Source organism: Pediococcus pentosaceus, from assembly GCF_001437285.1.
GTDB lineage: Bacteria > Bacillota > Bacilli > Lactobacillales > Lactobacillaceae > Pediococcus > Pediococcus pentosaceus.
Genome location: NZ_JQBF01000007.1, coordinates 1 through 57,189 on the forward strand (window position 1 = coordinate 1; position 57,189 = coordinate 57,189).

The window sequence follows — 57,189 nt, forward strand, 5'->3', positions numbered from 1 at the left end:
CTAAAAAGTCTAACTTTTTGGGGTCACTACATATCGACTGAAATCTCTTTTAAAATATACTAATTAATTTAGATATAATTGATAAGCAAAACGGGTTGTATCAACTTCATTTTCGTCATTGAAGTCGATAATGCCACGATATTCGAAACCATTATTAGCAATAACTTTTTGCATACCTTTATTTTTGGGGTGGGTATCAATACGGAGTTCATTGTAGCCTAGTTCGGAACTAATTGTGAAAAGTCCGGACATCATTTTTTCAGAGAGTCGTTGACCGCGGAATTTAGAAGACATCGCAATTCGATGAATAGACATGTAAGTATCTTCCGGATTACCTCTCCAACTTCCTTCCAACATGTCATCGTAATTTACGTCTCGATCAGGCCATAAAGCAGCAGTGGCCGCAATTTCACCGTCGACCATTAAAACATAGCTAATTTTTTGTTCAATATCTTTTTCAATATCTTGGTTAGTAGGGTAGCCAGCTTGCCACTGATTAATTCCTTGTTCCTTAAGGTAAGCTTTGGCTGCATCAATTATTTCTAAAATGGCTGGCAAGTCAGCCTTAGTTGCTTTGCGCAAGTAAGATGTTGTCATAATTATTCTCCATTTATTTTTTTATCAGAAATGCTATTTTAACGTAAATGAAAAGAGTTGTCATTACTTTTTATAGATGAAAACGTATTCGTTATTTCTCAAAAGATTTTTGGAATTAACCTATGATTAATTTTTAATTAAAAATATGATAGTATAGTGAATAGCATAAATTTTAGGGGTGTGAATATGAAAAAAGTTCGGAATTGGAGATTGACGCTGGGGTGGCAAATCCTGATAGGATTGATCCTAGGAGTGGTTTTAGGTGCCGTTTTCTACCATAACCAAGTTGCCATTACGGCGATGCAAAATATTGGAACCATGTTTATCCACTTGATTCAAATGATTGTTCTTCCAATCGTTATATCCTGCTTAACCGTAGGGATTGCGGGAATGGGTGACATTGGAGAATTGGGTCGTGTTGGATTGAAAACTTTGATTTATTTTGAAATTCTAACCACCATTGCTTTAGTAGTCGGAATGATTTTTGCTAACGTTTTTCATCCAGGAACTTATATTGATATCCATAGTTTGCAAAGTACGGATATTAGTTCATACGTGGAAACTGCAAAACACGCTAAAGAAAGCAGTGGCCTATGGTCAACGATTATGAACATTATTCCAACTAATATCTTTAGTTCGTTATCTGAAGGAAACATGATGCCCATCATTCTATTTTCAGTTCTTTTTGGATTAGGAATTACGGCAATTGGTAAACAAGGACAAATCTTGATTGATGGCCTTACTGCTATCCAAGAAGTAATGTTTAAGATTACTAACTGGATTATGCACCTTTCTCCTATTGGGGTTTGCGCTCTAATTGGGGTAACAATCGCTCAAATGGGGATTGACGCTTTAAAACCATTAGGATTGTTCATCTTGATTGCCTACGTGGCGATGGCATTCTTTGTAATTGTGGTACTAGGAATTGTGGCTAAGATTCACCACGTGAAATTCTTCCAGTTGCTAAAGGTAATCAAAAATGAATTGATTTTAGCATTTTCAACAGCCAGTTCAGAGGCTGCACTTCCTAAAATTATTGATAAAATGCAAAAATATGGTGTTAGCCAAGGAATCGTATCCTTCGTTATTCCAACTGGATACACGTTCAACCTGGACGGATCAGCTATCTATCAAGCAGTTGGGGCACTCTTCTTAGCCCAGGCTTATCATATTAATTTAAGTATTGGACAACAAATTACACTGCTAGTAGTATTGATGATTACTTCTAAAGGGATGGCTGGTGTTCCTGGTGCTTCATTTGTGGTTCTCTTAGCTACTGTTTCTACCATTGGTGTTCCGATGGCTGGTTTAACGTTTATTGCTGGTGTTGACCGCATTATTGATATGGGTCGAACTGCGGTTAACGTGGTGGGTAACTCACTAGCTGCAATTATCATGGGCAAGTCGGAAGGCGAGTTCGATGAAGCGAAGCATGCAGAGTATGTAAAAAATATTTAGAGTATGAAATAAAATACAGCGAAAAAAGGCGACCATGACATTAATGTCATGGTCNGAATATTTTAACTGCCAAGTTCATAAGTAAAGTTGATTAATCGACTGCCATAACTTGGATGGTGGTTAAGTTGTTTAACCGTTTTTTGTAGAAGTTCAAGTTTATCGGTGATAATGCCATCGACTCCCATAAAGTTCAATCTGGCCATTGCATCGTCACTATTGACGGTCCAAGCATAAACTTTTCGACCAGTTAGTTCGGCAGTTAGTAAAAATGAGTTATTTAAAGTTGAATATTCCATCGTGTAAAAATCGGCGCTAGACTGTGGAACTCCAATAAAATTGAAAGGCAGAATATAGCCCACGGTTAATTTTGGATTAAGTTCTTTAAGTTTTTCAACGGCATCATAATCTAGGCTATGGACTTGATCATGATTTTTTAGAATTCTTTGTCCGTATTTAGCATTGAAACGCTCAACCACTTTTGGATCATCGTATTTAGTAGTTTTAAATTCAATTAGTAGGGGTTGTTTAAGCTTTTCAGCAGCGTCCATGTAATCATCTAAGCTAGCTATCTTAGCTGAACTTCCATTTTCATGCGCAGTTAATTTGGTGAGTTGCTTTAAAGTCAGTTGATGCGGTGCTTTATCAACCCCGGTTAAATTTTTAAGATTTTCATCATGCATTAATACAAATTGATGGTCCTTAGTTTCATGGATATCGATTTCGATGAAATCAGGATGTAATCGACTAGTATTCTTAAGGGACTCAATGGTATTTTGCACCCCATTTTTAGCGTTAACCCCGCGATGAGAAATGGTAATGGGAGTGTCACTAAAAAATCCAGTTAGATACAACGAATTAAATCCAATGCCCCCGATAACAAGTAAACCAGCAATAATTCGAATCCAACGTTGGTTCCCGACGTTGTAGCTAAGTTCTTGAAGCTGGTCGCTTAATCGATGAGTATGGGCAGTAAAGCGCTGATCTCCAGCCAGGTATTCAGTCATGATCATCAAAGAACCAGCACCCGCGGCAATGCTCGAAAGAAACATAAAAAATTCAATCAAAATTAAGTTTACGGAAGCGGCGAGAAAGGCCACTCCGGTTGGTGTCATACGGTCGAAAAGGGTTTGTTCCCCTAGTACTAAAAGTTGCCCAGCAATTATTACAACAATGGTGGTAGCAAAGAGTAATACAAGTCGTAAAACAATTGGCTTAAAGTTAATCTTAGTTATTTGCCAACTCTGTTTTACCGCAGTATGGGCGTTCCGTTTACCCAAAATAATTAATGGTAGAACTAGGAATAAGCGAATTCCGAGGTAAAAAGTAACCACGTATAGCAAAATCATCACTAACAAAAGTGGACGATTTTCAGTTAAAAAATAATCAACTAGGAAACTAGGAATCCTAATTTTATTTAATAAAGGTGTCGAAAAACCTAATCCACCAAAAGGTAAGATTAAAATGCAGTAGATTAGTAAGAACCAAACGGAACGAAAAAAGGTCTTACGGACACGTTGAACGGAAAGCCGTAAGAGTGAATCAATCGTTAACTTCTTTCCATAATTAATTTGCATGGTTCCTAAAAATAGAAATGTGACTTGCCAATAGATGGCCACAATTACTGCTAGAATTAAAAGAATTAAACCTAAATCTAAAACAGGATGCTGGCTAATAATTTCAATTAAATTGGTATTAGAGATGTAACGAACTCTTGCCAAACGTAGCATTATGCTTCCAATTAGTGTAAAAATTGGGATTAAAATTCCGTATACAGCAACTGTAGAAGCAATAAAAAGCCAAATATAGCTAAAAATGTGTTTAAAAATATAACGATAAGTTTTCAGAGTGCTCGACATGATTCTCCCCTAAGTAATTTTTTGTGTGAATTTGTCCAAAATAAAAGGAGCTACAACAAAGTCTAATCTAAATCGGATCAAGGTTAAAACTTAGATTAAACGTCTTTGTCGCAACTCCTAACAGTTATTTTTCAGTTGTGGTAAAAGCTTTAGTCTCAGTATTGTAAACATGAACATAGATATGATCACCATATTCTTCAAAGAAGGTGTTTTCGTCGTTGGCACTGGGATAAAAGAAACTTTCATTACCATTAATATCAACTTTAATTCCGGGCATTGGTGCTTCCACAGTCTCTAAACGGGTTGTTGTGGTTGATAGGTAGGCTGCGATATATTTCTTGATTAATTGAAGTTCCATAGTTCCTCCTGATTATAGTACGTTTTTAGTTTGTTCGGTATGAATAATGTAGTTATTGATCAGTTCTGATGAAACAGCGGGAGTTTTCGACAAAATGGTCTGAGCTACTACTGATTGGGAGAGCTGCTCTTGATAAAAATCATTGGGAATAAATTGGCTGATGCTGAGAATGACAAAGGAAATTCCATAAGTAATTACTAAACCAACCACCGCACCAGCTAGGCTATTTACTTGATGGATAACTGGTAGCCAAGTAACCATTTGCGATAAACGCCCTACTAAACGAATAATGATCCAGCCGATGGACATTAGTAGAATAAAGGCGACGGAATGCATGACTGTTAAATTAGTAACTTGGTTACTAGTCCAGCCTCCGAAAGTAGTAGTTAGGAAAGCAGCAAAGTCATTGGTAAAAACTTTAGCAAAAATAAAAACAACGATATAACCCAGTGAATACAATAATTCCAGGATGAGCCCTCGGCGCCAGCCGCGAGCAATCGCCATAATTAAAATTAAAATTATTATTAAAGATAGTAGCATTAAGAGCTCCTTTACTTAATTAGTAGTTGAGTCTGTGAACAGATTCTCCCGTATATCAATGGACGAGAGAATCCTAAGTATCTAAACACTATAGATGAAAAATCACTTGTTTTCAAGATTGTTGTACTTCATTTAACTTCAATTTAACCTAAATATAGCCAGTTTAAACGGGATTTATAAAAGATTTAAAAGAACTTTACAATTCCGGATGAAAAGAAGTAGAATTAGTTGTCAGTTTAAAATGATTCTAAATTAGAACAAGGGGATAGTAAGATGGATAAGAAACAAAAAGCTGGAACACTCGCACAAAAAATCAATATCATCCGAGCTAGCGTAATGGGCGCAAATGACGGTATTTTATCTGTTGCAGGAATTGTTTTAGGTGTAGCAGGAGCCACCACTAATAGTTTTGCCATATTTATATCTGGAATTTCGGGGATGTTAGCTGGAACGGTTTCGATGGCCATGGGCGAATATGTATCGGTTAACTCCCAAAAAGATTCCCAAGAAAATGCGGTCAATGTTCAGCGTCAAGCTTTAAAAGATGACTATCAAAAAGAATTGGATTTTGTTGCTGAAAAATATGCGAATGACGGGATTCCAACAGACCTAGCCCAGAAGGCTGCGTCCGAAATGATGGAAAAGGATGCTCTTTTGACTACGGTCCGTGAGCGATATGGTTTTGATATGAATAACTTTACCAGTCCTTATATGGCGGCCATTTCCTCCATGATTTCATTTTCATTGGGATCCTTGTTGCCCTTGTTCACCATCACTTTCGCTAAACATAGTATTCGTGTGCCTTTAACCGTTGTTTCGGTTGCGATTGCCTTGGCAGTTACTGGTTATGCAGCGGCAGTCATTGGTAAAGCGGTTCGTAGACGAGCGGTTTTACGAAACGTCTTGGCAGGTTTAATTACAATGGCGATGACATACTTAATCGGTTCGCTATTTGCTAGATAAGGGGGAAAATAAGCATGAAGAAGAAAAAAGAAATCAGTTTAGACAATAAATTAAACATGCTACGGGCCGGAGTGCTAGGTGCTAATGATGGAATTCTAACGGTGGTCGGTGTTCTTTTTAGTGTAATTGCAGCAACGACTAATCCATTTATTATTTTCATTGCTGGATTATCGGATCTTTTGTCCTGTGCTTTTTCCATGTCAGCCGGCGAATATGCTTCAGTTAGTTCACAACGTGATACTGAAAAAGCGGTAGTGGGTGAAGAAAAATTACGTTTGCAAACTGATCCCCAAGCTGAACAAGAATTAATCGCACGTTTTTATGTCGATAAGGGTGTTAGTGAACAAACAGCTCATGAAATTTCACAAGCTTTGATGCAAGAAAAACCACTAAAAACCGCGGTTAGTGTACGCTACGATATGGATATTGAAGATTACTTGAATCCTTGGAGTGCAGCTGTTTCATCATTGATTTCAGCAGCTTTAGGGGGCTTCTTCCCGTTAGTAGCGATGTCGATGGCACCAACTTCTTTTAAAATGCAAGCGACGATTATAGCGACCGTCTTTTCCGTAGCGCTAACTGGTTTTTTGAGCGCCAAATTGGGAAATGGGATGGCAAAAAAAGCTATTATTCGAAACGTGATTGTGGGAATTATCACAATGTTTATCCATTACTACATTGGAAAATTATTTTAAAATTTTTAAGAAATCGTTTTCGAGCTTCATCTATCAAGCTTTTCTTAATCATTGAAGCCACAAATGCCTGTCTAACGGCAACAAAAAGAGTTTGCGCATCGTGAACAATATGTTACGATAGCCGTGGTTCAAGATTGAGGAAAGGAATGATTTTGATGAGTAATGAGATCAAGAACCCAAAGAAACGTCGCAAATTAGTGGAATACGCTAATGGACGATCATTGGAAGAAATAAATGGGACAGTTAAGGTGCCTAAGAATATTGGTTTTTGGAAGGCACTGTTTATGTATTCGGGTCCGGGAGCATTAGTTGCTGTTGGTTATATGGACCCTGGTAATTGGTCAACATCAATCACTGGGGGTCAAAACTTCCAGTACATGCTAATGTCGATTATCTTGATTTCGAGTTTAATCGCGATGTTGTTACAATATATGGCGGCTAAACTGGGAATTGTGAGTCAAATGGACTTAGCGCAGGCAATTCGCGCTAGAACAAGTAAGTCATTGGGAATTGTATTATGGATTTTAACGGAATTGGCAATTATGGCGACTGATATCGCTGAAGTAATTGGTGCTGCAATTGCGCTGTATTTGTTGTTCCATATTCCGCTAGCCATTGCGGTTTTCATTACCGTTTTGGATGTACTGCTATTACTGTTATTGACTAAGATTGGTTTTAGAAAAATTGAAGCCATTGTGGTGTGTTTAATCATGGTTATTTTAGTGGTTTTCGTCTACCAAGTTGCTTTATCAAATCCAAATTGGGGTGCGGTATTTAGCGGCTTAGTACCAACTACTAAAGCATTTGAAACTTCACCAACAATTGGCGGAATGACTCCTTTAAGTGGGTCACTAGGAATTATTGGTGCGACAGTTATGCCTCATAACTTGTACTTGCACTCAGCGGTTTCACAAACGCGTGAAATTGATCATAACGATGAAGAAGACGTAGCAAGAACGCTACGTTTCTCAACTTGGGATTCAAATATTCAGCTATCATTCGCATTTATCGTTAATTCACTTCTATTGGTGATGGGAGTTGCCGTATTTAAGTCCGGCGCTGTCCAAGATCCATCATTCTTTGGTCTATTCCATGCGTTGAATGATACTTCAACTTTGAGTAACGGAATTTTGATTGGAGTTGCCAAAACTGGGGTACTTTCAACATTATTTGCGGTAGCTTTGTTGGCTTCTGGTCAAAATTCAACCATCACGGGAACGTTAACCGGCCAGGTTATCATGGAAGGATTCATTCACATGCGAATGCCACTTTGGGCACGGCGTTTGATTACCCGTTTGATTTCAGTTGTACCAGTTTTGATTTGTGTCATGATTACCAGCGGTAAAGGTGATCTTCAAGAACACGAAGCCCTAAATCAGTTGATGAATAACTCTCAAGTATTTTTGGCTTTTGCATTACCATTCTCAATGATTCCATTGTTGATGATGACTGATAGTCGCGTTGAAATGGGTGATCGATTTAAGAATAGTTGGGCGGTCAAAATTTTAGGTTGGATTTCGGTTATTTTCCTAACCTACCTCAATATGACTGGTTTACCAAATTCAATTACGGCCTTCTTTGGAGCTAATCCAAGTGCTGGTGAAGTAGAGCTGGCGCACATAATTGCCTATATGCTAGTGGCAGTAGTTCTAGCACTCCTAGCTTGGACAGTCTTTGAACTCCATAAAGGTAACCAACGTTACGAATTGGAAATGCAAAGTAAAGCAGAAGCTAAGGAGGAAGCATAATGACCTTTGATGTTAAGAGAATATTAGTTGGTGTAGATGATTCGGAAGATGCCGTTTTAGTCTTTGATTATGCAATTAATCTGGCTAAAAAATCGGGTTCTGAATTGGTAATCGTATCAGTTTTGGAAAGTGACGAAATGAATGTTTTTCAAGCGCTAGATAAGGACTTTATTCATGGAGAACGGGCCGAACTTGAACAACATATCTTAAAATATCAGAAAAAGGCTCAGGATGCGGGAGTCCAAAATGTAAAGTGCGTCGTTACGGAAGGCGATCCGGGCGAGACCATTGTGGAAGAAGTTATTCCAGCTGTCCAACCCGATTTGTTAGTGGTTGGCGCAGAGTCTAAAAAAGGGTTAGCACGACATTTTGGTAGCCAAGCAGCCTACATGGCGAAGTATGCTCCCATCACGGTAACTGTGGTTCGATAATATAAAAAATGGATCAACGCTTTGATTGCGTTGGTCCATTTTATTTTGAGTTAAATTATTTAGGTACCATAACTTGAACGAAGCCTTGCTCTACGCCCAGTTTGATGGGGAGTTGGTCACTAGGATCACCATCAATTCGAGTTTCAACCTTCAAGTGTGAATCAGCGGCAGAAATTTCAACTTCCTGAGCGGTAAGTTGATCAACATCTTTGATATCTCGAAAACGTCCAGTTAGGAAATAACTTAGGTAGCCTAAAAGACGCATGAATGAAAAATGTTTCAGGATAACCAAGTGAATTTTACCATCTGCTGGAGATGCAGATGTATCAAAATTAGTAAAACCACCCACTGAGTTGGTAGTGGTTGCTAATAGGAAGCGCGTGCGATAGACATGGTCGCCATCCGCAGTCCTAACTTTAATCTGGTAAGATTTCTTAGCAATTAACTGGCGAATTCCTTTACTCAAATAAATTAAAGGTCCCCATTTTTTCTTTTCATCTTGTCCGACATGGCGGGCCATATCAGCAAGGGTTCCAAGTGTAAGGCTACTAATGATGGCACGGTCTTCAGTATGGGCCAAATCCACAGCGAGGGGATGACCATTAAGAATGGTATCAAAAGCGGCTTCTTCATCTTGAGGAATTTCGAGTGCTTTAGCAAAATTATTGACGGTACCCCCAGGAATAATTCCCACTTTGACTGATTTTTTAGCTTTAAGAAAGGCCGAAAACACGGTATTAATGGAGCCGTCTCCGCCAATTGTAATAACTGTATCCAGTTGATCAATATGATCGACTACGTAATCGAGCGCTTCTTGACGACTAGACGTGGCCTTTAAGGTGGTTGATCGCTTCAAGCGTTCAGCCGCTTGCTGAAAACGTTCAGCGATGGATTTATTATCATTTTTTCCAGCATCTTCATTATAAATAACGGTATATTTAGGCATCAGAGCCTCCTTGTTGAGCTAAATTTTTTTGTAAAGTATCTAAAAATAATCGATTTAAATTGGGTAAATTTCGATTTTTACTCCAAATGAGTGTGTTCGCTTCTGACATGTCAGGATTAAGCGGGCGGGCAACCAAACCGCTTGCTGGTGAAACATCCACAAGTTGATCATATAAAAGTGCAATTGCTGCTCCCGTTTTGACTAGTAAACTACCATTAAAAGCCAAATTGAAAGTTCCCACAAAATTAAGTTGATCATAAAGGGTGTTACTCCATTTTTGGAATAAACCGTGTTTGTAAGCCTGACGTGAAGTAATTAAAGGACGACCGACTAGATCAATTGGTCGGATTTCTTTCTGTTGGGCGAGCGGTTCATCTGCTCGCATGATGGCGCACCAATGATTTTTAGCTGGTAAAACCAAAGTGTTGTAATTATTAAGGGGGCGATTTCCCATAATAATGCCAAATTCTAAAATGCCTGCATCGAGGTCAGCTAAGATGGGTTCCGCATCCGCACTCCGAAGATTAACACGAACGTCGGGGTATTGACGCATGATTTGCTGGGCTGCCTCCATGACTGGCATAATCCCCACACTTTCTCCTGCTCCAATGTCGAGCGTTCCACTAACTACATCTTGTTTTTGTAAGTTATAAGTAGTTTTATCAACTAAACCAATAATTTGTAGCGCCCGTTCTAGTAGGTAATGACCTTCCTGCGTAAGTTGAATATGGCGATGGGCACGAGTAAATAATTTAGTCCCTAATTCATCTTCTAAATCAGCAATTTGGCGTGATAAAGCCGGCTGGGACACGTTAAGTAAAGTGGCCGCTCGTGAAATGTTTTGTTCCTGAGCAATTACCACAAAATAGCGTAAGACACGAATATCCATAATATTTTCCTTTAATTCATAACTAAAAGTTATTGTTTTTGATGTTTAATAAGTATTTAACATTATAGTAACGATCCCGTAGACTAGAGTCAATCAATAAGGTTAGGAAGCGGGGTGAGTTAATGCAATCCAAAATGGATTTGGGAACAGCGGCCTATGATGGTGTCGAAGAAATCGTAGCTAAAAACCAACGGTTGGTTCAGCAATTAAATACTGGGATTCATTCGGCAAATGAAGTACTTAGCATTGTAAGCCAAATCACTAACGAGCGAATTGATGGTTCGACTGAAATTCGATTACCTTTTCAAACCGATTTTGGTCGCAATCTCCACATTGGTAAAAAAGTTTTCATTAATAGCGGATCGATGTTTGTGGACTTAGGTGGTATCTATATTGGTGATCACGTCTTGATTGGTCCAAACGTAACGATTGCTTCCGTTAATCACCGTCTAGAACCTAGCGAGCGCCGTAATCTAGATTTAGACTCGGTTTGTATTCATAATAATGCTTGGTTAGGCGCCAATGTAACGGTAACTCCTGGCGTAATTATTGGTGAAAATGCAGTAGTTGCTGCGGGCGCCGTGGTTACCCGCGATGTTCCACCCAATGCGATAGTTGCTGGTATTCCAGCACGCGTAATTAAAGTAATCAAGAATACTAAGGAGGATCAAAAATAATGAGTAATAAGAATAAAGTAGTAATCATCATGGGCGCTTCGAGTGGAATCGGAGCTGCGACAGCAGCAATGTTAGCGCAACAAGGAGCTAAGCTTAGCTTGGCCGCTCGTCGTCTGGATCGATTACAAGAAATCCAAGCTCAATATCCTGAGGCTGAAATCGAAATTTTCAAAGCCGATGTAACCAATGAAGATGAAGTTCAAGCTGTAATTGATGGTACGGTTGCTAAATTTGGTCGGATTGATGTGTTATTTAACAATGCTGGAATTATGCCAGTTAATAATTTAAATCAAGTTGCTCAAAATGAATGGCAACAAATGTTAGATATTAATGTTAAAGGTGTGCTAAATGGGATTGGATCAGCTCTACCCATCATGCGAAAACAACAAAGTGGCCATATCATTACAACTTCTTCGGTATTAGGCTATGAAGTTTTACCGGGTTATGCGGCTTATTCAGGTACTAAGTATGCGGTCCGCGCGATTATGGAAGGTCTTCGCCAAGAAGAACACCAAAATAATATTAAAACTACGGTTATTGCTCCAGGTACCGTGAAAACTGAGCTATTTAACTCAATCAATAGTGAAAAAATTCGTAATGAATTGAAGGATGCTCAAAAATTACCGGGAGCTGAAATGACGGGACTTAATCCAGAAGAAATTGCTCAAGCAGTGGCCTTTGTGATTGACACCCCAGCTAATATGGCTGTTAATGAAATGGTAATTCGTCCTACAGGTCAAACCGTTTAATTAAAGGAGAAATGATAATATGAATGTTTTTGAAGAATCGTACAAATTAAGTAATGGTGTAAAAATCCCTAAGTTAGCTTTAGGAACATGGGAAATTGCTGATGATCAAGTTGCTGACGCTGTGCGCAGCGCAATTGAAATGGGCTATCGTCATATCGATACCGCCCAAGCTTATGCTAATGAACGTGGCGTAGGTGAAGGCGTACGTACTGCAAGTGTTCCTCGTGAAGAAATTTTTGTTAACTCAAAAATTGCTGCTGAAATTAAAAATTATGATGATGCCAAAAAGTCTATTGATGAAACTTTAAACAAAATGGGTCTAGATTATTTGGATATGATGATTATTCATAACCCCCAGCCCTGGGCAGAAGTAAATCAATCCGATGAACGTCATTTTGAGGGTAACCTTGAAGTTTGGCGTGCTCTTGAAGATGCTATGCATGAAGGTAAGCTTCGTGCAATCGGTGTTTCTAGCTTCCAAAACGAAGACTTGGATAATTTAATCAAAAATAGTGATACTAAGCCAATGGTTAACCAAATCTTATCGCATATAGCTGCTACACCAATGGATTTGATTAACTACTCTCATGAAAATGGGATTGTGGTTGAAGCATTTTCACCAATCGCTCATGGACAAGCACTTCGTAGCGAAGCTATTCAAAAAATGGCGGCAAAATATAACGTTAGTGCACCACAATTATCAATCCGTTACGATTGGCAATTAGATACGGTAGTACTTCCTAAAACTTCTAATCCGGAACACATGAAATCAAACGCCGAGCTTGATTTTGTAATTTCTGATGAAGATATGGAAATTTTGAAACAAGTCAAACCACTAGATTACGGGGATGCAAGTGTCTTTCCAGTCTTTGGTGGAAAAATGTAAGAGTAATATCAATTTAATCTAAAAAAATAATCTAAGGTTGGTCCTAAAAGGGATCATTCTTAGACTATTTTTTTATTTATGCTGTTTTGGGAGTAGCTTGAACCCAGTTTTTAAGTAGGTAGATATTAATAATTGAAACAACGATAGTAGTAAGGATTAGATAAATAAACGATAGATAGAAGCTAGCATCCGACGTAGCTTGAGATGAAGCAAAAATCATGGTAAAGGAGTTTGTTGCTAAATTACTTATTTTACCTAATCCGTATACAAGAACAATGATTAAAACGACTCGAGAAATGCGTTGAATATTTATTGGTAGAAAATCACTAAAGGTATTCGTTAGTAAGTGAACTAAACTGACTGAGCACCAAATGAAGGTTGGAAAAATCAAAATGATTCCGGCCCCTACTGCATATTCTAAAAAGCTACCATTATTCATGGTTTGAAGAATTTTGACAAAACTAGTAGGACCCATAATGAACGCTAGTAGAACTACCAGAATTTCAAAGTAAATCCAACTAAAAAAGTTTGTAAGTACATTACCGATATATAGCTTAGTTTCCGAAAGCGGTAAAAGTCGGTAGAGGGGAGCCGTCCAAACCCGTTCTTGTTTAACTGCTAGAATAACGGCCAGTACCAATGAGGCCAATACACCGAAACTAAAGCTAAACATTAACCAGTCGGTTATTCTAAGTCCATGAATTAAGGTTTGGTAGAAACAAGTGACTAGGGTAACTAGTAGATAGATGCCAAAGACCTTATGAATAAGATTTACTCGGGTTTTAACATTGTTTTCGTTAATTGTGAGAAAGTGGTCATCTTAAAGCTCCTCTCTATAAAAATCTTCGTAGTAAGTTTCAATATCTTTACCAAGGGTTTCACGAATAGTGTCTGCGGCTTCTTGTGCAGCCACATGTTGGTCCTTAATAATGACGACTTGATCGAGCAGGTTAGCAATATCACCGACATGATGATCGCTGACTAAAACCGTCGCATTTTCAGGCTTCCATTGAATAATACTGGAGATGATTTTTTTGCGAGTCATACTGTCAATCCCGTCGAAAGGTTCATCTAATAGGTACAAATCAGTTTGACGAGCAAGCGTAACAGCAATTACTAACTTGCGGAAATTCCCTTTAGAAAGTTGATTAACACGTTGGTCAGGGCTCAAGTTGAGATTTGAAAGTAATTGGTTGAAAGTGGTGAGGTTGAAATCTTCATATAAAGCATCATAAAAATTACCAATTTTGAAAATACGAGGATGGCCCGACCAGCCACCGACTTGTTCGGTAAAACTAACTAAAGATTTGCGAACTGCGCTATTGGTTTCTGTATTAATGGAAATAGAATTTTTACGATCAATATAATTACCAGCAATCAAACGCATTAACGTCGTTTTACCAGCACCATTGGTACCCAACAAGCCTACAATTTGCCCGTACGGAAGCTCTAAATTGAGGTCTTTTAGGATTAATTGGAGATTACGAGAATAGCTTAAATGATTAATTGTTAGTAGATTAGCCATGATGCGTTTCCTTTCTCTTGTTCACGTATTCAGTTAATGCTTGAATCATCTCGTCTGGGGTCAGTTGGAGGCTGGCTAGGTGATCGTACATTAAAGAAAGTTGTTCTTCGACAATATTTTTGCGTAAGTTGTTCAAAATCTCTGGATTAGTAGTTACAAAATTACCCTTCCCGCGCTGGGATTCCAAAACGCCTTCACTGATTAGCTCTCTTAATGAGCGCTGAACCGTGTTGACGTTAACGGCCAAGTCTAATGCTAGCTGCCGAACTGCTGGAACTTTAGATCCTGGGGTCAGGTGGTTAATAATAATTTCTTTATAGATGTATTGTTTTATTTGGTAATAAATTGGAATCTTATCATCAAACTTCATAACTTTCCTCCTTTGTGTACTAGTTTTCTAATACACTATAACTTCTTTTGAGAGATTTAGCAAGAGTTAACTAAAAATAATGAAAGGATTGCATAACTACGAGCATAACTATGATAAAATTAACGGGTATAGTGTCGAAATAAAAAATCGGGAGAGTAGCCATGTTTTATCAAAATTGTGGTAGTAAGAATAAGCAGGGTGCTAAGTTCTGTTCTAAATGTGGAACGACGTTGCGCACCAGCCAGTCCCAACCTGTAAAGGTTGATAAACCAGTTATTTCCGAAGTTCAACCGCAAGCTGAAACAAAAGTTAAAACAAATTCTGAACTTCAAAATGAAGTTGGAACACGTAGTGAAAAGCCACACGGGCCTAAATGGTGGATGTGGGCAGTTCCACTGATACTAGTGGTTTTAATCGGTGGAGGATTCTTTATTTATAAAAATAATCAATCTACAACTCAGCCAGTAAGTAGTTCAGTAGCGGATAAAAGCAGCAGTTCGAGTTCATATTCCGCTCCTTCGAAAGCTTCGAAAAAATCAACCATTGATTTTCCAAAGAGTACCATTCAAGGTACGATTGACGACGCTTTTGGAGATATGCAGGGTGAAACCTCCGTATACGTTTCACCGACAGATTCTACTGAAGAAGTTGTTTCCAACAGTAAAGCGCAACGAGCAGCTAGTAATATCAAACTATTTATTTTAATCACTGCCTATCAGCAAGTTAATGAAGGTAAATTGAACTTAAATGATAAGTACACTCTAAAAGATTCCGATAAGGTCAACGGAACGGGTGAAATCCGTAATATGAGTAGTGGTACAGAAATTTCAATACAAGATCTACTGGAAGAAATGATGGAAGACAGTGATAATACTGCAGCTAACATCGTTATTCGCCAACTTGGTGGGATGAACAAAGTTAACACTCAAATTAAGAAAATTGGTGCTAAGGATACCAAGCTTGAACGAATGTTGATGGATACAGACGCCCTTAAAGATGGAAAAGATAACTACACATCAGTTGCAGATTTAGGGATGGTCTTAAAGAAAATTTACAATCATCAGATGGTATCAACCAAGTATGACAATGCCATGCTAGATATTTTAAAGAAGAATAATAATCATACAAAATTACCGCATGATTTACCGGAAGAAGCCACGGTTTATAACAAAACTGGGGAGTTTGATGACTATGGTGTTGAGAATGATGCAGCTATTTTCGGTAATAATAAAGGCTCTTTCGTTATCGTAGTAATGTCACAAGATGGCAGTCGTGATGAACAGATTAAGAAAATGAATAGCTTTGGATCGGTTATGTATGACGGATTATTAGGATAATAAATTTGGAGGATGTTAGAAATGAAATTTTGTACTAATTGTGGAGCACAACTAGAAGCTGAGGATAAATTTTGTACGAGTTGTGGAACTGCAGTGGCAGCAAATACTGCGTCAGCCACTACAGAAAATCCAGAAAATAAAATCAATGTCGACAAGGAAGCTGTAAACGAACGTGTTCAACAAACTAAGCAATATGCGCAAAACTATTGGAATTGGGTAAAGACTTCAATTCAAAAACCGTTTGAAACTCAAAATGATGCTCATCCATTTTATGGAATGACAACGTTCATCTTATTTTCTATTATCGGTGCCTTATTCGTCGTAATTCCAGGAGGACAAATTTTTGGTAAGTTTAGCGAAACTACTAGTCACTATGGCGTTAATACGGAAAGTATTATGGATAATCCCTTCACCATTGGAATGTTCTTTAAACTATTAGTAGTTATCGCTATCATTTACGCTTTATACATTGTCATTGGTTATTCAGTTGAAAAACTTCTTAGTACAGAAGACAGTGAAACTTCAATCATTGAGTATACCAACAAATTTGCTCATTTTATTAATTACACACTTATTTTCTCGGTTGTGGCTTTAGTGATAACTATTTTTAGTACTCAAACGATTATTAACAACCTGAGTGAAGGTCGTACAGACCTTGGAAGCCTTAACTTGGTAGTTGGATTACTCGCCTTGGCTTCTCTAGGATTTAGTACAGGATTTTTAGCGACTTTCTTTGATAAAAATGTGAAATATAAAATTGATCGAATCTATGTGGTAGTGATTGCTCAATTGGTGATTTCACTAGTTATTTATATTTTAGTTCGTTACATGATTGTTCCAAATGCTGAAAGTTATGCTACAGGCCTCTTCGGTAGTGTGTTTAGTACTTTCGATAATTTATTTTAAAGTATCAAGCTTAGTGGAAGTTAAAAACTTTCTCTAAGTTTTTTTATTTAGAGGGGCTAATGTTTTTATTCTTAAGTTAAAAATGGTATAAAGGTTTCGTTAGAATTATTGAAAGAAGGCAATTAAATGTGTACTAATATTGAGATTACGGCTAAAAATGGAGAACATTTTTGGGGGAGAACCATGGATTTAGCTTTACCAATGTTTGGCGAAGATCCAGAACACGACTTAGGAGCCCGTGGAATGATTACAACGATTCCAGCTGGCGTTGATATTGACAGCCAACTTGCAAATTGGCAAGCAGACTATGCTGCCATGGGGATTGGTATAGGTGGAACGCCCATTTTATTTGACGGGATTAACGAGCATGGATTAGCCGGTGACCTTCAAGTATTATTTGAGAGTACCGCCGATACATTGGAAAATATCCAACAACGGCAACAGGTTCCAGTGATGAATACAGAATTCGTAACGTACGTATTAACGCACTTTAAGAGCGTTAAAGAAATCCGTGAAAACTATCAAAATTTCGCGGTAGTGGATCAACCTACAATGCTCAATGGTCATTCGATTTCATTCCCACTTCACTATAGCTTTGTTGATGAGAGCGGCGATGGAGTAGTGCTCGAGCCTGTAAATAATGGCTCCTTCAAACTTTATGATTCAGTGGGAGTGGTCACTAACAGCCCTGAATATAACTGGCACACCGTTAATTTACGTAATTATATTGCTTTAAATGATCTTAATATCAAACAACCTAAAACCTATAAAAATGGCGTAACATTAAATCCAATTGAAGGCGGAACGGGATATGGCTTAACCGGCTTACCAGGAACGTATACATCACCCGATCGTTTAGTGAGAAGCTTTATGGTTGCTAATTTAATGGATGATTTTGAAGCCGAAGATGGGATTGCTCAACTTTATGCAGCTTTCCGACCGGTTATAATTCCACGAGGGATGGAGCGCAATACTTCAGAAGACATTTTGTCAGATTATACACGTTATTGGTCAGGATATGATTTGAAACAACGTAAAGTTTACATTCAAACTGGTCGAGGACTGGCTATTACAGCTAAGTGTTTAAATCAAATAGCCACTACCATTAGTTTTGATGAGGTTGACACTGGAAACTATATTCATGAAATTTAATTGAATATAAAATTGCACCCAGAGTTCTCATTCTCGGTGCAATTTTTTTGTACAAAAAAAGACCTCCAACGAGGTCTTTAGATTATTTATTTTGTTATTTATTTTGGTCTGGATGGAACCATTTGCTAGAAACCAATGCTACAATATCATTTAAGAGATAGAGGCAGTAAGTGAAGAATAGTACCCAAACAGGATGACCAGAAAGAGCTGTCATACTCCAAAGCGCAATACTCATAATAGATTGAGCAAGCCAGAAATAATAAGTTGAACGGAATCGACGAACAGTTAAAACGGCTCCTGTTAATCCTAAAGTGGCACTCAATGAATCAATAATAGGACGTGGACTAGTCAAAATAATGGTGTCTAATCCGTAAGTTAAGGCCCAGAAAATTAAAAAAGTGATTATCGTTTGGACGATATATTTCCCAGACATTAAGCGTGGAACGAGGCCTTCACTGCTATTCCAGTGTTTATTGAAAACCACGGGAATATCTAATAAAACGATGTAAGCTGCTTGCATGATTACATCACTAAAATTACCAGTAATTGTAGCAACGTAAATCAACATGATTGCGGACACAAAACCTAAAATCCCGTTAATGGGTTTTCCATTAGTGATACTTAGGGTACATGTGAAGCCGATCACGCCGGCAATAGTGGATGTAATTCCTAGTGCATTAAGGTTGTGATATAAACCGGTAACTAGGAGAAATAAAACTCCAAAAGTTAATAAAATGTAGCTAGAAGTCATCCAACCCGACATTTGGTCTTTGTACCAATGAAGGTTGAAAACCCGCATTGGTGATTCGGGATTGTAACTAAAATCTGTGTCTTGTGTACTCTGCAAAATAATTCCTTCTTTCTATGATTTGTATTAGCCCGGTAGAAAGGTGATTCAGGCTGAAAAGGTTGCAAAAAAAAGTAGTACTAAACTAGTATACGCTCCTTAAATGAGGGATGCGAAGTTTTCTTTGTGTCCATTCAAGGGGGTTAAATAGTATTTTAAAGGGTAAATAGGATTAGGACGGAGCTTATTGAGAATTTCATTTTAGAAAATGTATTAAATTTTTTTGTTAAACTTCCAAAAGTAAATTTAGAAACTAAAAATCGAAAAATTTGTACAATAAAAATATTTTTATGTACAAATGGAAAAATGTTACAAACCTTGTTAAGCCCAATAATATATGGCGTTGATGGTTTTGATTCTTAAAAGTAAGTATTGACGCAAAAAAACATATAATGGTATGCTACAAATCATCTTTATGAACCAAGCGGGGCAAGAGCAAAAGCGCGCGCAGTTACCAATAGACGCCATTAACGGGATGCAAATTATTAATTTTCACGGTGATAAAAAAGAAATGTTGGTTGATGTACCCCATAATAATCAAGCAAAGGTGGAATCTCGCATTTTGGGTGGTCGACAGATGTTCTTTTTACCCCGAGAATTTTTTCAGCAAAGTACTTTCCGCAACCTAAGTCATGCAGGCTTTAACGTAAAGTTACTAGATACCAGTGAACGTATGGATTTTTTCAATCAAGTTTACGAGTATGTGATTCAACACCCTCAATTAGATCGGTTAGTAGTGTCGAGAACGGGTGATACTGCAATTAACAGTTCGAGAAATGATTTTTTATTGTTTAAATCAGCAGCTGGGACGCTTGCTTTTGATTGGTTTTCGGGGAAAAGAGCCTTACTAATCGAATTTTTAATCGTAGTTTTAACGGAAAATAATCAACGGCAGCTTAATCCAAATGACCATCGTAGTGAAGATGAAATGTTGAAGCAGGTTTTGGTAGAGAAGTTTGCTGGGCGATCTGAAGTGGAATAAGGCGTATTAAGTGCTTTTTTGGGTAAAAAATGTTTTAGTCTTAGTTATAAGGAAAAGAGACTATTTCCAAAATAGTACTTAAGGAGAGATTCGTTATGTATGAAGACTTACAAGGAAAAATAGCTGTAATTACGGGTGGTTCCAAAGGTATTGGCTCAGCCATCGCTAAACGTTTTGGTCAAGAAAAAATGAAAGTGGTCATTAACTACAATAGTGATCCAGACGGAGCTCAAAAGGCCGCCGACGAAGTAATTAGTGCTGGTGGCGAGGCCGTGACGGTTCAAGCTAACATCGCTACGGAAGCAGGCGTTAATCAATTACTTGAAACGGCGCTTGAAAAATTTGGTGACCTAGATGTCTGGGTTAATAATGCTGGGATGGAAATTAAATCACCAACTCATGAAGTATCGTTAGAAGATTGGAATAAAGTAACGGCAATTGACCAAACTGGTGTATTTTTAGGTTCACGTACTGCTTTAGCCTACTTTAAGAAGAACCACAAAAAGGGAAACATTATTAACATGTCTTCCGTGCATGAACAAATTCCTTGGCCTACCTTTGCTAGCTATGCAGCAGCTAAGGGAAGCGTAAAATTGTTCACTCAAACGATTGCGATGGAATACGCCAAGGATAATATTCGCGTAAATGCCATTGGACCCGGAGCGATTAATACTCCCATCAATGCCGAAAAATTTGCTGATAAGGAACAATATGATCAAACAGTCAGCATGGTACCCATGGACCGGATTGGTAAACCTGAAGAAGTAGCTGCGGGTGCAGCATGGTTAGCATCTGACGAATCCAGTTATGTAACTGGTATTACACTATTTATCGATGGTGGAATGACGCTTTACCCAGCTTTCAAGGATGGACAAGGTTAAGAATCACATTAGGTAAATAAAAAAGACCGCGAACGGTCTTAAAAATAATGAATATTGATGTTTAATCATCGCGAGAATTTGGCCGCCATTAATTTTGCGGCCAAATTTTATTAATCTCTTTTAAAAGTGGTTGGACGAGTTTACGGTTACTTTTTAAATATGAACCGTAGAATTCAAGATGATTACGAGGATCGTCGATGGGTACGGCTACGCGTTCGCCACCATCAGAGCGCTCAATGGTGGCCGAACTAACTAGTGATAAGTTGGAGAAAAAATAGGGAAATTTAGAATTCCGACTAATTTCACTCATGGCATCGAGGTCAGCTTGGTATAAGAAAGCAGCATCAGGGATATTATTTTCTACGATTGCTTGCCAAGGGCCAGTATCTTGGACCACGAGGAAACTCATTCCGGCTAAATCGTCGAAGTTTACGGATGTTTTTTTAGATAGTGGATTAGATTTACCAATTTCTACTCCAAGGTATTCCACACCCAAATAAACTGACTCGATTTCATCGGTCATAATTTCTTGGTTGGTAAAAATTAGCTTCTCTTTAAGATTTTTAAGATTATCAGCAACTTTTTCAGGAAAAACATTTTGAAAATTAATTTTAACTTTAGCAGGGGATGAAATTTCGGAGTTTTCTAGTAGGATAACTGGACCAGGAGCAACCGAACCAATTACAATTTCATGATTTAAGTGATGGTAGTTTAATACTCGTTCGGTAAAATCCCGCTCTGCTTTCAATAATTTGGCTGCTTCTGTAGCCGCGTAAACACCAGTTTCATTTAATTTGATGTGGTTACTAACTCGGCGATCAAAAAGTGATACACCTAATTCATCTTCTAATCTGCGCATTCCCCGAGTAACGGTGGGTTGAGTAATCATTAAATGCTCAGCAGTCGAGCTTAGTGTACCGTATCTTTGAAATGCTACTAGCTCTTTTAGTAAATCAAGGTTCATTGCCAATTCGATTACTTCCTTTCACTATTCCATAAATGCATAGTAACATACTTGATTGGTAATTTTTATATGGTAATTACCCCCCTATACTAGAAAGTACTTAAAGATAGTGTAAATAAATAGGATATATAAATTTAAAGGGATACAAAGTTATGAAATATGTAAAGTTAAATGATGGCAACCAAATGCCTCAACTTGGATTTGGTGTTTTCCAAGTTTCCGATTTGAGCCAAGCCGAACAAGCCGTGAGTGATGCACTTGATACAGGTTATCGTCTAATTGATACGGCTGCTGCTTATGGCAACGAAGAGGCGGTGGGTGCCGCGATCAAGAAGAGCGGTATTAATCGCAGTGAGATTTTTGTGACTTCTAAGCTTTGGGTGGATCATTTCACCTATGAAAAAGCGCAACAAGGAATTGAAGATTCACTAAATAAATTAGGATTGGACTATATTGATTTATACTTGCTTCACCAACCTTATGGTGACACAGCAGGTGCATGGCGAGCTTTGATTGAAGCTCAAAAGGCGGGTAAAATTAAGTCAATCGGTGTATCTAATTTTGCTCCAGATCAATTGATGAATCTGGAATTAATGTCAGATGTTAAGCCAGCACTTAATCAAATCGAAGTTTCACCTTGGTACCAAGAAGGCGAAGCAGTTGATTTTGCTCAAAGTCAAGATGTTCAAGTTGAAGCATGGGCTCCCTTTGCGGAAGGTAAGCATAACATTTTCTCAAATGAAACGATTGCTGAAATTGGTCAGAAATATGGAAAAGCGAACGGACAAGTCATCCTACGTTGGCTCCTCCAACGCGGAATTGTGGTAATCCCCAAGTCAGTTCATAAGACACGCATGGCTGAAAACTTAGATGTTTTTAATTTTGAATTGAGTGATGATGATATGCAAAAGATGAGTAGTTTAGATAAAAACGAAAGTCAGTTCTTTGATCACCGTGATCCAGAAGCCATTGTAAGTATTTTTGGTGAAAGCTTAAAAGCATTACGTAAATAATTTTAGGAGGAATTTAACAGATGAAAGCAGCAGTATTTATTGAACTAGGTAAAGTTGAAGTTAAAGAAGTACCTAAACCCCAAATTGATGGTGATAACCAGGCAATTATTCGGATTGTACGGGCTAGTGTTTGTGGTTCAGATTTATGGTGGTATCGTGGAATTTCTGAATGTCAGACAGGTACTTTTATCGGACATGAAGCCATTGGGGTTGTGGAAGAAACTAGTGCAGACATTGATAACATTCAAGTTGGCGACTTCGTGGTCGTGCCGTTTACGCATGGATGTGGTCATTGTGTAGCTTGTTTGAATGGTTTTGAAGGAGATTGTTTGAATCGTAAATCCGGCGATAACGGTGGCTACCAGGCTGAATACATGAAGTATGAACCAGCTAATTCAGGATTGGTTAAAATTCCGGGTAAACCAGAAGATTATACCGATGCGCAATTAGCTTCATTCCAAACTCTTTCTGATGTTATGGCAACTGGCTATCATGCTGCCCAAAGTGCTGAAGTTAAGCCGGGCTCAACAGTCGCTGTCATCGGAGATGGAGCCGTTGGATTATGTGGAGTAATCGGGGCTAAGTTGCTTGGAGCAAGCAAGATTATCCTTTTGAGTCACCATGAAGACCGTGCTGAGTTAGGTAAGGCCTTTGGTGCCACTGATATCGTAGATACACGTGGCGATGAAGCTATCCAAGATGTTTTGAAGTTAACGAAGGAAAATGCCGGAGCGGACGCAATTTTAGAATGTGTGGGTGTTACTAGTGCAATCGAACAAGCAGGTCAAATTGCTCGTCCAGGCGCCGTAATTGGAAGAGTAGGGGTTCCTCAATCAGAACCTAAATCTAACCAATTATTCTGGAAAAACGTGGGTCTTCGTGGCGGGATTGCTTCAGTTACAAAACCTGATAAAGAAGTTCTTTTGCAAGCTGTTTTAGATGGTGAAATCAACCCTGGTCAAGTCTTTACAAAGAGTTTTGATCTAGATCATATAGAAGATGCATACGAAGCAATGAGTAATCGTCAAGTAATTAAAGCATTGCTGGTAATTTCAGATAAATAAAAGCATTTCTATAGCTTGCTTAACATTGTTAGCTCAAAAGGTGATTATACGAAGTTCAATAGAACGGTGGAAAGAGCTTCTAGTTGGCAGTTATCGTTTCTGAAATAACGCCCACAATTAACTACATTATCCAAGTGAAAATGATATTTGGTTTCGTTAATATCTCTAGTCAATTTTAAGTTAAGGATTTTCAATTCCGGTAATAGATTTAACGATTCCTTCAGTGGATAACTATTCGTCTTTTCAGGGGTGATTCTTAACAACTGCTCCTCTGTGCTGGAGGCCAATCATTTGAAATAGTTTGCAAAAAATAGAATAAGTGTTAATATAGTTCCGAAAACGTTTTCTTTTTAAAATTGAAACTAAGGATTGTAACTCATACTCTTTGAGGCATTACCTTTTGCTTGTTGAAATATACGGGTGGAATGGGTGTCGCAAGGAGTTTTTTTGTATTAAGGAAGTGGTAAGAATGTTCGGCATTACAAAAAAGAAAAGTAATATTTTTGTTGTAGCTACCCCTATCGAAGGTGTTTGCATACCAATTACAGCTGTTTCAGATGAAGTATTTGCACAAAAAATGATGGGTGATGGATTTGCTATCAAACCAACCAATAATGCGAATAAGGTTGTTGCGCCTATTAGCGGGAAAGTTGTTTCATTACCTGAGAGTAAACATGCTATTGGAATTACGGATGAGGTACGAGGAATATCTGTATTGGTCCATATTGGTATAGATACAGTTCGTTTAAAGGGAAAAGGATTTAAAACATTCGTTGAAGTGGGGCAAGAGGTTAAAGTGGGAGCCCAAATAGCAACAATTAACAGAGCAACGTTGGATGCAGAGGATTTTGATTTGACGACGATGGTTGTCTTTACGGAAGGCTATACAGGTGAAATACCGCTTGGCAGCAAGCTTAATCAACAACTTGCTTTGGGTACATTGGTTCTCAAACAAGCGTAAGTAATATTTAAGCAGGTAAGGAGGTGTAAATGAGATGCTGGTGGTGAAAAAAATAAATAATAATGTGGTGGTCTGTTTGGATCGGAATGGAGCACAGCTAGTTGCTTTTGGAAAAGGGCTGGGTTTTCCAAAAGTACCATATGAGCTGACTGATATGAACAAAGTGAGTATGACATTTTATAAATTAAATTATCAGTATTATCAATTACTAAAAGAAATTCCGACCGAAATTTTTGATGTAAGTGCCGCAATTACCGATAAGGCTCAAAAACTTATTTTGAGAAATCTTAATCCGAACATGATTTTTAGTTTAGCAGATCATATTAATTTTGCTATCACAAGATTAACTAAGTACCAAGGAATGGCACTCCCTTTTTCATATGATGTAGAGCAATTGTATCCTCAAGAAACAGCTGTGGGTTACTATGCTGTGAAGCTAATTAACTCGCGTTTAGATGTTGAATTACCAATCTCGGAGGTCACAGCAACAGCCATGCATTTCGTAAATTCTGAAACAACGGAATTAGTAACTAACCCAAAGGTAACAGCAGATGATGAAATTATAAAGATAGCTACAAAAATTATCGAACGAGAATTTGAAATAACTATTAGCAAAAATGAATTTAGTTACAACAGATTTATTATGCATTTACGATACTACATTAAACGCTTGAATGAACACCAACAAATTTCTAAGAATAATAATTTGAAATTATTTAATGTGATGAAGCTAGATGAACCAAGAATTTACCTGGCAGCTAAGCAAATTGCAGACTACATTGATGATCAACTTGGAACTGTCAGTAATGATGATGAATTATATTATTTGATGATTTATGTTAAACGCATTGTTAATAAAGGTTAATTATCATTCAGTGGAGGCACTAGGATATGAAAAATAAAAATCAATATTATGAACAAGTAGCAAAAGATTTGTTATCAGCAGTCGGGGGGAGTGCTAATATTTCGTCAGTTACCCATTGTATGACACGTTTACGGTTTAATTTAAAAGATGAAAGTATTCCCAATGATAATGATATTCAAAGTATTCCAGGGGTAGTCGGTGTTAATCGAACCGGGGGACAATACCAGATTATCATTGGACAAACTGTTAATAAAGTGTATGATTTTTTACTAAAAACGGGTGATTTAACTCAATCGTCTTCGAGTGAAGATGGTTTAGATGAAAACTTGAAAGAGAAATTAACTTTCAAATCAATTGCAAACAACATTTTGAATAAATTAGCGGGCTGTTTGACACCATTAATTCCGATGATGGTGGCTGCATCGGTATTTAAAATGTTAGGCGCTATTTTGGGTCCCAACATGCTCAACTTTATCGGAACTAAAACGACGTTGTATCAGCTTTTTACTTTTGTTGGTGACGCTGGTTTTTATTTTTTACCAATCGTCATAGGTTATACGGCGTCTAAGCAATTCAATACTTCTCGAATTATTGCGATGTTTTTAGGAGCAATTGTAATTGATCCGAACCTAATCCAAATTGTAAAAGCTGGTAAGCCTTTTGATATTTTTGGTATTACTATGCCATTAATTAATTATTCTAGTACAGTAATTCCCATTATTTTAGCTGTTTGGGTAATGTCTTATATCGAACAATTTTTCAAGCAGCATACTGCTGAATCAATTAGTACGATTATGGTTCCCACCTTAACGATTGCTGTTATGTTACCAATTATGCTCTGTATTTTAGGGCCAGCGGGAAATGTTGTTGGCAATTACATTTGTGCTGGAATCTTGGCATTCGGGAAATTAGGAGGTTTGCCGACGATTATTGCTGTTGGTGTAATTGGTGCCTTTTGGGAAATTTTAGTTATGACGGGAATGCATTTGCTGATGCTTACAACCATGATGATGATTTTTGCTCAATCGGGACACGAGAACTTTGTAACCCTTGGTGCAGTTGCTGCCAGCATGTCGGTTGCTGGAATGTGTCTAGGTGCGGCTTTACGAATTAAAGATAAAGATCAAAAAGCACTTGCTTGGAGTTATTTAATTGCTAGCTTTGTAGGAGGCGTAACTGAACCTGGATTATACGGTTTAGCAATACGTTATAAACGTCCCTTTATAGGCATGATGGTTGGCGGTTTTTGCGGTGGATTATATGCTGGTATGACTGCGATTACAGCTTATGTTATGGTTCCTGTTGCAAATTTTTTGTCTCTAACAACATATGTTGGAGGGCAAACCAATAACTTGGTAAATGGAGTAATTAGTGGAACAATTGCGTTTGTAGTAGCTGCAATTGCAACATACAGTATTGGTATCGAATCTAAAACTAATAAACAATCAAATGAACAAATTAAATTAGTGGAGGCATAATGGTGGAAACAAAACTAATTATTCGTGCAGACGATTTAGGCTATTCAGACGCAGTTAATATAGGTATTGAACGATCTGTTCATAAAGGGATAATTAATAATGTAGGCGTGATGGTTAACATGCCTACAATCTTGGACGGATTGTCTATGATCAGAGATACAAAAGTTTGTCTAGGGCTACATGTAGTTATAAGTTCAGGACGACCTCTACTAAATCCTAAATTTATTCCGAGTGTTGTTGATGATGATGGTGCTTTTCTTAGCTCTGCAGATTATCGAAAAGCTCCCAATGACTTTGTTAATTTAGATGAGGTTATTTTAGAAATTGAAGCACAATATCAAAAATTTATAGAATTGGTTGGTCGAAAACCTGATTATTTTGAAGGACATGCAGTGGTTAGTGATAATTTCTTTAAAGGACTTTTAGTTGTTGCGAAATGCCATCAATTAAATTTATTGCAAGTTACTTTAAATTCAGGTAGACCGAGTTTATTATTCAAGGGACACAGTTTACATGTTTTTATGGAAAGCATGAATAAGGATTATAATCCTTATCAAACGTTGAAACGAGCTGTATTATCTAGTTGTGATGAAGAATATCCAATGATGATATGTCACCCAGGATATTTAGATGATTACTTATTAAAACACTCAAGTTTAACCACACCTCGTACTAAAGAAGTAGAAATGCTGACTGATCCACAAGTCCGTGCTTGGTTATACCAACACCAGGTTAGGTTAATTAAATATAATGAAATTTAATTATTTATGAGATCTATAAATGTTGTATGGATGCACATAACTAACTTAACCATAATTTTCTAGGCCAGCTAAAGCAACTTAAAAAGTGAGCCCTCAAGGTGAATTTATTGATCATCTTGAAGACTCACTTTTAGATGTTTTGACATAAAATAGAATATTTAAATTAAGATAACTTCAAGAAAATTCCAACTGTATTTATCAGTAAAATGAAGTCGGATAAATTTTCTTCACAATTCTAAACTCTTCAAAACTTAAAAAATAATTGGACAATTGTTGGTTACAGAACTTGACTAATCAGTTTAATTTTTTCACACATTGATTGGTAATCGATAAGTAAAAAAGACACTGAAATTTCTGCCGACGTGATATTCTAAATTGTTTATAACCAAATATTTGTCGACATTATTCCTCGATATTTCTCAGCATTTTTCGCCGCTATCGCATACAAATCACTCAATGCTTTTGGAATAATAAAATCATTTTTTAGGGAATAGTCCGTAATTGCATTACTTAATTTTACCGATATAAGACCCACATCCCGTCCTTCGCTCAATTGTTGTGCAAATTTTAACAAAAATTCTCTTATATCGGGATTTTTTTTAACTTCTTCATCTTTATAAGTTTCATCAATTGCATTAATTAAGTCTGCTTTCTTCATAATAACGTCTCCCGTTATCTATGTGCCCAAGGCCCGTGTTGTGTCCATCCGTTCACTATAATTTTTCCAATGCTAGCTGTAGCTTGTCCCCAGTCCACATAGCAAGTCTTTTTACCACAATGCACTCCGTTACCGTAATACTTTCCTCCTACGACATTTTTTAGTTCCTTATCGTTTAGTACTTTAATTTCAGTCATCTCAGAATCCTCCTTAAAAATTTAGCTTATTTATTTTAAACAACCTGTATTTTATACGAAGATGTTAGATAAAAGTTCAATCACTCCTAAAGTAGTGTTTTTACTTCTTAAAAGAAAAATAACTTTTGTTTCTGTAAAAAGTTATAAAATTAGGTTCAAAGTGATATGTCTTAAAAATTATTTTTAACAAAACGTTACTTTAGGACATAAAAACGACTATTCAAGAAGGAATCATGATTTACACTAAAAACCAAAATATAATGACCTTAATTTTAAGGAGGCATAAAAAAGAAATTAAAGTTAGAAGCGACCAAAAAGTTATTAGTGGGAATTTTTAAATGGCTTTCACAGTAGAAAAGCTGGGAAATATTACTACTTGTATTTTTAGTTTGTTTAGACATTGTGGTTAATTTTCTACTTCAAAGGGGAGTTTGGATTTGATTTCAGTAGATACTAAGGTTTACGTTTTCGAAGGGGTTATTGATTTTTTTAGTTTTTATATCATTTTTTCATTTCTACAAAATTATGCACATCATTTATCTACTTTCACCCCAAAAATTATAGTGGGACTAAGTTCAATTCCTCTTTTTTTTGTACTATATGCATTCTTACCGTTCAATGTTATATATGTTTTTATCCCGATTTATTATGCAGTTTTTAAAATAGCACACTATGATTGGCTTACATTAAATAACTTGCTGCTATCTTATCTAATAGTTAATATTTCTGGGCTAGTAGCGTCCAGTATTTCAAATACACTTTTCCATACTAAACTTTATGACTGGAAAAACATGATTGTAACAAGTGTTTTTGAAATTCTTATGTTATCCACACTTGGTATATATATAAAAAAAATCGACAATTCTAAATTGTGGGATCGTAGTACCCAATTTTTTTTGGTAGTTGTACAAATTATATTTCAAACGATCCTTTACTTTTTTACCGTTCTTGCGCACCACTATGGAATGTTTGATACGTTTATTAACGGAGTTTTAATTTTTGTTATCATCGAATTTTTAATAATGTTGGGCCTTTTTATTTATTTAAATCTTCGAAGTCGTCAGAGATATGAATCCAAACTAGAAAAACAGCACCTTGATAATTTACAAACCTATACTAAGCAACTTGGACAAAATCAATTAAAACTTAGAAAATTCAAACATGATTATAAAAATATATTGTTAAGCATCACCGAACTCGCTAAAGAAGGGGACAATGAAGGTTTGATTTTATATTTATCAAAATTGAAACTTTATTCCGATTCTGAACTCCAACAACATACAGATGATTATCAAGATATTCAAAATATTAAGGATACTCATGTAAAAAGCCTTTTACTTAATAAATTTTTTACGATGGAACAGTCCCAAATTCACTATCATTTCGAATGTAAAACTCCAATTAACCAAATTAATTTAAATATTATTGATATCGTTCGGCTACTAAGTATTTTATTAGACAATGCTATTGAAGAAGCCGGTGAAAGTTCAGAAAAAAATATTGACATTCTAATTTATAAAAATGTTGATAATACAACTGAAATTACTTTAACGAATACGGTTGCGCATTCTGCCTCCAATATCAACCAGTTAATAAAAATCGGATTTTCTAGTAAATCCAATCATTCCGGACTTGGACTGTCCATTGTAGAAGATTTGAAGCAAAAGTATCCTAATTTATTTATTCATTTTTCCTCTAATAACTACCAATTTACTACCCAGATCATTATTAATTAATATTGAAAGGAGGTAGTTATGTATTCAATTATTGTTTGTGAAGATGTCCCAACTCAACTTCATGCGATTAGTACTACTATTAAAAATTTTGTTCTTTTCCATGAAGAAGATTTTGATAAATCATTTAGTACTCCCAATCCTGAAAAGTGCTTAGATTATCTTAAAAGTCATAATATTCAAAATGGTATTTACCTTTTGGATATTGACTTAGGAACTAGTATGAATGGTATTGATCTAGCCGAACAAATCCGAAAATTAGATGTGCAATCTGAAATTATATTTATTACTAGTCACAATGAAATGGCTTCATTAACTTTAAAGCGACGCGTTGAAGCTTTAGGATTCATCAGCAAAGATAACCCCCTTGAAAAAATACGAGATGAAATCTATGAAACTCTCAATTTAGCAAGGCTTCGTTCAGATGAACGTAAAAATTTAAAAAGAAAAATCTTTAATTTCAGTATTGGAGTAAGAGTGTTCAATTTTGATTTAGATGATGTTTTAATACTTGAAACTGCTAAAATCCCACATCGACTAAATCTATTTACCAAAAGTGGTAAATATGAATTTTACGGAAGGCTCCAAGACTACGAAAAGAAATACACCGAGCTTTTTCGTTGTTCCAGATCAGCTTTAATTAATATAAAAAATATATCGGAATACAATGCTTCAACAAAGATGATTTATTTTGATTCATCTCTAAGCTGCAAGTGTTCAATAACCAAGACACGAGAACTAAAACGACGTATACTAGCTAACAAATAAGAGAAAAATTTTTTCTTAAGTTGTTCAAATGAGAATTCATAATTATACAAAATTGATTAATGCAGTATAAAAAGGAACCCATCACTCACTCAGTGATGGATTCCTTTTTATACTTTGTACCTTGTTTCCACGGAATTAGCAGGTACTATATATAATTTTGCTATTATTCCTGATTTATTTTGCTAATTATTTTATGAAGTTGTTTATATTGGCTAAGCATCCATGATTTATAAGTTTCTCCCTTGGGCAAGGTTTCTGTGACAGGGAGTATAGGAATATCATTTTTCTTTGCTAACTTGACCAAATTATTAACTACCTTTGAATCTACCTGTTTATTGAAAACGAATAGCGAAATATCATGCTCTTTAATATTTTTTTGTAACTTTTTAATAGTAGCTGGAGATGGGTCGACACCGTTTTCTGTATCCTTTTCAAAATCAGTATCCGCTACTGTAAATCCAACAGCTTTTAAGGCATAATCGAAAACTGGTTCACTCACGTAAGCTTTTTTATTCTTAGTATTATTAGTAATTTTTTTGATACCCTTGATTTGCTGATTAACTGCATTTAAAGACTTAATATATTTTTTTGCGTTAACTTTAAAATATTTTTTATTTTGAGGTTGTAATTTACCAAACTGTTTTGCTAAATCGTTAGCAAGATGAGGCATAGTTTGTGGATTGTACCATAAATGTGGATTGTCACCTTCTCGTTTATTTAAAAGATCTTCCCCAACTTTAATATAAGTAGCTTTATGTGCATTTTGGGCTAACTTATCCATCCAACCGTCGTAACCAACTCCATTTGCGATTAATACATCAGAATTGGTTACCTTTTTCGCTATTTTAGAAGTTGGCTCATAATCGTGAGGGTCAACATTGGGATCATTGATGGCAGATGTCACTTTTCCTTTGTTACCGACCACAGCTTTCGCTACTTCACCATAAAAATCGGTGGTTGTGGTAATTTTTATTTTTCCATCTTTAGTAGACGAATTATTTTGAGAACAGCCAGCCATTAGTATTAAGGTACTGGTAAAAGCGAATACTAGCGTTACAAATTTTATTAATTTTTTCATATCTACTCCTAAATTTAAATTTAATAATGTATGCCAAATAAATCTATAAAAGTATAAATAATAAAAAGTACTATCTTTTATTAGTCCTATTTTTTTTAATTTCTTTAATAATTTTTAGAGCTCTTCTTTTAGTTTTGACGTTAGGGCTTTTTAAGTACCTATAAGCACTTGATTGATTTTCTTTCTTCATGTTTTTCTCCTTAATAAAGTGATCTATGGTCAACTGCTTTATGTATTTCTGAAATTTGCATCAAAAGCATATTTATGAAAATTCAAAATAAATACTAAAAGACTTATACAACTTATGCTTAATTCTTCATATCGCTAAATAAATGATAAAAATTTACATTATTAGATCACCTCCTAATCTAAATAGTAATGATTACTATTTAGATTAGAATATTAACATTTAATTGTCAAATTTTTTTGCTAATTATGGCTACATTTATTAAACAACTACAAAATTAGAACTTTGAGAGGATCACAGTATCAGAAATTACTAAAATAACTAATACATAAGCTTTTTATGGGAGTTTTTGATTTAATGATGGAGGGTTTAAAAGACCACGTTGATGCCGAAACTTTTTGGGATGCAGTGGATGAAAACGCAGTATTTAAATTTAATTACTATTTTCCTAATTTGCCAAAGGAAATGGGCAAATTAAAATATAAAGAGTGGCTTGAAGAGAATACTAATTCAGGATCTTCCGCTGAGTTTATTAATTTATATAAGGATCTCTCAACACCTGGTCAAACGACTATTATCATGCAATACGTTGTGCGGTTTAAACCAGGTATACCTGATATGAATTTCTTGTCGATTGCTACTGTTAAGGATAATAAAGTAGTTGCGTGGGATGATTATCTGGATACTTCAAAATAGGTAGAATTAAAATTAATTTCGTAATAATTAAGATAAAATAAAAAGAGCATCACTGCTAAAACGCGGTGGTGCTCTTTTTGGATGATTATTTCTAGTTTAAAACTAATAACATAAGTGTCCCATCATAATATTTATGGTCAATTTTAAAAAATTTTTCATATAGTCCATATTCTTTAAATCCAAATTTTTTATATAAATGAATTGCAGGTATATTATCTGTTCTAACTTCTAACTCTAAAATTTCTAAGTTAATAGACTTTGCATAATTTATTATTTCTGCTAGTAACATGCTGCCGATGCCTTGACCACTAAATTCTTTTAAGACTGATATGCCAAAGGTCCCTCTATGACTAATTCGCTTTCTTAAAAATGATTTCATGTTAGCTGTACCTATTATTTTTTCATCTTTAGTAGCTAACAAAAAAAGATTTTCGGAGGACTTGGATGATTCTTCTAAAAGATTTATCTCATCAGTAAGCTTCTTTTGAGCCATTTCTTCTGGTGTTAACAATAGATTACTGGTTTCATTAGTAATAAATTTTAAATAATTTAGTACACCTTGAGCATCTTCAGATTGCGCTTCTCTAATAATCACCTTTGTAGAAGTCATTTCATTCCTCTTATTTCTTTTTAAATATTATATACCCGTTTCATTTTTTGCGTTACATGATATTTATACTCTTTTGCGAACCTGATTTGTATAGTAAAACTTGAAATAAATTCTACTAATAAACATAGAACAGTTCTTACCAGAAATAAGGCATGAATAAGCAGTATAATTGAGATAAAGCAATATAGATATCATGATTGAATTACATTGAGGGGAATGGTAAATCAATATGAGAAAATTGAGTCATAAACAAAGCTTGATGGTGATTATTGCGATTGCACTTTTGGCGGTAATCTTACAATTTGTCTTGGGTCAAGCTTGGTTAGCCCAAATTCTGGTTTCCTTGGTGGGAGCCGTGATGGCGATGACCATGTTTATTGAGATGATTGGGACTTTGAGATCGGGTAAATATGGGGTCGATTTATTAGCTATTTTAGCAGTGGTTTCGAGCCTTTTATTTAGTGAGTACTGGGCAGCCATGGTGATTTTAGTTATGTTAACTGGTGGGGATGCCTTAGAAGACTATGCTTCCAAGAAAGCCAATACTGAACTCAAAGCCCTTTTAGATAATTCACCGCAAGTGGCTCATCGGCTCCATGGTGAAAAACTAGAAGATATTGCTGTTAATCAAGTACAAGTAGATGATAAGTTGGTGATTAAACCTGGGGAATTAGTTCCGGTTGATGGGTTTATCGTTGAAGGAAGTTCAAACTTTGATGAATCTTCTTTAACAGGAGAATCACAGCCAGTAAATAAGGACTTTAACGATGAACTCATGTCTGGTTCAGTCAATGGTGATGCTGTGGTAACCATGCAAGCTAGTCAGGTGGCCGCCAATAGTAAGTATCAACAATTAATTAAGTTGGTTAAGAAAGCTGAAGCAACGCCGGCCCGTTTTGTGCGGATGGCAGACCGTTATGCGGTACCTTTTACCATCGTGGCAATCGCAATTGCGGTGGTGGCCGCGGTAATTTCTAAGAGTCCTAGCCGAATCGCGCAAGTTTTGGTGGTGGCTTCGCCTTGTCCTTTAATCTTAGCGGCTCCAGTGGCGATGGTTTCGGGGATGAGTCGGGCCTCTCGCAATGGGATCGTGGTTAAGACCGGGGATGTTTTAGAAAAATTATCTACGGCTAAAACGGTCGCCTTTGATAAGACTGGAACATTAACTAATGGGCATTTGATGGTGGCGGAGATTTTGCCACATCAAGAAGTTTCCCAAACAGAATTGCTCCAAATCGCTGCTAGTGTGGAAACTATCTCCTCACATGTATTGGCGCGCTCCTTAGTAACTTACGCGATAGATAAAGGTCTGAAAATGTTAAGTGTTAGTGACGCCCAGGAAATTACGGCGAATGGAGTACAGGCCTTGATTCAAGGAAAATTAGTCAAGGTTGGTAAGCGTAAATTTGTAACAGGAGATCCTTTAATCCCGAGTCAAACCCATACCGCTATCTATGTCAGTCGGGATGATCAATACTTAGGTTGTATCACTTTTACCGACTACCTCAGACCAGAAGCTAGCCAGACCATGGTTCAGTTGCATCACTTAGGCGTTAAGAAATTAATGATGTTAAGTGGTGACCAAGTCAAAACAGCTCAAAAAATCGGTCAAGAAGTTGGAATCGATGATGTCCAAGCTGAATTGCTACCAGAAGATAAAATTGCTGCATTAAAAGCTCTCACTCCGGAAGAAAAGCCGGTGGTGATGGTCGGGGACGGTGTTAATGATGCCCCTAGTTTGGTAACTGCCGATGTAGGAATTGCCATGGGAGCTCATGGATCGTCTGCTGCCAGTGAATCGGCGGATTTGGTTATCTTAAAAGATGACCTAGCTAAGGTAGCTAAAGCAGTTGTAATCGCAAAAGATACCATCCGAGTTGCTCGGCAAGCCGTTTTAATCGGGATTTTTATCTGTACAGCGTTAATGTTGATCGCCGCTTTTGGAATTATTCCGGCATTTATTGGAGCGATGTTCCAAGAAGTGATTGATACAGTTTCAATTTTATGGGCGTTGAGGGCACGTTATTCTAATGAAAAATAAGATAAGTTATAAGAAGTAGGAAAGTATACTATTTTCGAACCTATAGAGAGCGATTTAATACCCGAGTCGTTAAAGCAATAATCCAAGCATTTAAATATATTCTATTAAAAAACACGTTTGATAGTTTCAGACGTGTTTTTTAAAACCAAATTTATCAGGTTAGATATAAATAATAGCAACGCGGTGTGCAATTCGATAATGATTCAACTAGAATAAAGATAATAGTAGGAGAGATTAGTTTAAAGAAGGAAAATCTAATGTGGGTAAGAAGAGAACAAATTATTCGAAAAATAATACGGCTCCAACAAAATGAGTTATACCAATTAGTGCAAAAAAGTTTAAATTTATTATTCCCATTTGTTCTTATCGGTAGTATCAGTCAACTAATTCAAATCACTATGTTGAATCGAAATAGTTTATTGCCAACAATTTTTGGGTTTTCGTCGTGGCTAAGTCGGTATCGATTCATAGAAATTATTTTTGATCATTTGACGAGTTTAACGTTAGGAATAGTAGCTGCTTTAGCCGCATTTAGTATGGCACATTATACAGCCAAACGGTATCAGCGTGATGAAAAATTAGCGAGTATAACGGGATTAATTGCTTATTTAATCCTTACGGTTCGTTATACAAATAATGGTGAGTTAGCTTTTGGCCAAGATATGCTTGGGATGGGAGGTTTGTTTTTAGGTTTTTTGGTAGGCTATCTGGTTGGACTAAGTTTTAAGCATTTAGCAAATAGCCAGCAGCAGGATAAATCTTCTTCGGGAGTAACATGGAATCGTGCGTTAGATTCATTACGAGCAATTATAATTGTGTTGGTTGTGGCGATTTGCTTTAGTATTTTATTAAATTGGTTGGCGATTTCGGTTTTACCAGATCAAGTTATTTTAAGATTACAATCACTAAAGGCTAACCAAACCTCGTTGCTATTTTCCGTAGCAATCGTACTATTAGCTGGCATAATGACTTTTTTCGGGTTGACCAGTATGCCAATACCGGCACATTTTGGACGTAATGGCGTCGCAATGACTGCGAATTTAAACTATGCCCTTATACATCACACGATTTGGGGAGTACCGTATCCTTTTTCATTAGGGACGTTATATGAATCTTTTGGTGCGATTGGGGGAACGGGAAGTACGCTCTCATTAGTGATTGCAATTTTTTTGTTCAGTAATCAACGTGATCAACAGCTGATTGGCCGATGGTCGTTGCTGCCAGTATTATTTAACTTTAATAGTGCGATATTAGTGGGTGTTCCAGTTTTAGGAAATGGTCTATATATTATTCCATTTCTATTAGTTCCACTAGTTAACGTAGGAATCGCTGCAAGCGCCATTGCTTTACATTTAATGCCTGCTGTAGTTTATCAAGTGCCGTTGGGAACGCCCAGTCTTTTGCAGGCCCTTATTGGAACCAATGGGAATTGGGTAACCTTATTGGTTATGGTACTTAACGTAGGAATCGGCGTTTGGCTGTATCGACCATTTGTGAAATTATCCAACCGACTTAATACTCAGGGAGATGGTCTAGATGCCACGGAACGTTAAAAAATGGAGCATTATATTTTTAATTGCGAGTTTGATAGGAATTGGAATATTGGCTTGGCCATCAATTCAGTGGATGCATAAAAATGTGACCGCCATTTCTAAACGACATGACTCAAATATGTCACCGGTTATTTTCATTCCGGGGAGTAGTGCTACGCAAAATCGATTTGATGGGTTGATTGATAAGTTAAACGATAGACGTGGGAAGCGCCATAGTCTGTTAAAAGTAACGGGTCCATACTAATGATCGGATTAGTTACTCGGGATCGATCCGTCCACGTGATAATGAGCCGTTTATTGTTGTTGGTTTTGAGAACAATAAAGATGGTTATAGCAATATTAAAAAACAAGCTAAATGGTTTTCTATTGCGTTTAATGCGTTAGCTAAAAAATATCAGTTTAATAATTTTAAGGCCATCGGTCATTCAAATGGTGGTTTGGTCTATACAATGTATCTCGAAAATTATTTCAATCGTGACGATATTTCAATCAAGAAGTTAATGACCATTGGATCACCTTATAATTTCTCAGAAACGTCACTTTCGCATAAAACTCAGATGCTGTCAGACTTTATTAAACAACGTAAAAAAATTCCTAAAACGTTGTCAGTCTATTCAATTATTGGTACTCAGAATTTTGATAATGATGGGATTGTACCAGCACGGAGCGCAGAAGCGGGTAAATATATTTATCAGGGCCAAGCCCAACATTATACTGAAATTACAGTTACAGGAAATGATGCTCAACATTCTGACTTACCACAAAATCAACAAATCATTAATTTAATTGAGCAATATATTTTGGCAAAAACTAAGCCACGTGATGATCAAAATCAGGACACACATTAGTAGTTTGAAGAATAGCAAAACGTAGAACAACTTGTTTCAGTAAGAATATAATAAAAAAGTCTAACTTAGTGGGATGATTCCATAAGTTAGACTTTTTTATCCATACAGTATTATTTATACCACTGTGATACTCCATTAGCAGTGGTTAATGTTAAGTGGTTGTTACTTACCTTTTTAACTGTGTACTGGATAGTACTTCCGTTGCTGTAATAACTTTCAGTACCTTTTAGTACATAAGTATGATTGCCTAAATTCTTGTACTGAACATTATTTAAAATTTGAGGATCATTAACCGTTAATGTTGAGCGGTTACTGGTCATATTCCAATGACCGGTGAAATACCCTAATTTGGCTTGCCAATGGCCCTGTAGTTCAGTTGGAATCCCATCTACAAATTTATTACTGGCTGGGGTTCTATAATTAATGAAATTAAAATTGATATTAAATTTATATCCAGAACTTAGTTTAATTGCTAAAGTGTCAGTCTTAGTTAATCGGTTTACTTGCTGTGTTCCTAAATTAAATGTGACTGTCCCAGCATTAGCAGCTGTTTTAGTTGCAATAGTTTGTCCCATATTATTTTTGAGTACGACTGTGGATCCTTTTCTGATATTAGTTACTGAAATAGAATTACTTGTTGTAGTTACATATGAATGGCTAGTTGTTTTTGCGGAGACTGGTGTTGAGGTGACTACCTGTGATAATGGTGCAATAATTCCTAAACTCATGGCTACTGTAGCAATAACAAATCCTTTTTTCATGATAATACCCCCCAGGAAAATTAATTCCATTTCTATATATTATTTATTAGTTGTCCTTGAACAAACATATAATAATCTTATTGAAACATAATTGCAACACAATTGTAACATTAGTACTACCTAAACGGATCCAGAGTGGGATCAATTAACGACTTTAACAAACCAGTTGATGAATGAACTGATTCCCTAAAGTTATTAGTTCAATTTTGTGATTACATTATCTAAAATATGTTCTCAAAAAAATACGTCTGGAAACTACCAGGCGTATTTTTTGGACTTTGGACGTAATTATTTGTATAGAATTGAGGGATGTCTATACTCGATGTAAATGCGCTATTTACGCACTTTTATATGAGTATTCAGTATTATAGTGATCGAGGTCTTGTTGACTATAGCTTGTAAAACCGTATAATTAGTGGTAGATGTTTATTGATAGGAATAAGCAAATAAAAAATTATAGGGTGGTTTTTGTGAGCGCGGTAGTTATCTCTAGATAAATTAAATTTAACAAGTAGTATATTCCTGGATCTCCTGGATCAGGTTTATTTGCTTGTGTCTAAAGATAATCAAAAGCAATCAATTCATCTAAACTATATTTTTGTTTATTCATGCTAATGAAATAATAAAGGTGAAAGTGTCGTTTTTTGAGATGCTTTCACCTTTTTCTTTGATTTTTTTTATCTAGAATTTCACTTTAAAAAAATAAAGAGGTGAAAACCTAAATCATTTTAGGATAGATAATTATGACCATACTAGACACAATTAAGAAGAAAGTTAATTTACAAGAAGAAACAAATGCTATTCAGCAAATATTGATACAAATGTACCTTAAAAAAAGGAGCACTCTCAAAGATTTGTCGACTGCAAGTCAGTTACCAATTCCCGTCGTATCGGCTATTCGTAAGGAATTGGCAAGGATGAAGTTAGTTAACAAACAACAAGAATTTATGCTTAGCCAACGTGGTGCCTTATATGTAGAACATGAGCTAGGATGGGCAAATATTGATGTTGCTTACTATCAACAGTTAGAGAAGGATGGCCCCGCACAATCAGAACTTGTGGAGGAGATGACAAATCAATTAAGTGAAATCATTAGTGATCGTCCACATGTGAATCTGAAATTGGATCAAGCATTTTGTACCATTGATACGGCCATCAAACGGGCGCTCTTATTATTGAAAGAACGCCAACTAATTGGCAAAAATATTTTGTTTCTTGGCGATGACGATTTAATTAGTTTAACCACGGCTATTTTACTGGAGCATTTGAAAAAAGATAAACATGAAGGCTATAAAACTCAGCTTACAGTTTATGAGTATGATTCAGCGTTAATTGAATTTATTGAAAAACAGGCTGAAATCTACCAACTTCAGGTAAGAGTAGTTAAACACGATTTAACGAAAGGTCATCTTGAATTGTTTCAACCAGAGTTTGATGTAGTGATGACAGATCCACCTTATACGATTTCTGGATTAAAACTCTTTTTGTCTCGAGCACTAGCAGCACTAAAAACACAGGAACAAACAATTTATCTTTCATTTGGTGAAAAAAGTCCCACAACCGACTTACTCATCCAACAGTTGTTTTACCAACAACAACTGGTAGTAAAGACCATTTTACGAGAATTCAATTTGTATGATGGCGCAAGCGTGTTAGGAAATAAGAGTAATTTATATATCTTACAACGAACTCGAGCCAGTATGCCCTTAATTAAAAGTCAGCAAGATTTTCATGATCCCTTGTATACAAGGGCAGTTAAAGCTAACTCAAATCTCAATCAAACTTCAACAACTTATGTGGGCGTGGAACGGCAACTGAAACAATTGCAGAATTCATCACTTTCAACAACTCCCTTAGGCTATCATTATTTATTAGAATTAGAGAATTGTGATAAAACACGTTTAATGGTGGTAAAGCAAGTAGAATTTAGAATGAACGCGCTGGTGAAAATAGGAGGGTTAACCCCAATTAAGCATTATTTTCACCAATTTAAACCTTGGGGTGTTAGTGGAATTGTAGTTTTAGCAGAGTCTCATTTTACAATCCATACATGGCCAGAATATGATTATGCTGCTGTTGACCTATTTGTTTGTCAGCCACTCGCAGATGCAGAAGGACTATGCCAAGAAATCCAAAACGCCTTTAGAGCTCAAAATCTTAAAATTAAATATATTGAACGTGGAAAAGAAATCAAGAGAGGAAGAAAAGATGACATTTAAAATCAGAACAATTGAAGAAAAAGATATTATGGAAACATATGAAGTTATTCGGAACGCTTTTTGGGATGTTTACACACCCGGTTGCGATGAACATTACATGGTTCAACAGATTCGTAAAGTACCAGAATATATTCCCGAACTAGAATTGGTAGCTTTAGACAAGGACAAAATTGTTGGACATGTAATTTTTGTTAAAACTGTGATTCTTACTGATCAAGGAAAAGAATTGGAAGTGATCAGCTTAGGTCCGATCGGAGTCTTACCAGGTTACCAACGCTTGGGTATCGGAGGTCAATTAATTAAAACGGCCATCAAACGAGCTCAAGCTGCTAAATTCAGAGCAATATTATTGTACGGGGATCCTGAAATATATCGTCGTAAAGGCTTTGTGCCAGCTGAAACGTATGGAATTAGAACCGCTGACAATGTTTATATGCCAGCTTGCCAAATTTATCCTTTAGAAAACATCACTAAAGAGGAATTTGCTGGAAAATACTTCGAACATCCTTGCTATCAGATAGATGAGCAAGCTGCTCAAGAATTTGATCGACAATTCTCACCGCGAATTAGTAGAACCGGTCTAGCTAGTCAACGACGATTTAATAAATTAATACAAGAGATTCGGCCATTCAAGGGCTAAAAGAAATGTGAAGAATACCTTTTGATTTAGAATAGAAAGGGACTTTTATCAACGGATCTTAATAAATTAAAAGGGGAATCAATTCGATTTATTTCGAATTGATTCCCTTTTTTTAGTATTTTTTAGCCGTTTGATTTGGAACCTGTAAACACCCGTGTAACATAATAACGGACCCATTTTCACGCTTGTTATATCAATTGTATTGAAAATTTATAAATGCAAAATAGCAACTACAAAGTTAACCTTTCCGGAGCATTTTTTGAATCATTTTACGCACTACTTTGAGTCATGTTCCTTAGCTAAACCTTCAGAAAGAGTACCACGTTGAATTAAGTTAAACTTATTTTTTAAATTAATAATATTTTGTTGGTACTCCTTAGCATAAATAACAGAAAAAATTGTATCCAATAAGTATTCAAAAGTGATCTGAGAAGAAAATGTACTAATTTTTAAAAAGTCATATTCATTTTGAGTAGTGACGATCGCAGTTTGCGCCAAACGAATGAGGGGCGATTTTTGATTGCCAGTCAGAACTACAGAAGGAATTTTATTCTCGGAAAAATGAGTCAGCATGCGTTCATATTGTGGAATACGACCACCATAACTGATGAAAATAGCACAATCTTTTTTGGTTAAGTTGGCAGCCGTCCAGTCTTCATCACTGTATTCTTCACCCAAAATGGCGAAACGATTTAATTTAACCAATTTATTTTGGAAGCTACGGGCTCGAATCTGAGAATCACCCTGCGCAAATAGGAAAATGCGTTCCGATTTGGCAATCGTATTGGCTGCTTCTTCAATCAGTCGTTCGTCTAACTGTGCAAATGTTCTTTGAATACTTTCAACAGAGAGTTCAGCGACTTTCTTTGAAATGGTAGAGACAGAATCGTTAGAATCAAACGGAAAGTTAGCATCAACAGAATTCATGTTGGCGGTTTGACTGTACACAGCCTCTGAAATGGCTACTTTAAAATCTTTAAATCCTTCGAAACCTAATTTTTTAGTCAATCGGACCACGGCTGAATGTGAGGTATAAGTGACTTTAGAAAGTTTATCAATATTCATCGGTGGAATGTCGGTGATGTTTTTAAGAATATAATCGGCTATTCGTTGCTCGGTGTTGGTAAAGTTTTCGTGGTTGCTCAGCTTGTCGATTAATAGCATATGATAGCTCACTTCCTTTTGGCTTATTCATAATCAGTATAGCTTAAAAAACATTTTCATCATGATTTTGGTAATTTTTTTTAGGAATAAGCAGTACAAGTTCTATTTTTCTGAAAGTATTATCCAGAATTACCCTAAAGTATATCGTTTAAAAGTTCCCCGTTTTATATTGTAGATAGCAAAGCAATATTTGAATACAAATGGAGGAACTAAGATGCTAACAATTGCTTATATTGGAAATGGAAGAAGTGCCAATCGTTATCATTTGCCATTTTCACTCAAACTCAAAGACAAAATTAAAGTGAAAACCATTTATTCTCGTACGAAAACAACTACGTGGAAACGAATCGAAGGCGTACATTATACCACCGACATTAATGACATTTATAATGATCCAGAAATTCAGCTGGTTGTAGTATCAACGCCCAGTAGCTCGCATTTTCAAATCGGTAAAGCAGTGCTGGAACATGGTAAAAATGCGTTAATTGAAAAGCCTTTTACAGAAACATACCAAGAAGCAAAAGAACTATTTGACTTAGCAAAATCAAAAGGGTTGTTGGTTCAATGCTATCAGAATAGAAGATATGATTCAGATTTCCTAACTACTCAAAAAGTGATTGAGAGTGGCGTTTTGGGAGATATTTTAGAGGTGGAAATGCACTACGATTACTATCGCCCCGAGGTTCCGGAAGGGGTAAAAGAATTTTCACTAGATACCAGCTATTTATACGGTCATGCTTGCCACACGCTCGATCAAGTAATTTCACTTCGGAGAACCGGATAACGTTCACTATGAGGTTAGACAACTACTAGGTGAAAATCGGATGAATGATTATTTCGACTTGGATCTCTTCTATGGTGGGATGAAGGTTTCAGTTAAATCGAGTTATTTCAGAATAAAGGAACGACCAAGTTTCGTAGTTTATGGCAAAAAAGGGATGTTTGTTAAACAGACCAAAGATCGCCAAGAGGAACATTTAAAAATGTTTTATATGCCAGACCATCCCGATTTTGGAATCGACCTGCCACAACACTATGGAGTATTGACCTACTTAGACGATTCCGGAAAATACCATGAAGAAAAGGTTGTCTCAGAAGTCGGGGACTACAGCAGGGTATACGAGGGATTGTACGAAGCAATTATCAACGGTAAAGAAAAAACTGTTAAAGATGAAGAAACTTTGTTGCAAATAAAAATGCTAGAAACAGGCATCAAGAAAATGCAAAAAAGCGAGTTTTAAAAGGATAAATAGGAGAGCATGCGATGAAATTAGGAATTGTTGGAGCAGGAATGATTGTAAAGGACTTTCTTACAATGACGCCGTTGTTACCGGAGATTGAATTGAAAGCTATCACAGGAACCCCCAATGGTATAGATAATATGGAAAAATTACAAACGCAATATGGGATTGATCGTGTATATACGGACATCGATGAATGTCTTGCAAATGAAGAAATTGATACCATCTATGTTGCTGTCCCCAATCATCTACATTTTGCTTTTGCTAAAAAAGCCCTCGAAGCCGGTAAGAATGTTATCTGCGAAAAACCGTTCACTTTGAATTTAGCGGAGTTAAAAGAATTAGCAGAACTAGCCCAAACGAAGCAATTAATTTTGCTGGAAGCTATCACCAATCAATACATGATGAATTATCAAAAAATTAAAGAAGCCATTCCAACCCTAGGCGAAATTAAGGTGATTGAATGTAACTATTCGCAATATTCATCTCGCTATGATGCTTTTAAAGCAGGTGAAATCCTACCAGCTTTTAACCCCAAGTTCGGTGGTGGGGCTTTGATGGACATCAATATTTATAACATTCATTTTGTTGTGGGTCTGTTGGGCGCCCCATCAAGCGTCAAATATCTAGCCAATATCGAAAAAGATATCGATACTTCGGGAATATTGATCTTAAATTATCCTAATACCAAAGTGGTTTGTATCGGAGCTAAAGATTCGACGGCTACGATTCGATCGACAATTCAAGGTACGAAGGGTTCAGTAATTGTGAATGGAGCAACCAATGTTCTTGATAACTTCGATATTGAAAGTAAAGCAGGGGTTAAAAACTTTGATTTTAAACAAAATTCGCATCGCATGTATGAAGAATTCAAGGTATTTCAACGAATTATTGCAGAAAAGGATTTGAAAGAGGCCGCTCTACGTCTTCAACATAGTGAAGAGGTGCTTCGAGTTGTTGAGCAAGCTTTGGCAGATGCTCACGTTCAGCTAGGTTAGTAATGAGGTAAAAATGAAAGAGATTGAAAAGTTAAAACAAGGTTTAGAATATTGCTTTTTAGATGAAGAAGTTGCCAAGCTTAAGCAAGCAGCATTAACCAAGTGCGCGCGATTCAATAATATTGATCCAACGGATGACCAAAAACAACAAGCCGCAATTAAAGATTTATTTGGTTCAACTGGGGCAAACGTATATGTGCAGCCTAATTTCAATTGTGATAACGGTAAAAATATTCATGTTGGAGAGGATTTTCTAACCAACTATAACGTCACGATTCTTGATATTGCGCCCGTGAAAATTGGTGATTATGTCATGATTGGACCCAACACGCTGATTGCTACGGTCAATCATCCGATGTCTCCCAAGCAACGTCGACAAAAGATGGCGCAAGGAACGCCGGTTACCATCGGAAATGACGTTTGGATTGGTGGAAATTGTACAATTTTACCGGGAGTAACGATTGACAATAATGTCGTAGTTGCTGCAGGTGCGGTCGTTACTAAAGATGTGCCTGATAACTGTTTGGTGGCAGGAGTGCCAGCGAAAGTTATCAGAAAGTTGGATAACAATTTGGATTAATAGGGGAAACTATAGGTAGTGGAAGAACAGTAATTATAACGGGTGTAAGGGTTGGATATGGTCGTAAACTGCCTATGTTGTTGTCATAGTGATGAATTTTTTATAGAGTATAAAATACCCCATGATTTTTAGAGATACGCACATCTAAAAACCATGGGGTATTCACTTTGGTACTCTTTAAACACTTCTGTAACCTATCAATGGATCCGAACGGGTTTGACGCCATTGTTTAGCAAAGTGGCTTAATACCAGTGTTTATAGGGCATTACAGGGCTTTTAATTTTAAGTTGGCTTCCCGTTTGGCTTCCCTTTGTCTAAAAATTAAGATAATTGACTAACTTTTGAACGGCTTCTTTATTTTGTTCATGGGTAACATGCGTGTAAATATCCATGGTCGTTTTTACATCAGTATGACCTAATCGTTGTTGAACTTCTTTAATACTTGCACCAGCAGAGAACAGAGCAGAGCAATGTGTATGCCTAAAGCCGTGAATGGTGATCGGTTTGATATCTATACCATCAATAATACTGTGAAGCCATTTTGACGGTGTGTTCAAGGACTTATAGCCATTTAACGTATTAGGGAATACAAGTTGCTCTTTTTGCATGGTGTTATATCCACGTATAAGAAACTCTTTTTGTTGAGAAACTCGATATCTCTTTAAAGTGGCCACCGTTTCAAAATCAAGATCAATCGTACGTCTACTGGCTTTAGTTTTTGGCGCTTGAATGATTTGCTTACCTTTCATCCCTTGAGTAAGGGTTTTGTTAATCGACAGGGTGGAATCAGTGAAATTAATATCATTCCATGTAAGAGCTAAGCATTCGCCACGTCTAACGCCTGTAAAAGCCAAAATTCTAAACAATGTGAAGCGCTCCAACTCTTTATCTTTATCGATATGGTCAAAGAAACGTTGCAACTCTGATTTATTCCAAAAATTGTAGTCCTTGTCGCCACTGGCTTCTTGCCGTTTGGGTAAGGTTATCAGTTTGGCAGGATTAGAGACAACGTAACCACGCTTTAAAGCAAATTCAAATACTTGAGTGGTATAATGATACCAACGTTTATAGTTCTGTGAGACTTGCTTAAACCACTTATTAACGGCGCTTTGAACTTGCTTGATGGTAATCGTTCTAATTCGTTTATTGCCTAACGCAGGTAATATATGATTTTGAAACATGCCATCAGTTCGTGCTAGAGTACTCTCACGTACAGTGTTTTGGTATTGGTCGTACCATTCCGAATGAACTTCACTAAATAAAATATTGTTTTCAGTAGGCAAGCTACTTTTGTTCTCTAATTCCAATTGCAAACGGGATAGGGCAAGGGTAGCTTCTTTTTTTGTCTTAAAACCACGTCTACGAGTTCGCTTCTTGTTGCCAGTCTGTGAATCAATTCCCATATAGAGTTGAAACATGTATTTGGTGTTGCCGTTTTTATCAAGATACTTTTGTACTTTTGCCATTTTGATCACTCCATAACTTGGAAGCTTGCGGAGGCTTTAAACTATGATAGTGATTTAGCAATGATTAGGGATGATTGAACACCATCCCTTACTCCCACTCCCTGAATCGAACAGAGACGTGCTAACCATAGGTGAGATAGACTTTATCGACTATAGGAATATATTTCTTGTAAAGACGGTCAAGGTCTCGAAAGTATTACTAGTATTAGACCAACACACATAAAAATAACACCCCAAAAGATACGAAGACCTATACTATTGCTTTTTAGAAAAGGACGAGTAATTGTCAAAGCTTTACCTAATATTATTAGATAAGGTCCAATAAGAAAGATAAATGCTCCAATAAGAAAAAACATTTTTGATAGCATAATCGCCTCGAATAATTATTTGTTATGTTCCTCGTTGCTAAAAGTTGAAGAATCTGATTTATTGACTAATGCATCTCTTATTTCTTTCAAATATAGTTCTGTATTATCAGGGATGACTTCTTCTTCCTCTTTTTGGGGCATTAATTTATTTACGAATTTTACAATTAAGAATACAACGAATGCAATAATTAAAAAGTTGATGACAGAATTAATAAAACTTCCAATTTTAAATGTTGCATCAAACACTTTGAAACTCCAATCGGAAAAATCAATACCACCAACACATAAGCCAATAAGAGGATTGATTAAATAGTTAACTAGAGCTTTTACGATTGATGTAAAAGCACCACCGATAATAACACCAACAGCTAAATCTAGAACGTTACCACGAGAAATAAATTCTTTAAACTCTTTTATCACTTAAAAACAACTCCTAATAAAATATGTACAGCTTTTAAAGTCTTCAGATTTTGGACTTTTTCCCAATTTCGGGAGAAAGCAATAGTAAATGTTATTCGCCGATTTTGGCGGTTATTAAAGGGATGGCTGAAAAATCAGCAGACCTGGAGGTGGTCGAAAACTCGGCAGACCTAAGAAGTTGCGCAAAATTACGCATACCAAGCGGAGAGGTCCGTTCAGTGCCCCTGATAAGTACAGCGGAAAATTCCGCTCAGTGAACGTATATAATTATCAAACTTTCGCTATCGGTTTGAACGATAGCAAACGTATGTAATGGCTGATTAAAGATTTATCCAGAATTGGATAGGTCTTTTTCAATATGCTCAAAATTGAGCTGATCTAACATCTCGTTAGAATTAACGACATCTTTTTAATAGGCTGAAAACTTGGCTGCTTAAAGATTTAATCCCATCTCCCACTTAGATAAAGTGGAAGTATAGAGACTGCAAGACCTAACAACAATAAAATCCAGCCAACAAAGGCAAGTGGTCGATTAGTAGCTTTGTAATTTATAAACCAGCCATTTAATCGTATCCCTTCCATAGCAATTTGATATTTCTATTTTTAGCTTCTACTGTTCGATAATCTTGCTTGGACTAGATACATAAAATTTTCTATTTTAGTAATACTCAATATATCTATTTTCTGTCCGTTATATAATCCAGTAGCATTATCATTAAGTTCAGCTAATAACTTAGCATCATCCTCAAAACTAACTGGCACACTGAAACCATCAAATTTATTATTGCTGTCAAAACTGATTTGAGCATTTTTAAGTTGTTTTCCTTCAATAAAGAGTTCCACAGTTATCCTCCTAACAAGCATCCTTACCTTCAATTTTTCTTGTTTTTACAACGGTTACTAACTAAAAAGTTGTGCAACATTACGTATATTGATTCTTAATATATAAGTAGAGCTGTTACTTTCTCTTTTTGAAAGATAAACGTTTTTTATGAAATACACTATGTTTTATACGATCGGTTTCTACATCATTATTGTTAGTAGCCTTCTTAAGCCCTATGGAAGTAAATGTGAAAATAGTTAAGCCTAACATAATAAAATTTATCTTTTTCATTTTAATAATCTCTTCAATCTATCGTAATTATTGAGCTACTATTCAATATTAAGTTGGTGTAATTTATACGTCAATTAATATTGGACATAATTTCCACATACAGAGTCGGACTGTATCTAGTCACCGGAGTGGGAGAGTAGCTTTTTAACTTATTAATATTTGAAATTAAAAAAGAGTATATTTACTGTCAGTATTATTATAAAATTAAACGAAAATACAAACTAACGTTCGAGAAAGAAGAGCATGTATGAAACCAACAAAAAAAGAGATAGGTAAGGTGTTATTTGCGGTATTTATTACAATCATAGCAGTGTTTTTTGCTTTTGGATTTACTGCTTTTAATGCGGACATTATTAATAAAATAGTTGCAGCGTTCACGGCATTGAGTGCATTGTGGCTATGGTTGTTAGATAATTCTAATATGGTTTTTTTAACTTGGAATTCTATAAAAATGCGATACTTTTTGCGAGATACTGTGGCTTGGAAAGCAACGTATGTATTTAACGTAGATGTTTGTTTTGACTTTGAAAAGCACTGCAAAGAATACATTAAACAACTAAATTCTAAAAAAGTTATAGCAAGTGTAATAAAGCAAACCGCCACCCGAATAATCATAGAATTACATGATGGGAAAAAGCAACAACTTTTAAAAATATTCCTGAGTGACAAAGACGATGTTTTTCAAATTAGATTTGTACAGTCAGCATCCATGGCATATAAAGATTCAAAAAGTGAATATATGTATTTTCAGAGCCTAATCGAAAAATTCAAAAAGTATATTTCCCAAGTTGATGGGAAATCATACTTTCTTGGTAGGGATGAATTGTTCACAGTATCGCTTCAATTTAAGAAGAATAATCCCTTTTACCACTTGACTGTCAAACACGTGGATAATGTGGACATCGAAAAATTTGATTTGAAATTTAACGATGGCAATGTAGAAGTTAAAATTAGTAAAAATTCAATTACACTGATTTCAGAAGAAAAAGACGATATTGCGCTTGCACTAAAAAATTATATTGCAATTTCGGAACATAATTAAAGAGTCTTCACGCTATTAAAGACGTCAAATACAGTCTGAAGATACGGTAAAGGTGTTTCTTCCGTTGCTCGAATAGTGTTGTAAACCACTATGGCGCTCTTTTGTGAAAAACCAATTGTTCGTTCTGTCCCTGCTACGTCCATTTGTGATATTAGATATGTCCCTTTTTCGGAATCTAACGCATCATTTGCTTCTGCGTCTCTGTCAACTTCGTCACCAAAGAAGGCTTTACTATCTACTAAATCATCGTTAACTTTGAACCATACTCCTTTAATTAGGGCATGTGCCGTACGAATTTTATTGAATTCGAAATGGTAATTTTTAAAATCAAATCTATCAGGGTACTGTGTCGATAAATCTTTCAAAAAAGCTTTTACAGTTCCAGTTGCACCTGGGACAAAAAAGATATTTGACTTATCGGAATAGTATAGTCTGAAGGTATCTGCTTTTTTATAATGTTCATGCACAGTACCATCGTCAAGTATAATTCGTTCATTGATAACACGAAAATAAGTGCAGTCAAAAATATGAAAGGTTGTGCTTGAAATAACCCGAGTATCATCAACATTTGCGATGGTACCGGCTTGCTGACCTTTGTGAGTTATCAAAAGAGTATTATCTTTTGGAAATAAATTAAATTTAGTGCAAATTCTAAGCGTTAATGAGCGCATAAGTTATTCTCCTGATATATTTTATTTTTCACAACAATTACTACATGTAGCTAATGTAAGCCCTACTAAGACGGTATCACTTAATGCAGCCATTTTTTCATTATTATTTATCCAACATTATGATTATTCTTCAGGCATTCCATATGAAGAAACCAATTCGTTTAATGTTTCTGGATATCGCTCATTTTCTTCTATAAATAAGACACCGAGTAAGGCAGCAGCAAAGACGTCTGATTCGTGCTCTAACTTTGAGTGTCCAAATCTAATACCAGTGTAATATCCAGATAATCCCTCATGTAAAATTACATGCCCAATTTCGTGAGCCATAGTGTAGTAACGAGAGGGAAGGTACTTAATTCGTTCATTCAGCATAACAACGGGCTCGTCATTATCATAAGTTGTTTTAGCAAATGGTCTTTTTCCAAATAAGGGAGTCCATTCAACATCTATATTTAACTTATCAGCAATGATAAACGGATCAGCAGTTTTGTATCTTTCAACCACAGTTTCTACGGCTTCTTTAATTTTATCGGTATTCATAGATAACACCTCTTAATCATGTTTGTGGCGTTTCCAGAATATTGTTGTCATTGCAAGTTTTACTTGCTGCTTTTCTTCCTCAGTTAAATCTTCGCCACCATAAGTCATTCCACCCTCAAGATTTCTTTCCAAGAAAGTTTCCAAATCTTTTGTATCTTTTTCATTTGCCCAATCAGGTGTCTCATTCTTACCTAATAGGTAATCCACAGTAACGCCTAAAACGTTAGCAACGGATTCAACTTTATCTATGGACGGATTTTGATTTTTCCATCTGTAAATTGCATTTGTACCTAGTTTGGCTTTTGTGTTAACTTCACGCAAGCTCATTCCACGTTTTTTTGAAATTTTTTCTATACGTTCAAATATTGTCATATCAACGATTCTCCGTATTCTAGAGAATTAAATTTAATTTATTGGTTACAAAAGGTTAATTTATTTAACCAATTAGTTTATATTTAATTCATCAAGTAATTGAGCAATAAAAAACAGACCTATCTAAACAATAACTTTGGCGAGGAATTGTGGTAGTAGTAGGCTTTATATTGCTTATTTAGTATGGACTAAGTTTAGCTTATAGGTTAAAAATTGTCAATAACTTGATGAATAAAAAACAGAAAAGGAAGTGGAAACTTTGACAGAAGAAGCAACATTAGAAAATCAAGCTTTAGAGCTCCAACTAAAAATTGAAATTGCTCGTAAGCGTAAAGGGATGACACAAGAACAATTGACTGCTGCTATTGGCGAGAAGTGGCCTTCAGTGGTAAGCAGGGCAATACGAGGTGATCAATCACCGAAATCCAAACGCGTTCGAGAAAAAATTTACAAAGTTTTAGGAATCTAAAAAGGAGAAATAAAAACAAAATGCCATATAGAAGAAATGCACCTGTAGATGAGTGGAAAATAAAAACGCTAGGACTACGAAAAGGCCTGGCGTACGGAGTGATTATCGGAATTGGTATTGGTTTACTAATTTCATGTTTGATTGATTCAATTTAGTTGTTTTAGTCCTTTTATCAGTAACAACGGATAGATGATCTAAAATTCTAAAATCGTTATTCTTAAAATCTATTACCTCAACTAAAACATCTACAGAAGACTTTGGAGGGAGATTTACAGGCAAGGGTGTTGTAAATAATGGATATTTATATTCGTCTTCATACCTTTTGTTATAGATAAATATTTTATTGCGACTTAATGAAAACGATAAAGAATTACATCCTGATTTTGAAGATACTTCCATATCAATGATGCTTATTGGACGGTAAGACAAATTGCTAAGAGTGATATGAACAAAATTTAGATTATATGGGATACCGCCTTCCGTTTTATAACAATCCATTAAAGAGGCACGAATTGTTACCTTATGGTTATAAATATCAATCAAGAGACGAAGAATGGCAATGATACCACCAACATTAGCAATGATAGTAAGAGTAGTTTTTAGCAAAAATAAAATCTCCTTATGTTTTTTTAATTAATTATACACATGAAAGAAGTAAAACAATATGAACGAATTACAAAGTTTTAACTTTAAAGGCAATAAGGAAGTGTAGAAAATGAAATCAAACGTAGTATTTACGGAAACGTTTAGTTTGTATGATGAACCATTTACAACGGCAGAAATGATAGAGAGATATTCAGGAGTTAAAAGACGCTCCATAAATAAGCTAATAACCACTAATAAAAGAGATTTAGAGGAGTTTGGAGTTTTGCGTTTTCAAATCGCTAAACCTACTAAAGGGTCAAAAGGTGGACGACCTAAAAAGATTTATCAACTTAATGAAGAACAAGCAACACTATTAATTACTTATCTTGATAACACACCGCAAGTAAGAGCATTTAAGAAAGAGTTAGTTCGCCAGTTCTACGCTATGAAAACCGAGCTATTACAGCGTCAGTTAGTTCGTACAAATGGAAAGGCTGGAAGACGTGAAATGACCGACGCTATCAAAGAAAGCTCAGTATTGAGTGATAAATGGTACGTGTACAGTAACTTTACTAAATTGCTGTATAAAACGGCGTTAGGGTTTGACGTTAGCAAGTTGCGCGAAGCTAGAGGAGTGAATAAGAAAGCTACTCCCTTAGATTTTCTAAATAAAGCAGAGTTAGACGCCTTAAATAAACGTCAAAATCAGATAACCACTTTAATTGATTTAGGGATGGATTATCAAGCGATTAAAGACGTTTTGAGTAATCAAGGTGTTATCTATCAAACAACGCTAAAAATACCAGAGAAAGCGAGGAACTAAGTCATGGTGGCATATATATCAGTAAAAGCATTTCTGTTATGCACGATTTTAGTGCTGGGAGCCTATGAATTAGGTAAAGCACACTATTAGGAGGCGAGAAGTATGGAAATACCACTAAAGTTAAGTGAAGAAAGCTTGAATGTTATTCATGGTGTGATGCTAAAAAGTGCACAGGAAGCATTTAGTGAAGTTGTACAACAACAGAAGTATCCAAGATATATGACTATTAAAAACGCTTCAGGCTATGCAGGAGTTGCAGTTAATACATTTAAGAAAGAATTCATTAATAAAGGTTTGAGAGTGATTGATCCAGACGGATTAAAACGGATTGATAAGAATGATATTGATGAATTTATGGAAAATATGAAATTTTAGGAAAGCTTGCGGAGGCTTAATACTAAGTATAAGAAAGGATTAGGAATGAAAAAAGAGTATAAAAAAACCACTCATCATTGCCGTGATGAATGGTGGAATAACAACGTTTACAAGGCGTTTTTATTGTACTCAATTCTAACAAATTCCTAAAAGTAAAACAAACATGAAAAATAATTTACCAGATTTAGAAGATACTAATTACAAAATTATTCAAGTAAATGCTTTATTGAGTTATGTTGGCAATGATTTAGCGAATCTAAGTGACGCCGTAGAAAATAATGATCATACAGATGTATTTGTACAGGCAAGTTCTATGGATGATCGTGCGTTTTTAACTTTTAGGACGGCTTTAGATTTAATTGAAGAAATTCAAAAGGATGTAGAAGCTTGTATTAAACCGATTGACGAGGTGAAAAAGCATGGCTAATAACGGATGGCATCGTAACTTTAAATTTAATAAGGCAACTACACAGGAACAATTAAACGGTTTGAGCATGAACGCTCTTGAACTTTTGTTAAAAATGTTTGATGGCAAAACATATTCTATTGAGAGCACCGAGATAAAATCATCATTAACACACAAAGAAATCTTAGAAGCATTTTTTGAATTATCAAGAAAAAACATTATCGTTCAGACAAACAAGGTAAAAACATATGCAGACAATCAATAAAGCGTTAGAACTTGCTAAATTGGGTATTGCTAGTTATCCCACTAAGAACAAAAAGCCACTAACCTCACAGGGATATTATGACGCTACAACTAGATTAGAAGATTTAAAACAACTATTTGAGCATCCCTCAGATATCAATATACGACTAGATACAAGCGATTTAATTGTTTTAGATGTAGATAGACATACAGACGGTAAAGACGGCACAGAGGCGTTATATAAGCTTGCTGAACAACATGGGAATTTCTTTAGTGAAACCTACTTTGAAAGCACTCCACATAACGGTTTGCATTTCTTCTTTAAGACGAATGCTAAGCAGCTAAAGGCTAAAACTAATCTGAATAACGGGTTAGAAATCATTGCTGATCAGATAGTTATAGCACCCTCAACAGGATATGAATCAGCTAAGCATATGAGCTTTAAGGATATCAAAAAGGCACCGACATGGTTAGTTGATATGGCAAAAATGCACCCCATTCAATCGGCCGAAAATTCGGCTCAGTACAACAGTATTAAACGTTATGGAGCTTATCTATTAGAAGAGATGGCACAAGGAGCCACTTCAGGGCAGAGAAATACCTATTTAACTAAGATGATAGGCAAGATGTTGTATCAAGGTACAGCACCTAAAGTAGTGTATGAATTTGCCTGCATTGCTAACCAACATTTTGTTAATCCAGCTTTATCAGATAAAGAACTAAACGGAATTTTTAAATCTGTACTGCAAAGAGAAGCTAAACGATTAAAGGGGGTGAGCGTTTGAACGAGATACCAGAAGAAGTTATGAAAGATATTAAAGAATTTGAGCAATCAGAAAGTAATCGAAAGAAACAGACGTCCGAATTAGTTAATTTTAACACCTTATCGTTTGATGACTATACTGCCAATGAATGGGAATTGCTAGGAGTTAAATATGTAAATTGTTTAAGTGAAAAATCACCAGCATGGCAAAAATTTACATTAGTGAACGCAGGTAGACGAACACAAAAAGTTAAAATGCGAATTTTGGTTGGGACATTAGGTAGTGAAATTCTCAAAGAAAATATAATAGAAAGATATTCAAAGTTACCAGAGGGCGCCAGGTATCAGAGCAAACATGGTGTGTGGAAATTATTCAATAACAATGAATTAAAAAGCTTTGTTAAAAAGATTATTATTAATAAATTTGAAGAAAATAACATTGAGTGGGATATCAAAACTAGCAACGCAGTAGCTGAATATGTCTATGCTAAGGCGTTGCAGGAAGATGTTAGCACCATCCCTTTTGATGAATCTAACCCTAACTTAGTAGCGTTTAAGAACGGAACTTATAACTTTGAGACGGAACAGTTAGAACCGCATAAAGCTTCAAATATGCTAGTTAATTATCACGATTATGATTTAGATATGAGTGGAGAACCGACTCCGCACACAGATAAGTTATTAGCAGGAATGATGACTAAAGATGTTGTACCAATGTTTAAGCAGTATTTAGGATATATGTTTTACCATTCGCACGAACCTATTCAAGATACCGTATTTTTACACGGGAATGGTGGCGAAGGCAAAAGCACGTTACTAAATTATATTACTCATGACATATTGGGTATTAATAACGTTTCTACTGTAAAGCCTAAAGAGTTAGCGGGGGATAACCGGTTTAAGATGATACAGCTGTATCAAAAAGAAGCTAATATTGTGGCAGATATCGAAAAAGGGTATCTACAAAATACGGATATTTTAAAGTCATTAACAGGTGGGGATGGAGCGGATGCCGAAGCTAAAGGAGTGCAGGGGATTAGTTTTACTAATTATGCAAAGTTACTATTTAGCGCTAACGAACTACCAACCTTTAGTGATAATTCAACAGGTTTTAAAGACAGACTAATGGTTATCGAATTAGTAAATGGGGATACAAGGAAACCAGACAATCACTTTTGGGATAATCAAGATATGAAAGCAGTTAAAGAAGAGCGTAACCGCTTTGTATATGCTTGTTTAAGAGCTTTTAAAGTAGCATTGGATAATAGACGCTTTGAGAAGCCTAAAAGTGTAATTGAAGCATCTGAACAATGGCATAAGTCCAATGATCACTTCGGCGAATTTATAGATGAATGGTGTGAAATTGATTTAACCAGTAATAAGGGTGAGAAGGCTAGTTATGTGGTAAGTGCTTATAAAGAGTTTTGTCATATGAATAACTACTCCGATAAGACTACAGCACAAACCATTACCGCTAACTTAAAAAGATTGGGTATCAAAAAAGTTAGGAACACACGAGGGTGGAACGGCAATGATAATTCACCCAGATATACAGGTTTGAAACTTAATCAACCATGAATTAGCACTTTCACTAAATGTTTCACTAATTTTTCACAAACCGTTGCATTAATTTTCCTTACTGCCTCTAAGGCTTTTCACTA

The 57,189-nt window shown here is 36.0% G+C and carries 61 protein-coding genes and 2 pseudogenes; 38 read left to right on the forward strand and 25 right to left on the reverse strand.

Features of this window, described 5'->3' with window-relative positions; all coding sequences use genetic code 11:
- Positions 1 to 63 precede the first annotated feature (63 nt).
- A complete protein-coding gene (locus IV86_RS07075; protein WP_002834251.1) occupies positions 64 to 597 on the reverse strand; it encodes a GNAT family N-acetyltransferase in 534 nt (177 codons plus the stop codon).
- A gap of 186 nt (positions 598 to 783) precedes the next feature.
- On the opposite strand from IV86_RS07075, the gene IV86_RS07080 reads away from it, so the two are divergent.
- Positions 784 to 2,055, forward strand: a complete 1,272-nt coding sequence (locus IV86_RS07080) for a cation:dicarboxylate symporter family transporter (protein ID WP_002834250.1) — start codon at positions 784 to 786, stop codon at positions 2,053 to 2,055.
- A gap of 62 nt (positions 2,056 to 2,117) precedes the next feature.
- On the opposite strand, the gene IV86_RS07085 is transcribed toward IV86_RS07080, so the two are convergent.
- The 3 genes from IV86_RS07085 to IV86_RS07095 form a co-directional block, all read right to left on the reverse strand.
- Positions 2,118 to 3,911, reverse strand: a complete 1,794-nt coding sequence (locus IV86_RS07085; protein ID WP_002834249.1) for a glycerophosphodiester phosphodiesterase — start codon at positions 3,909 to 3,911, stop codon at positions 2,118 to 2,120.
- A 124-nt stretch (positions 3,912 to 4,035) separates the two neighbouring features.
- A complete protein-coding gene (locus IV86_RS07090) occupies positions 4,036 to 4,269 on the reverse strand; it encodes a hypothetical protein (RefSeq protein WP_002834248.1) in 234 nt (77 codons plus the stop codon).
- A 12-nt stretch (positions 4,270 to 4,281) separates the two neighbouring features.
- Positions 4,282 to 4,809 carry a CvpA family protein gene (locus IV86_RS07095; RefSeq protein ID WP_002834247.1) on the reverse strand — a complete coding sequence of 176 codons (528 nt, stop codon included), beginning with the start codon at positions 4,807 to 4,809 and terminating at the stop codon, positions 4,282 to 4,284.
- Between the two features lie 273 nt (positions 4,810 to 5,082).
- On the opposite strand from IV86_RS07095, the gene IV86_RS07100 reads away from it, so the two are divergent.
- From IV86_RS07100 to IV86_RS07115, 4 genes are all read left to right on the forward strand, one after another.
- On the forward strand, positions 5,083 to 5,772 hold the full coding sequence (locus IV86_RS07100) for a VIT1/CCC1 transporter family protein (protein ID WP_002834246.1): 690 nt from the start codon (positions 5,083 to 5,085) through the stop codon (positions 5,770 to 5,772).
- 14 nt (positions 5,773 to 5,786) lie between these two features.
- Positions 5,787 to 6,467, forward strand: a complete 681-nt coding sequence (locus IV86_RS07105) for a VIT1/CCC1 transporter family protein (protein WP_002834245.1) — start codon at positions 5,787 to 5,789, stop codon at positions 6,465 to 6,467.
- A gap of 155 nt (positions 6,468 to 6,622) precedes the next feature.
- Entirely contained in the window at positions 6,623 to 8,215 is a 1,593-nt protein-coding gene (locus IV86_RS07110) for an Nramp family divalent metal transporter (RefSeq protein WP_002834244.1), read from the forward strand.
- Positions 8,215 to 8,646, forward strand: coding sequence for a universal stress protein (locus IV86_RS07115; RefSeq protein WP_056979462.1), 432 nt, complete (start codon positions 8,215 to 8,217; stop codon positions 8,644 to 8,646). The genes IV86_RS07110 and IV86_RS07115 overlap by 1 nt, the downstream gene beginning before the upstream one ends.
- Positions 8,647 to 8,701: 55 nt before the next feature.
- Here IV86_RS07115 and IV86_RS07120 read toward each other — a convergent pair whose 3' ends face one another.
- Both IV86_RS07120 and IV86_RS07125 read right to left on the reverse strand, forming a co-directional pair.
- Positions 8,702 to 9,592, reverse strand: coding sequence for a diacylglycerol/lipid kinase family protein (locus tag IV86_RS07120; RefSeq protein ID WP_002834242.1), 891 nt, complete (start codon positions 9,590 to 9,592; stop codon positions 8,702 to 8,704).
- Positions 9,585 to 10,481, reverse strand: a complete 897-nt coding sequence (locus IV86_RS07125; protein WP_002834240.1) for a LysR family transcriptional regulator — start codon at positions 10,479 to 10,481, stop codon at positions 9,585 to 9,587. Before IV86_RS07125 ends, IV86_RS07120 begins: the two co-directional genes overlap by 8 nt.
- Before the next feature lie 122 nt (positions 10,482 to 10,603).
- Between IV86_RS07125 and IV86_RS07130 the strand changes: the two genes are divergently transcribed.
- From IV86_RS07130 to IV86_RS07140, 3 genes are read left to right on the forward strand one after another with little or no spacing between them, the layout of a single operon-like run.
- On the forward strand, positions 10,604 to 11,158 hold the full coding sequence (locus IV86_RS07130; RefSeq protein ID WP_029257618.1) for a DapH/DapD/GlmU-related protein: 555 nt from the start codon (positions 10,604 to 10,606) through the stop codon (positions 11,156 to 11,158).
- Complete coding sequence (locus tag IV86_RS07135; RefSeq protein WP_002834237.1) at positions 11,158 to 11,907, forward strand: SDR family oxidoreductase; 750 nt, start codon at positions 11,158 to 11,160, stop codon at positions 11,905 to 11,907. Before IV86_RS07130 ends, IV86_RS07135 begins: the two co-directional genes overlap by 1 nt.
- Before the next feature lie 19 nt (positions 11,908 to 11,926).
- Entirely contained in the window at positions 11,927 to 12,793 is an 867-nt protein-coding gene (locus IV86_RS07140) for an aldo/keto reductase (RefSeq protein ID WP_002834235.1), read from the forward strand.
- A 76-nt stretch (positions 12,794 to 12,869) separates the two neighbouring features.
- Here the strand turns inward: IV86_RS07140 and IV86_RS07145 are convergent, their stop codons facing one another.
- The 3 genes from IV86_RS07145 to IV86_RS07155 form a co-directional block, all read right to left on the reverse strand.
- Complete coding sequence (locus IV86_RS07145; RefSeq protein WP_232625450.1) at positions 12,870 to 13,466, reverse strand: histidine kinase; 597 nt, start codon at positions 13,464 to 13,466, stop codon at positions 12,870 to 12,872.
- Between the two features lie 147 nt (positions 13,467 to 13,613).
- Positions 13,614 to 14,318: an ATP-binding cassette domain-containing protein gene (locus IV86_RS07150; protein ID WP_002834232.1), complete on the reverse strand. Its 705-nt coding sequence runs from the start codon at positions 14,316 to 14,318 to the stop codon at positions 13,614 to 13,616.
- Entirely contained in the window at positions 14,311 to 14,688 is a 378-nt protein-coding gene (locus IV86_RS07155) for a GntR family transcriptional regulator (protein ID WP_002834231.1), read from the reverse strand. The genes IV86_RS07150 and IV86_RS07155 overlap by 8 nt, the downstream gene beginning before the upstream one ends.
- Before the next feature lie 161 nt (positions 14,689 to 14,849).
- Between IV86_RS07155 and IV86_RS07160 the strand changes: the two genes are divergently transcribed.
- From IV86_RS07160 to IV86_RS07170, 3 genes are all read left to right on the forward strand, one after another.
- Positions 14,850 to 16,025, forward strand: coding sequence for a serine hydrolase (locus tag IV86_RS07160; RefSeq protein ID WP_056979463.1), 1,176 nt, complete (start codon positions 14,850 to 14,852; stop codon positions 16,023 to 16,025).
- 21 nt (positions 16,026 to 16,046) lie between these two features.
- Positions 16,047 to 16,931: a zinc ribbon domain-containing protein gene (locus tag IV86_RS07165; protein WP_133281351.1), complete on the forward strand. Its 885-nt coding sequence runs from the start codon at positions 16,047 to 16,049 to the stop codon at positions 16,929 to 16,931.
- Positions 16,932 to 17,057: 126 nt separating this feature from the next.
- Entirely contained in the window at positions 17,058 to 18,083 is a 1,026-nt protein-coding gene (locus IV86_RS07170) for a choloylglycine hydrolase family protein (protein ID WP_002834228.1), read from the forward strand.
- A 94-nt stretch (positions 18,084 to 18,177) separates the two neighbouring features.
- Here IV86_RS07170 and pnuC read toward each other — a convergent pair whose 3' ends face one another.
- Complete coding sequence (gene pnuC, locus IV86_RS07175; RefSeq protein WP_036673223.1) at positions 18,178 to 18,930, reverse strand: nicotinamide riboside transporter PnuC; 753 nt, start codon at positions 18,928 to 18,930, stop codon at positions 18,178 to 18,180.
- 397 nt (positions 18,931 to 19,327) lie between these two features.
- On the opposite strand from pnuC, the gene IV86_RS07180 reads away from it, so the two are divergent.
- The gene (locus tag IV86_RS07180) at positions 19,328 to 19,912 is read left to right on the forward strand and encodes a hypothetical protein (protein WP_002834226.1); all 585 of its coding nucleotides are present in this window, start codon (positions 19,328 to 19,330) and stop codon (positions 19,910 to 19,912) included.
- A gap of 95 nt (positions 19,913 to 20,007) precedes the next feature.
- Positions 20,008 to 20,793, forward strand: a complete 786-nt coding sequence (locus IV86_RS07185; RefSeq protein WP_002834225.1) for a glucose 1-dehydrogenase — start codon at positions 20,008 to 20,010, stop codon at positions 20,791 to 20,793.
- A gap of 88 nt (positions 20,794 to 20,881) precedes the next feature.
- Here IV86_RS07185 and IV86_RS07190 read toward each other — a convergent pair whose 3' ends face one another.
- Positions 20,882 to 21,757 (reverse strand): LysR family transcriptional regulator, encoded by an 876-nt coding sequence (locus tag IV86_RS07190; protein WP_002834224.1) that lies wholly within the window; start codon positions 21,755 to 21,757, stop codon positions 20,882 to 20,884.
- A gap of 152 nt (positions 21,758 to 21,909) precedes the next feature.
- Here IV86_RS07190 and IV86_RS07195 point away from each other — a divergent pair, with 152 nt between their 5' ends.
- The 6 genes from IV86_RS07195 to IV86_RS07220 all read left to right on the forward strand — a co-directional run bounded on the left by IV86_RS07195 (position 21,910) and on the right by IV86_RS07220 (position 27,899).
- Positions 21,910 to 22,770 (forward strand): aldo/keto reductase, encoded by an 861-nt coding sequence (locus tag IV86_RS07195; protein WP_029257620.1) that lies wholly within the window; start codon positions 21,910 to 21,912, stop codon positions 22,768 to 22,770.
- Between the two features lie 20 nt (positions 22,771 to 22,790).
- Complete coding sequence (locus tag IV86_RS07200) at positions 22,791 to 23,834, forward strand: zinc-binding dehydrogenase (protein WP_002834222.1); 1,044 nt, start codon at positions 22,791 to 22,793, stop codon at positions 23,832 to 23,834.
- 469 nt (positions 23,835 to 24,303) lie between these two features.
- On the forward strand, positions 24,304 to 24,795 hold the full coding sequence (locus IV86_RS07205; protein ID WP_029257622.1) for a PTS sugar transporter subunit IIA: 492 nt from the start codon (positions 24,304 to 24,306) through the stop codon (positions 24,793 to 24,795).
- Positions 24,796 to 24,829: 34 nt separating this feature from the next.
- A complete protein-coding gene (locus tag IV86_RS07210) occupies positions 24,830 to 25,660 on the forward strand; it encodes a PRD domain-containing protein (protein WP_056979464.1) in 831 nt (276 codons plus the stop codon).
- Between the two features lie 26 nt (positions 25,661 to 25,686).
- Positions 25,687 to 27,138, forward strand: coding sequence for a PTS transporter subunit EIIC (locus IV86_RS07215; RefSeq protein ID WP_002834217.1), 1,452 nt, complete (start codon positions 25,687 to 25,689; stop codon positions 27,136 to 27,138).
- A gap of 2 nt (positions 27,139 to 27,140) precedes the next feature.
- Positions 27,141 to 27,899 carry a ChbG/HpnK family deacetylase gene (locus IV86_RS07220; RefSeq protein WP_056979493.1) on the forward strand — a complete coding sequence of 253 codons (759 nt, stop codon included), beginning with the start codon at positions 27,141 to 27,143 and terminating at the stop codon, positions 27,897 to 27,899.
- Between the two features lie 379 nt (positions 27,900 to 28,278).
- Here IV86_RS07220 and IV86_RS07225 read toward each other — a convergent pair whose 3' ends face one another.
- Together IV86_RS07225 and IV86_RS07230 are read right to left on the reverse strand one after the other, a co-directional pair.
- Entirely contained in the window at positions 28,279 to 28,557 is a 279-nt protein-coding gene (locus tag IV86_RS07225) for a bacteriocin immunity protein (protein ID WP_002834213.1), read from the reverse strand.
- Positions 28,558 to 28,571: 14 nt separating this feature from the next.
- Positions 28,572 to 28,754, reverse strand: a complete 183-nt coding sequence (locus IV86_RS07230) for a class II bacteriocin (protein WP_011672822.1) — start codon at positions 28,752 to 28,754, stop codon at positions 28,572 to 28,574.
- Between the two features lie 437 nt (positions 28,755 to 29,191).
- Here IV86_RS07230 and IV86_RS07235 point away from each other — a divergent pair, with 437 nt between their 5' ends.
- A complete protein-coding gene (locus IV86_RS07235) occupies positions 29,192 to 30,490 on the forward strand; it encodes a sensor histidine kinase (RefSeq protein WP_232625449.1) in 1,299 nt (432 codons plus the stop codon).
- 18 nt (positions 30,491 to 30,508) lie between these two features.
- Positions 30,509 to 31,255, forward strand: a complete 747-nt coding sequence (locus tag IV86_RS07240) for a LytR/AlgR family response regulator transcription factor (protein WP_056979466.1) — start codon at positions 30,509 to 30,511, stop codon at positions 31,253 to 31,255.
- Positions 31,256 to 31,418: 163 nt separating this feature from the next.
- Here the strand turns inward: IV86_RS07240 and IV86_RS07245 are convergent, their stop codons facing one another.
- On the reverse strand, positions 31,419 to 32,333 hold the full coding sequence (locus tag IV86_RS07245) for a metal ABC transporter solute-binding protein (protein WP_011672826.1): 915 nt from the start codon (positions 32,331 to 32,333) through the stop codon (positions 31,419 to 31,421).
- 70 nt (positions 32,334 to 32,403) lie between these two features.
- A complete protein-coding gene (locus IV86_RS08770; RefSeq protein WP_011672827.1) occupies positions 32,404 to 32,523 on the reverse strand; it encodes a putative metal homeostasis protein in 120 nt (39 codons plus the stop codon).
- 354 nt (positions 32,524 to 32,877) lie between these two features.
- Between IV86_RS08770 and IV86_RS07250 the strand changes: the two genes are divergently transcribed.
- Positions 32,878 to 33,216, forward strand: a complete 339-nt coding sequence (locus IV86_RS07250; RefSeq protein ID WP_061812747.1) for a hypothetical protein — start codon at positions 32,878 to 32,880, stop codon at positions 33,214 to 33,216.
- Between the two features lie 91 nt (positions 33,217 to 33,307).
- On the opposite strand, the gene IV86_RS07255 is transcribed toward IV86_RS07250, so the two are convergent.
- Positions 33,308 to 33,826, reverse strand: a complete 519-nt coding sequence (locus IV86_RS07255) for a GNAT family N-acetyltransferase (RefSeq protein WP_002834206.1) — start codon at positions 33,824 to 33,826, stop codon at positions 33,308 to 33,310.
- Between the two features lie 229 nt (positions 33,827 to 34,055).
- On the opposite strand from IV86_RS07255, the gene IV86_RS07260 reads away from it, so the two are divergent.
- From IV86_RS07260 to IV86_RS07270, 3 genes and pseudogenes are all read left to right on the forward strand, one after another.
- A complete protein-coding gene (locus IV86_RS07260; protein ID WP_029257625.1) occupies positions 34,056 to 35,867 on the forward strand; it encodes a heavy metal translocating P-type ATPase in 1,812 nt (603 codons plus the stop codon).
- A 257-nt stretch (positions 35,868 to 36,124) separates the two neighbouring features.
- Positions 36,125 to 37,420, forward strand: coding sequence for a PTS transporter subunit EIIC (locus IV86_RS07265; protein WP_056979467.1), 1,296 nt, complete (start codon positions 36,125 to 36,127; stop codon positions 37,418 to 37,420).
- Positions 37,404 to 38,268: pseudogene (locus tag IV86_RS07270) on the forward strand (alpha/beta hydrolase). The gene IV86_RS07265 and the pseudogene IV86_RS07270 overlap by 17 nt, the downstream one beginning before the upstream one ends.
- Positions 38,269 to 38,378: 110 nt before the next feature.
- Here IV86_RS07270 and IV86_RS07275 read toward each other — a convergent pair.
- Positions 38,379 to 39,029 (reverse strand): hypothetical protein, encoded by a 651-nt coding sequence (locus IV86_RS07275; protein WP_133281350.1) that lies wholly within the window; start codon positions 39,027 to 39,029, stop codon positions 38,379 to 38,381.
- A gap of 743 nt (positions 39,030 to 39,772) precedes the next feature.
- On the opposite strand from IV86_RS07275, the gene speD reads away from it, so the two are divergent.
- Positions 39,773 to 41,248, forward strand: a complete 1,476-nt coding sequence (speD, locus tag IV86_RS07280) for an adenosylmethionine decarboxylase (RefSeq protein WP_002834199.1) — start codon at positions 39,773 to 39,775, stop codon at positions 41,246 to 41,248.
- The gene (locus IV86_RS07285; RefSeq protein ID WP_002834198.1) at positions 41,238 to 41,888 is read left to right on the forward strand and encodes a GNAT family N-acetyltransferase; all 651 of its coding nucleotides are present in this window, start codon (positions 41,238 to 41,240) and stop codon (positions 41,886 to 41,888) included. Before speD ends, IV86_RS07285 begins: the two co-directional genes overlap by 11 nt.
- 276 nt (positions 41,889 to 42,164) lie before the next feature.
- Here the strand turns inward: IV86_RS07285 and IV86_RS07290 are convergent, their stop codons facing one another.
- The gene (locus IV86_RS07290) at positions 42,165 to 43,052 is read right to left on the reverse strand and encodes a MurR/RpiR family transcriptional regulator (protein WP_002834197.1); all 888 of its coding nucleotides are present in this window, start codon (positions 43,050 to 43,052) and stop codon (positions 42,165 to 42,167) included.
- A 214-nt stretch (positions 43,053 to 43,266) separates the two neighbouring features.
- Between IV86_RS07290 and IV86_RS07295 the strand changes: the two are divergent.
- The 3 genes and pseudogenes from IV86_RS07295 (at position 43,267) to IV86_RS07305 (ending at position 45,871) form a co-directional block, all read left to right on the forward strand.
- Positions 43,267 to 44,293, forward strand: a pseudogene (locus tag IV86_RS07295) (Gfo/Idh/MocA family oxidoreductase).
- A 23-nt stretch (positions 44,294 to 44,316) separates the two neighbouring features.
- On the forward strand, positions 44,317 to 45,291 hold the full coding sequence (locus tag IV86_RS07300) for a Gfo/Idh/MocA family protein (RefSeq protein WP_029257629.1): 975 nt from the start codon (positions 44,317 to 44,319) through the stop codon (positions 45,289 to 45,291).
- Between the two features lie 13 nt (positions 45,292 to 45,304).
- Complete coding sequence (locus IV86_RS07305; RefSeq protein ID WP_056979469.1) at positions 45,305 to 45,871, forward strand: sugar O-acetyltransferase; 567 nt, start codon at positions 45,305 to 45,307, stop codon at positions 45,869 to 45,871.
- A 314-nt stretch (positions 45,872 to 46,185) separates the two neighbouring features.
- On the opposite strand, the gene IV86_RS07310 is transcribed toward IV86_RS07305, so the two are convergent.
- From IV86_RS07310 to IV86_RS07325, 3 genes are all read right to left on the reverse strand, one after another.
- Positions 46,186 to 47,337: a site-specific integrase gene (locus IV86_RS07310; RefSeq protein WP_056979470.1), complete on the reverse strand. Its 1,152-nt coding sequence runs from the start codon at positions 47,335 to 47,337 to the stop codon at positions 46,186 to 46,188.
- Between the two features lie 383 nt (positions 47,338 to 47,720).
- Complete coding sequence (mscL, locus tag IV86_RS07320) at positions 47,721 to 48,125, reverse strand: large-conductance mechanosensitive channel protein MscL (protein WP_056979472.1); 405 nt, start codon at positions 48,123 to 48,125, stop codon at positions 47,721 to 47,723.
- A gap of 603 nt (positions 48,126 to 48,728) precedes the next feature.
- The gene (locus IV86_RS07325; protein ID WP_056979473.1) at positions 48,729 to 48,968 is read right to left on the reverse strand and encodes a hypothetical protein; all 240 of its coding nucleotides are present in this window, start codon (positions 48,966 to 48,968) and stop codon (positions 48,729 to 48,731) included.
- 518 nt (positions 48,969 to 49,486) lie between these two features.
- Between IV86_RS07325 and IV86_RS07330 the strand changes: the two genes are divergently transcribed.
- Positions 49,487 to 50,281 carry a hypothetical protein gene (locus IV86_RS07330; protein ID WP_056979474.1) on the forward strand — a complete coding sequence of 265 codons (795 nt, stop codon included), beginning with the start codon at positions 49,487 to 49,489 and terminating at the stop codon, positions 50,279 to 50,281.
- Here IV86_RS07330 and IV86_RS07335 read toward each other — a convergent pair.
- From IV86_RS07335 to IV86_RS07345, 3 genes are all read right to left on the reverse strand, one after another.
- Complete coding sequence (locus tag IV86_RS07335; RefSeq protein ID WP_056979475.1) at positions 50,278 to 50,952, reverse strand: hypothetical protein; 675 nt, start codon at positions 50,950 to 50,952, stop codon at positions 50,278 to 50,280. The two genes, IV86_RS07330 and IV86_RS07335, sit on opposite strands and share 4 nt — an antisense overlap.
- A gap of 123 nt (positions 50,953 to 51,075) precedes the next feature.
- Positions 51,076 to 51,492, reverse strand: coding sequence for an ImmA/IrrE family metallo-endopeptidase (locus IV86_RS07340; RefSeq protein ID WP_056979476.1), 417 nt, complete (start codon positions 51,490 to 51,492; stop codon positions 51,076 to 51,078).
- A gap of 12 nt (positions 51,493 to 51,504) precedes the next feature.
- On the reverse strand, positions 51,505 to 51,864 hold the full coding sequence (locus tag IV86_RS07345; protein ID WP_056979477.1) for a helix-turn-helix domain-containing protein: 360 nt from the start codon (positions 51,862 to 51,864) through the stop codon (positions 51,505 to 51,507).
- 250 nt (positions 51,865 to 52,114) lie between these two features.
- Here IV86_RS07345 and IV86_RS07350 point away from each other — a divergent pair, with 250 nt between their 5' ends.
- On the forward strand, positions 52,115 to 52,333 hold the full coding sequence (locus IV86_RS07350) for a helix-turn-helix domain-containing protein (protein WP_232459048.1): 219 nt from the start codon (positions 52,115 to 52,117) through the stop codon (positions 52,331 to 52,333).
- 102 nt (positions 52,334 to 52,435) lie between these two features.
- On the opposite strand, the gene IV86_RS07355 is transcribed toward IV86_RS07350, so the two are convergent.
- Positions 52,436 to 52,939: a hypothetical protein gene (locus IV86_RS07355; RefSeq protein WP_056979478.1), complete on the reverse strand. Its 504-nt coding sequence runs from the start codon at positions 52,937 to 52,939 to the stop codon at positions 52,436 to 52,438.
- A 109-nt stretch (positions 52,940 to 53,048) separates the two neighbouring features.
- Between IV86_RS07355 and IV86_RS07360 the strand changes: the two genes are divergently transcribed.
- The 6 genes from IV86_RS07360 (at position 53,049) to IV86_RS07385 (ending at position 57,106) form a co-directional block, all read left to right on the forward strand.
- Positions 53,049 to 53,741 carry a Rha family transcriptional regulator gene (locus tag IV86_RS07360; protein ID WP_056979479.1) on the forward strand — a complete coding sequence of 231 codons (693 nt, stop codon included), beginning with the start codon at positions 53,049 to 53,051 and terminating at the stop codon, positions 53,739 to 53,741.
- A 102-nt stretch (positions 53,742 to 53,843) separates the two neighbouring features.
- Positions 53,844 to 54,116, forward strand: coding sequence for a MerR family transcriptional regulator (locus IV86_RS07365; RefSeq protein WP_056979480.1), 273 nt, complete (start codon positions 53,844 to 53,846; stop codon positions 54,114 to 54,116).
- 163 nt (positions 54,117 to 54,279) lie between these two features.
- Positions 54,280 to 54,543: a hypothetical protein gene (locus tag IV86_RS07370; RefSeq protein ID WP_056979481.1), complete on the forward strand. Its 264-nt coding sequence runs from the start codon at positions 54,280 to 54,282 to the stop codon at positions 54,541 to 54,543.
- Positions 54,536 to 54,787, forward strand: coding sequence for a hypothetical protein (locus tag IV86_RS07375; RefSeq protein ID WP_056979482.1), 252 nt, complete (start codon positions 54,536 to 54,538; stop codon positions 54,785 to 54,787). Before IV86_RS07370 ends, IV86_RS07375 begins: the two co-directional genes overlap by 8 nt.
- Positions 54,771 to 55,550 carry a bifunctional DNA primase/polymerase gene (locus tag IV86_RS07380; RefSeq protein WP_056979483.1) on the forward strand — a complete coding sequence of 260 codons (780 nt, stop codon included), beginning with the start codon at positions 54,771 to 54,773 and terminating at the stop codon, positions 55,548 to 55,550. Before IV86_RS07375 ends, IV86_RS07380 begins: the two co-directional genes overlap by 17 nt.
- A complete protein-coding gene (locus IV86_RS07385) occupies positions 55,547 to 57,106 on the forward strand; it encodes a DNA primase family protein (protein ID WP_056979484.1) in 1,560 nt (519 codons plus the stop codon). The genes IV86_RS07380 and IV86_RS07385 overlap by 4 nt, the downstream gene beginning before the upstream one ends.
- The last annotated feature ends 83 nt before the right edge of the window (positions 57,107 to 57,189 follow it).

Coding starts and splice junctions, on each gene's coding strand:
- IV86_RS07075 (WP_002834251.1), bottom strand. CDS start 597: ATGACAACATCTTACTTGCGCAAAGCAACTAAGGCTGACTTGCCAGCC.
- IV86_RS07080 (WP_002834250.1), top strand. CDS start 784: ATGAAAAAAGTTCGGAATTGGAGATTGACGCTGGGGTGGCAAATCCTG.
- IV86_RS07085 (WP_002834249.1), bottom strand. CDS start 3,911: ATGTCGAGCACTCTGAAAACTTATCGTTATATTTTTAAACACATTTTT.
- IV86_RS07090 (WP_002834248.1), bottom strand. CDS start 4,269: ATGGAACTTCAATTAATCAAGAAATATATCGCAGCCTACCTATCAACC.
- IV86_RS07095 (WP_002834247.1), bottom strand. CDS start 4,809: ATGCTACTATCTTTAATAATAATTTTAATTTTAATTATGGCGATTGCT.
- IV86_RS07100 (WP_002834246.1), top strand. CDS start 5,083: ATGGATAAGAAACAAAAAGCTGGAACACTCGCACAAAAAATCAATATC.
- IV86_RS07105 (WP_002834245.1), top strand. CDS start 5,787: ATGAAGAAGAAAAAAGAAATCAGTTTAGACAATAAATTAAACATGCTA.
- IV86_RS07110 (WP_002834244.1), top strand. CDS start 6,623: ATGAGTAATGAGATCAAGAACCCAAAGAAACGTCGCAAATTAGTGGAA.
- IV86_RS07115 (WP_056979462.1), top strand. CDS start 8,215: ATGACCTTTGATGTTAAGAGAATATTAGTTGGTGTAGATGATTCGGAA.
- IV86_RS07120 (WP_002834242.1), bottom strand. CDS start 9,592: ATGCCTAAATATACCGTTATTTATAATGAAGATGCTGGAAAAAATGAT.
- IV86_RS07125 (WP_002834240.1), bottom strand. CDS start 10,481: ATGGATATTCGTGTCTTACGCTATTTTGTGGTAATTGCTCAGGAACAA.
- IV86_RS07130 (WP_029257618.1), top strand. CDS start 10,604: ATGCAATCCAAAATGGATTTGGGAACAGCGGCCTATGATGGTGTCGAA.
- IV86_RS07135 (WP_002834237.1), top strand. CDS start 11,158: ATGAGTAATAAGAATAAAGTAGTAATCATCATGGGCGCTTCGAGTGGA.
- IV86_RS07140 (WP_002834235.1), top strand. CDS start 11,927: ATGAATGTTTTTGAAGAATCGTACAAATTAAGTAATGGTGTAAAAATC.
- IV86_RS07145 (WP_232625450.1), bottom strand. CDS start 13,466: ATGTTTAGCTTTAGTTTCGGTGTATTGGCCTCATTGGTACTGGCCGTT.
- IV86_RS07150 (WP_002834232.1), bottom strand. CDS start 14,318: ATGGCTAATCTACTAACAATTAATCATTTAAGCTATTCTCGTAATCTC.
- IV86_RS07155 (WP_002834231.1), bottom strand. CDS start 14,688: ATGAAGTTTGATGATAAGATTCCAATTTATTACCAAATAAAACAATAC.
- IV86_RS07160 (WP_056979463.1), top strand. CDS start 14,850: ATGTTTTATCAAAATTGTGGTAGTAAGAATAAGCAGGGTGCTAAGTTC.
- IV86_RS07165 (WP_133281351.1), top strand. CDS start 16,047: ATGAAATTTTGTACTAATTGTGGAGCACAACTAGAAGCTGAGGATAAA.
- IV86_RS07170 (WP_002834228.1), top strand. CDS start 17,058: ATGTGTACTAATATTGAGATTACGGCTAAAAATGGAGAACATTTTTGG.
- IV86_RS07180 (WP_002834226.1), top strand. CDS start 19,328: ATGCTACAAATCATCTTTATGAACCAAGCGGGGCAAGAGCAAAAGCGC.
- IV86_RS07185 (WP_002834225.1), top strand. CDS start 20,008: ATGTATGAAGACTTACAAGGAAAAATAGCTGTAATTACGGGTGGTTCC.
- IV86_RS07190 (WP_002834224.1), bottom strand. CDS start 21,757: ATGAACCTTGATTTACTAAAAGAGCTAGTAGCATTTCAAAGATACGGT.
- IV86_RS07195 (WP_029257620.1), top strand. CDS start 21,910: ATGAAATATGTAAAGTTAAATGATGGCAACCAAATGCCTCAACTTGGA.
- IV86_RS07200 (WP_002834222.1), top strand. CDS start 22,791: ATGAAAGCAGCAGTATTTATTGAACTAGGTAAAGTTGAAGTTAAAGAA.
- IV86_RS07205 (WP_029257622.1), top strand. CDS start 24,304: ATGTTCGGCATTACAAAAAAGAAAAGTAATATTTTTGTTGTAGCTACC.
- IV86_RS07210 (WP_056979464.1), top strand. CDS start 24,830: ATGCTGGTGGTGAAAAAAATAAATAATAATGTGGTGGTCTGTTTGGAT.
- IV86_RS07215 (WP_002834217.1), top strand. CDS start 25,687: ATGAAAAATAAAAATCAATATTATGAACAAGTAGCAAAAGATTTGTTA.
- IV86_RS07225 (WP_002834213.1), bottom strand. CDS start 28,557: ATGAAGAAAGCAGACTTAATTAATGCAATTGATGAAACTTATAAAGAT.
- IV86_RS07230 (WP_011672822.1), bottom strand. CDS start 28,754: ATGACTGAAATTAAAGTACTAAACGATAAGGAACTAAAAAATGTCGTA.
- IV86_RS07240 (WP_056979466.1), top strand. CDS start 30,509: ATGTATTCAATTATTGTTTGTGAAGATGTCCCAACTCAACTTCATGCG.
- IV86_RS07245 (WP_011672826.1), bottom strand. CDS start 32,333: ATGAAAAAATTAATAAAATTTGTAACGCTAGTATTCGCTTTTACCAGT.
- IV86_RS08770 (WP_011672827.1), bottom strand. CDS start 32,523: ATGAAGAAAGAAAATCAATCAAGTGCTTATAGGTACTTAAAAAGCCCT.
- IV86_RS07250 (WP_061812747.1), top strand. CDS start 32,878: ATGATGGAGGGTTTAAAAGACCACGTTGATGCCGAAACTTTTTGGGAT.
- IV86_RS07255 (WP_002834206.1), bottom strand. CDS start 33,826: ATGACTTCTACAAAGGTGATTATTAGAGAAGCGCAATCTGAAGATGCT.
- IV86_RS07260 (WP_029257625.1), top strand. CDS start 34,056: ATGAGAAAATTGAGTCATAAACAAAGCTTGATGGTGATTATTGCGATT.
- IV86_RS07265 (WP_056979467.1), top strand. CDS start 36,125: ATGTGGGTAAGAAGAGAACAAATTATTCGAAAAATAATACGGCTCCAA.
- IV86_RS07275 (WP_133281350.1), bottom strand. CDS start 39,029: ATGAAAAAAGGATTTGTTATTGCTACAGTAGCCATGAGTTTAGGAATT.
- speD (WP_002834199.1), top strand. CDS start 39,773: ATGACCATACTAGACACAATTAAGAAGAAAGTTAATTTACAAGAAGAA.
- IV86_RS07285 (WP_002834198.1), top strand. CDS start 41,238: ATGACATTTAAAATCAGAACAATTGAAGAAAAAGATATTATGGAAACA.
- IV86_RS07290 (WP_002834197.1), bottom strand. CDS start 43,052: ATGCTATTAATCGACAAGCTGAGCAACCACGAAAACTTTACCAACACC.
- IV86_RS07300 (WP_029257629.1), top strand. CDS start 44,317: ATGAAATTAGGAATTGTTGGAGCAGGAATGATTGTAAAGGACTTTCTT.
- IV86_RS07305 (WP_056979469.1), top strand. CDS start 45,305: ATGAAAGAGATTGAAAAGTTAAAACAAGGTTTAGAATATTGCTTTTTA.
- IV86_RS07310 (WP_056979470.1), bottom strand. CDS start 47,337: ATGGCAAAAGTACAAAAGTATCTTGATAAAAACGGCAACACCAAATAC.
- IV86_RS07330 (WP_056979474.1), top strand. CDS start 49,487: ATGAAACCAACAAAAAAAGAGATAGGTAAGGTGTTATTTGCGGTATTT.
- IV86_RS07335 (WP_056979475.1), bottom strand. CDS start 50,952: ATGCGCTCATTAACGCTTAGAATTTGCACTAAATTTAATTTATTTCCA.
- IV86_RS07340 (WP_056979476.1), bottom strand. CDS start 51,492: ATGAATACCGATAAAATTAAAGAAGCCGTAGAAACTGTGGTTGAAAGA.
- IV86_RS07345 (WP_056979477.1), bottom strand. CDS start 51,864: ATGACAATATTTGAACGTATAGAAAAAATTTCAAAAAAACGTGGAATG.
- IV86_RS07360 (WP_056979479.1), top strand. CDS start 53,049: ATGAAATCAAACGTAGTATTTACGGAAACGTTTAGTTTGTATGATGAA.
- IV86_RS07365 (WP_056979480.1), top strand. CDS start 53,844: ATGGAAATACCACTAAAGTTAAGTGAAGAAAGCTTGAATGTTATTCAT.
- IV86_RS07370 (WP_056979481.1), top strand. CDS start 54,280: ATGAAAAATAATTTACCAGATTTAGAAGATACTAATTACAAAATTATT.
- IV86_RS07375 (WP_056979482.1), top strand. CDS start 54,536: ATGGCTAATAACGGATGGCATCGTAACTTTAAATTTAATAAGGCAACT.
- IV86_RS07380 (WP_056979483.1), top strand. CDS start 54,771: ATGCAGACAATCAATAAAGCGTTAGAACTTGCTAAATTGGGTATTGCT.